We start from the raw sequence: 57,671 nt of genomic DNA, 5'->3' as shown, positions 1-57,671 counted from the left end.
CCGGCCACGACGCCTGCTATCTGGCCCAGGTCGCGCCCACCTCGATGGTCTTCGTGCCCTGCGTCGGCGGCATCAGCCACAACGAAATCGAAGACGCCAAGCCCGAATGGATCGAAGCCGGCTGCAATGTGCTGCTGCATGCGATGCTGGGACGGGCATCAAGGTAGTTGGTCGCCCGACCAGAAAGACGGACGCGAAGGACGCGAAGGAACAGCAGAAAGGACGCGAAGGGATCAGATCAGATGTGGACTCGCCTGCCCGTGCAAATGAATTCCGGGATGACTCATGTGCGGCAGGTCGCGCAGGTCCTGCTCCTGTCGGTCTCTGAATGCGAGCCGAGGTTCGAGCAACCGAAGTCATTCCGATGACCTCTTCCTGACCTTTCTGCTGTTCCTTCGCGTCCTTCGCGTCCAGCGCTCTTGCATCAAGTTGACGACATGATTTGGCCATTACAAGAAGACCAGCGGGAACCACGATGACACGACTGACTCACGGCGATATCCAGGCGGGCAGGCTCAGTGCCGAGGCGCTGGCGGAGAACTTTGCTGATGTGGCGCCGCCGCTGGATCGGCAGCAGGCCTTGCTCGCGGCGCAGCGCTGTTTCTATTGCTACGACGCGCCCTGCACCACGGCCTGTCCAACCGGCATCGATATCCCGAGCTTCATCAAGCGCATCAGCACCGACAATCTCAAGGGCGCGGCCACCGACATCCTCTCAGCCAATATCCTCGGCGGCTCCTGCGCCCGGGTCTGCCCCACCGAAGTGCTGTGCGAAGGCGCCTGCGTGCGCAATGTCGATGACCACAAGCCGGTGCAGATCGGCGCGCTGCAACGCTACGCCACCGACTGGGTCTATCGCGACGGCGCACGGCTGTTCAGCCGCAAACCTGATACCGGCAAACGCATTGCCGTGGTCGGTGCCGGGCCGGCGGGCCTGAGCTGCGCCCATGCACTCGCGCGCGAAGGCCATGAAGTGGTGATCTTCGAAGCCCGCGCCAAAGCCGGCGGTCTCAACGAATACGGCATCGCCGCCTACAAGGTGCCGGACTTCGCCCAGGCCGAGATCGACTGGTTGCTGTCCATTGGCGGCATCAGCGTGCAACCCGGCTACACCCTGGGCATCAATCTGGACCTGCCGCAACTGCGCGAGAACTTCCATGCCGTGTTCCTGGGTCTGGGCCTGGGCGCCGTCAACGCGCTGGGCATTCCCGGCGAAGACCTGCCCGGCGTGCGCGACGCGGTGGAGTTCATCGCCGAATTGCGCCAGTGCCCGGATCTGGCCAGGCTGCCGGTGGGTCGCCGAGTGGTCGTGATCGGGGGCGGCAACACCGCCATCGATGCCGCCATCCAGAGCCGTCGCCTGGGTGCCGAAGAAGTCACGCTGGTCTACCGCCGTGGACCCGAGTCCATGAGTGCCACCGTGCTCGAACAGGCTTTCGCCCGCGACGAGGGCGTGCGCATCGTGCATTGGGCCCGGCCGATGGCCGTGCAGGCGCATGAAGGCAGCGTGTCTGGCGTCGAGTTCGAGTACACCGAAGTCGACAGCAACGGTCGCCTGCAAGGCACCGGCGAGACCTTTGCGCTGGCCGCCGACAGCGTGCTCAAGGCCATCGGTCAGGCCTTCGCGCCAGGCCCCAACGCCCCTGCCCTGCGCCACGGCCGCATCGCGGTAGACGCCGAGTTCCACACCACCATCGAACGCGTCTGGGCCGGCGGCGACTGCGTCGGCGGCAAACTCGATCTCACCGTCCAGGCCGTCGAAGACGGCAAACGCGCAGCCGCGTCGATCCACCAGGAACTCAGTCGCTAGGGTGTGGGCAGGAGCGGGACGCGAAGGACGCGAAGGAAAAGCAGCAAGGACGCGAAGATTTTCAGGCTGCATTCGGAGCTCCGTCATGCGACATGGCAGCTTGGCGTTTCAGGAGAGGGACTTGTCAGGTGGATCAGGAGTCGTGTTCGAATCAGATCATTGGCGCGGCCATCGAAGTGCATCGGACCTTGGGGCCGGGTCTGCTCGAGTCGGCATACGAAATGGCGTTGGCTCACCAGCTTCGACTGGATGGGCTGCGCGTGTTGCGACAACCGCAGCTGGCGGTCAATTACAAGGGCATCGAACTTCCAGATGCCTACCGGATCGACCTTCTGGTCGAGGATCTCGTGGTCGTGGAGGTCAAGTCGATCGACAAACTCCAGAGCATTCATACGGCACAACTGCTGACTTACCTGCGATTCTCGGGAAAGCATCTAGGTCTGCTGTTCAATTTCAATACTGCTGCCCTGCGCCATGGCATGCAGCGTGTAGTTCACTATCCATGATTCCTTCGCGACCTTTCTGCTTTTCCTTTGCGTCCTTTGCGTCCCACTCTTCTCGCAAGGACCCGACAATGTTTGGAGCGTGCCGTGGCTGACCTGTCCAGCAACTTCGTAGGTATCCGTTCGCCCAATCCCTTCTGGCTGGCCTCGGCGCCGCCGACGGACAAGGCTTACAACGTCAATCGTGCCTTCGAGGCGGGTTGGGGCGGGGTGGTGTGGAAAACCCTCGGCATCGATCCGCCGGTGGTCAATGTCAGCTCGCGCTATGGCGCGGTCAAGCTCAATGGCCAGCGTATTGCCGGGCTCAACAACATCGAGCTGATCACCGATCGGCCGCTGGCAGTCAATCTCAAGGAAATCGCCGAGATCAAGCGCTTGTGGCCGGATCGGGCCATGGTGGTGTCACTGATGGTGCCCTGCGACGAGGCCTCGTGGAAGTACATCCTGCCGATGGTCGAAGACACCGGCGCCGACGCCGTGGAACTGAACTTCGGCTGCCCGCACGGTATGAGCGAGCGCGGCATGGGCTCGGCGGTCGGGCAGGTTCCCGAGTACGTGGAGATGGTGGCGCGCTGGGTCAAGCAGCACTCGCGTCTGCCCTGCATCGTCAAGCTCACGCCGAACATCACCGACATCCGCACCTCGGCGCGGGCCGCCTTCCGCGGCGGCGCCGATGCGGTGTCGCTGATCAACACCATCAACTCGATCACGTCCGTGGATCTGGACCTGATGGCACCGACCCCGACGGTCGACGGCAAGGGCACGCACGGCGGCTATTGCGGTCCGGCGGTGCGGCCGATCGCGCTGAACATGGTCGCCGAAATTGCTCGCGACGCGGAAACCCGCGGCAAGCCGATCAGCGGCATCGGCGGCATCGGTACATGGCGCGATGCTGCCGAATTCATGGCGCTCGGCTGCGGCACGGTGCAGGTCTGCACCGCCGCCATGCATTACGGCTTCCGCATCGTCGACGACATGATCGACGGACTGAACCACTGGATGGACGCCAAGGGCTACGCGCGCCTCAGTGATTTCGTCGGCAAGGCGGTGCCGAACGTCACCGACTGGCAGTTCCTGAACATGAAATACGACATCAAGGCCCGCATCGACCAGGACAAGTGCGTGAAATGCGGGCTTTGCCACATCGCCTGCGAAGACACCTCGCACCAGGCCATCACCAAGGAAAAGGACGGCCTGCGCTTCTTTGAAGTCGTCGACGAGGAATGCGTGGGCTGCAATCTGTGCATGCACGTCTGCCCGGTCGATGGCTGCATCACCATGGAGCGCGTGGACGACGGTGGCTACAGCAACTGGACCACCCACCCAAACAATCCGATGCGCAAGGTGGAGGCGGGCTAACCTCAAGCACCTGCCGGCCGTTGCCTTGGAGAGCGCCGCGGCGCCGCTTCGCGCGTACCAGAAGACGAAGAGCCGCTCCGAGCCTGTGCCCTACGCCAAGCGTTGCGGCTGAAGCCGCTCCCACAGGGGCCAGGTTCAAAGCCCGCGGGCAGTGTCGAACCTCAAGCCAGCAAACGCTGCGCCCGATTGGCCACGGCGCGCGCCTGGGGCGGCGGCGCGCGGCCATCGCGGATGGCGATGGCATAGGCCGGCAGCAGGGCGATGGCCTGGTCGACGGTGACGATCATCGCCGGCGTCACCTTCAGCTGTTGCTCCATCAGCCGGATCATCAGTTGTTCCAGATGCCGACAGAAGTCGCCAAGATCATTCGCACCCACCAGCAGCGCCGAACCCTTGATGGTGTGAAAGCCACGCCGCAGATTCTTCAGCGCGTTCTGGTCGGCGCTATTGACGCGCCAGATGACGAAGGCGCTGTTCAGCGTTTCGCCGACGTCGTCCAATTCTGCGAAGAACACCTCACGCAGCTCGGGGTCGAAATCGTCATTGGCAGAACTGGCCCGGCCAAAGCCGAGCATGGCGGCAAGTCTGCGCAGCTGCAATGTGAACCATGCGAACACGCGGTGCGAGGCTACCGAAGGGCAGGTGACCCCTCGGATGCTATGCGTTTTCAGCATCCCGCGCACAGCTCGCAGTTAGCGGACCCACGGGACAGCGCACGGCTCTACATTATTTGACCGAAATTGCCGATTTCCAGCCGGCACCCGACCATGGCGGCGGCTTGGCGGTGGCCGGATTCTCGGCCGGGGGAGCCTGCGCGCTTGCCGGCCGCGTATGAGTTCGACCGCATTTCAGAGTTCCGCTGCTGGCAGATCGTCCATGTGAGTCAAAGGCTGACCCAGGCAGATGCGATAACCGTCGGGGTCGGTCAATTCAAATTCGGCCATGCCGTACGGCATGCGCTCCAGTCGCCGGGTGACGATGCCGTGGGCGCTGAATGCGGCATATATCTCGCGAAAGCCGGCGCCTTCCCGGCGCAGGTACAGATCCCAATCATAAGGATGGGTGGAGCGCGGTGCAGGTGACCCCTTGCGCAGCATCAGTTCGACCGCCGCATGTCTCAGGATGGCGAACTCGTGCGGGGGCGAAGACGGAAACGGATCACCCACAAAGGCCAGATAGCCCCGGTACCACGCCATGGATCTTGCCACGTCGGTCACCCGCAGCAGCGCGATGGCCTGAGTCAATGCCAAGATTGGCCTCCTGGAAAACGGTCAATGCGCGCCATCGTCGAACAGGGCTCCAGTTCCATGTCGTCGCCGTGTCCCCGCTGGCTACCGTATGGCCTCATCCAGCATCAACTGCCGCACGAAGCGCACCGGTGGTGCGCCGTAGGCGAGCACGCGGTCATGGTAAGCCTTGAGCTTGAAAGCCTCGCCCTCGCGGGCCATGACTGCGCGGCGGGTTTCGAAATGCTCCTGCACGCCAACGAAATAGGTGGGCAGTTGGGCGCTGGTGAGCTGCACGCGCACCCACTTGCCGGCGGCTTCGCGTTCCTGCTGGAAGGTGCGGCGCACCATCAGATCCATGGCCTGCTCGCGGGTCCAGTTGTCGACATGCACGCCCTGATCGAGGATGGCGTTGGCGACGGCGCGCAGATAGAACTTGTAGCGCATCAGCTTGAACAGCGGATCGTGGTCGAGGTAGCCCTGTTCCATCATGACTTCTTCGGTGTACACCGCCCAACCTTCTGCAAACATGCCCGAGCGCAGCACGCCGCGCAGCATCGACGGGTGCTTGGCCGAGTGTGCGCCCTCGACATAGTGGCCGGGCATGGCTTCGTGGATGGTCAGCAGGTGCAGCATGCGCGTGTTGTATTCGCGCAGGAAGGAATCGACCTGGGCATCGCTCCAGTCTTCCGGAATCGGTGAGACCGCGTAGAAGGTGTCGAGATGCTTGTCCAGTGGCCCTGGTGAATCGCAGTAGGCCACCGAGACACCGCGCTGGAACTCGGGCATCAGGATGATCTTGACCGGTGCATCGGGCAGCGTGACCAGATCCTTCTCGCGGGTGAAGCGGGTGGCTTCTTCCAGGGTGGACTCAACGGTGGCGACCACCTGATCGCGTGCCGGCTTGTCGGCATAGGCCAGTTCCAGTGCCGCCTCGATGGCCGCCTGCTGCTGCGCTTCATCGGGGCTTTCAGGCAGGGTCGGAGCCTCCGGGCGATCGGCCAGTACCTCGCGGGCGATCTGATACATCTGCTCGCGCACGCGGGTGATCTCGGCCTCGGCGCGCTGGCCGATGTCGGCACGCGACAATTCCGAGTTCAGGGCAAACCGGAGTTTGGCGTCATACAGCGCCTGGCCGATGCGGAAATCGCCCTCGGCTTTGGGCACCAGCTCTTGATCGATCCAGGTCTGCTGTTCGGCCACGGAAGTGCGCAGCGTGGCGATGGCGGCATCCAGGCGCTGTCTGGACTCGGCATCCAGCGCCTCCGCCGCCGGCAGCACCATCTCGTCGATCAGGCTGAGGACGCCGGCATGCTGTCTGGACACGGTTTCGGCGTGCACCTTCGGCACCCTTTTGGGATCGAGGTTTTCGCGCATCTGAGCGTACAGCCGGGGCAGCTTCTCGATGCGCAGGGTGACATTGGCCAGGCGCTCGCTGACGGGCGCGAAATCGCGCGCCATCAGACTGTAGATGGCGCCGCCCGCCGCCTGCGAATAGACCTGCGGATCCCAGGCCCACTCCTGCGAGGTGTTCAGGCCCCACAGATCGTATTCGAGCTGGTTGCGCAGGATCAGCGCATCGACCTGGTTTTCACGCGACAGCGCCGTGCTGTCGATCGCGCTCAGTTCGGTCAGCAGTTTCTGGCTGAATTCCGCGGCGGCACGGCGGCCGTCGGCACTCAGGTCGTCAATATCGCCATCGAAACGATGATCGCCGATGGCCGTGGCGTAGAGCGGACTCAGGCGCATGCGGCCGTCCACCCAGCGTGCAGAGAGCTCGGTAAAGCGGGCATCACTCTGCGCCTCTGCGGTCACCGAGACCGGCGCCTGTGCCGCTGGGCTTCCCTCGGGGGATCTATCAGGCTGATCGCATGAGGCCAGCGTCAGAGTGACCGCAATGGCGGCAGGAATTCTAAATCGCATGGGGAATCCTGATGATCGGAAGAGGGGGAGTGTGAAAACCGAAACCGCGAATCAGCTGTTGTACTGCCGAAGGGCTATGGCTGGAAAGTGATTCTTCCAAGTATCGACAAGCGACTGGCCAGTTCTTCCTCGGTTGTTGCCGTGATCCATATGTGCGCAAGGTATACCCGCTTGGAGTCAGCTGCCAACAGGCTCTGGCGAGACCGCGAAGAGCGAGGTCGCTTTCATCCCGCTGATACCAGGTGATGGAATGCCCGCCGAGCCCCTCTCCTGAAATTCGTTCTTCGGTGCGCAAAACTTGTGTATAGATTCGTCATCAAGATACCGCGTCGAGCACAGGTGGCCCTAACCATGATCAGCCCCAGCGCACCCACCAAGATCCTCGGTACCTCGGATCTGATCAATTCCGATCTGCTGCCAAGCACGCCGGATCAGCGCACCTGGGACTGGAAGGCCATCGCCGCGCTGTGGGTGGGCATGGTGGTCTGCGTGCCCGCCTACATGCTGGCGGCGGGCATGGTCAGCGAGGGCATGAGCTGGGGCCAGGCGGTCGGCACCATCCTGCTGGCAAACCTGATCGTGCTGGTGCCGATGCTGCTGATCGGGCATGCCGGTGCCAAACACGGCATCCCGTTTCCGGTGCTGCTGCGCGCCAGCTTCGGCACCCGCGGCGCCAAGCTGCCGGCGGTGCTGCGTGGTCTGGTCGCCTGTGGTTGGTTCGGGATCCAGACCTGGGTGGGTGGCGCGGCGATCTACACCATCCTCAATGTGGTGACCGGCGACGCCATCGTCGGCGACAAGCTGCCGCTGCTCGGCATCGATCTGGGTCAGACCCTGAGTTTCCTGGCCTTCTGGGCGCTGCACGTGGTGTTCATCCGCTACGGCACCGAGTCGATCCGCTGGCTGGAACTGCTGGCGGCACCCTTGCTGATCCTGATGTGTCTGGCGCTGCTGGGCTGGGCCTATGTGCAGGCCGATGGCTTCGGGCCGATGCTGTCCACGCCCTCCCGCTTTGCCGAAGGCGGCGACCGCGCAGGCCAGTTTGCCTCGGTGTTCTGGCCCTCGCTGACGGCCATGGTCGGCTTCTGGGCCACGCTGGCGCTGAACATTCCGGACTTCACCCGCTATGCCAAGAGCCAGCGCGACCAGATCATCGGTCAGGCGCTGGGACTGCCGCTGCCAATGGCCCTGCTGGCTTTTGTCGGCGTCGCCGTGACCTCGGCGACGGTGATCATCTATGGCGAAGCGATCTGGGATCCGGTGGCGCTGACCGGGCGCATGGGCGGATCGGCGGTCGTGGTGGCCTTGTTGGCCTTGTTGCTGGCCACGCTGACGACCAACCTCGCCGCCAACGTCGTGGCCCCGGCCAACGGTTTCTCGAATCTGGCGCCGGAGAAGATCTCCTTTCGCATGGGCGGCTACATCACCGCCGGCATCGGCATCGCCATCTTCCCGTGGAAGCTGCTGGAGTCGACCGGCGCCTACATCTTCACCTGGTTGATCGGTTATTCGGCGCTGCTGGGGCCGATCGCCGGCATCATGCTGGCCGACTATTTCCTGATCCGCCGAACCGAGCTGGATGTGGCCGCGCTGTTCCGTCATGAAGGCGAATACAGCTATCGCGGCGGCTGGAATCCAGCAGCGGTGATCGCATTGGTGCTCGGCGTGCTCCCCAATCTGCCGGGCTTCCTGCAGGCCGCGGGTTTCGTCAGCGGCGTGCCGGACCTGCTCAATGCGATCTATACCTACGCCTGGTTTGTCGGCCTGCTGGTGGCGGGAGCGGTGTATCTGCTGTTGATGCGCAAGCGCTGAGGGGCGTTGCTGGTTGTGGGTTGTGGGTTGTCGGTTGTCGGTTGTCGGTTGTCAGTTGTTGGTGCCGCCGTAGGTCCACACAAGTCTGGACCCACAGAAGCGCAGAAGCGCAGAGGCTGTCCATGAAATCCCGGGGCCGTCGATTCGCTTTTGACCTGCACTGGCGATTGGTCGTAGCGTAGGGCTTTCTCGCTGCAGATTTCGGAGCCTGTCATGTCGTCCACTCTCATTCGCGGCGGTACCGTTGTCGATGCCGATACCCAATGGCGCGCCGATGTCTTGATAGCCGAAGGCAAGATCGCGGCGGTGGGTGAGGGGCTGGAGGCCCCGGCCGGTGCGACGGTGATCGATGCTGGCGGGCGCCTGGTGATGCCGGGTGGCATCGATCCGCACACGCATATGCAACTGCCGTTCATGGGCACGGTCGCCAGCGATGATTTCTATACGGGCACCGCGGCAGGTCTGGCCGGTGGCACCACCAGCATCATCGATTTCGTGATTCCGGACCCGCAGCAATCGCTGATGGAGGCTTTCCAGACCTGGCGTGGCTGGGCTGAAAAGGCCTCTGCCGATTACGGCTTCCATGTGGCGATCACCTGGTGGGATGAATCGGTCTACCGAGATATGGGCACGCTGGCCCAGGAGCACGGGGTAGCCAGCTTCAAGCACTTCATGGCTTACAAGAACGCCATCATGTGCGATGACGAGGCCTTGGTGTCCAGCTTCAGCCGCTGCCTCGAACTGGGTGCGCTGCCGACCGTCCATGCGGAGAACGGCGAACTGGTGTTCCGGCTGCAGAAGCAGCTGGTCGAGCAGGGCATTACCGGCCCCGAGGGGCATCCGTTGTCACGGCCACCGGCGGTGGAAGGGGAGGCCGCCAACCGCGCGATCCGCATCGCCGAGGTGCTGGGCACCTCGCTGTATGTGGTGCATGTCTCGGCCGAAGATGCGCTGGAAGCCATTGCGCGGGCGCGCGGCGAGGGTCAGCGGGTGTTCGGCGAGGTGCTGGCCGGGCATCTGCTGATCGATGATTCGGTTTATCGCAATCCCGATTTCACCTTTGCCGCCGGCCATGTGATGAGCCCGCCTTTCCGCCCCAAACATCATCAGGACGCACTGTGGGCCGGCTTGCAGGCTGGTCATCTGCATACCACCGCCACCGATCACTGCTGCTTCTGCGCGCCGCAGAAGGCGGCCGGCAAGGACAATTTCACGCTGATTCCGAATGGTTGCGCCGGCATCGAGGACCGCATGTCGCTGCTGTGGCACTACGGCGTCGGCACTGGTCGTCTGACCCCGAGCGAGTTCGTACGCGTGACCTCGGCCAATGCCGCACAGATCTTCGGCTTGTATCCGCGCAAGGGCTCGATGCGGGTGGGTGCCGACGCTGATCTGGTGATCTGGGATGCCCAGGCTAGCCGCACCATCTCGGCGGCGACGCATCATCAGAACATCGACTTCAATGTCTTCGAGGGCCGCACGGTCACCGGCGTGGCCACCCACACCTTCACCCGCGGCCAGCTGGCCTGGGTCGACGGCGATCTGCGTGCCGAGCGCGGCGCCGGGCGCTATCTGCATCGCAATACCCATGCCCCGTACTTCGAGGCCAATGCCCGCCGCCGCGCCTGATGGTGGCAGTCAGCTTGCGGGCTTGGCGCGCTGCATGACAGGACTGGGTTGGGGCGCAGGCTCGCAACTCGCTGCGAGACTCAGGTGAGTCATGGAGATGGAGATCGGGAATGGGTGGTGCGCGATTCGATGTGGCGGTGATCGGTGCCGGCGTATTTGGCGCCTGGATTGCCTGGCATCAGGTGCGTGCCGGGCGTCGCGTGCTGCTGATCGATCAACACGGGCCGGCCAACACGCGGGCAAGCTCCGGCGGCGAGAGCCGGGTCATCCGTTGTGCCTACGGGCCGGATGCGCTGTACACGCGCATGGCCCGGCAGTCACTGACGCAGTGGCGTGAGCTCTTCGATCAGATCGCCCGGCCGGAGCTGTTCCAGCCTACCGGCGTGCTGTGGATGGCGATGCGTGGGCAGGCGGCCGCAGAGCAATCGGTGGCCGCGCTGGTCGATGCCGGTGTCAATCACGACGTGCTGGATGCGGCCGCGTTGCGCGCTCGCTATCCGCAGATTCAGGTGCCTGATCAGGGCTGGGCCATCTTCGAGCCGCACAGCGGCGCGCTGCTGGCGCGACGGGCGGTGCAGGCGGTGGTGGCCGATGCCTGTGCCCGCGGTGCGGTGTACCGCCGTGATCAGGTCTTGCCGCTCACGGCAGCAAGCTGCGCAGCTGGATTGATCACCCGCAGCGGTGCCCGTTTCGAAGCTGAGCAGATCGTGTACGCCTGCGGACCCTGGCTGGACCAGGTGCTGCCCGAGGCCATGGCCGGCCGCTTGTTCGTGACTCGACAGGAGGTCCATTACTTCGGGATACCCGCTGACGAGTCCCGATTCGGGCCCGCGCAGCTACCCACCTGGATGGATTTCGATGGCGAGTGGTACGGCATGCCCGATCTGGAATCGCGCGGCTTCAAGCTGGCCTGCGACCGCCACGGGCCGTTGGTCGATCCGGAGTGCCAGGAGCGTACACCTACACCCGAGGGCATCGACTCGGCACGCGCCTTTCTGGCCAGGCGCTTCCCGGCCTTGGCCAATGCGCCCTTGCTGGGTACCGAGGTCTGCCAATACGAGAACAGCAGCAACGGCGACTTCGTCATCGACCGCCACCCTGGGCTTGAACACGTATGGCTGGCTGGCGGCGGTTCCGGCCACGGCTTCAAGCACGGGCCGGCAGTGGGCGAGTACCTGCAGCGCTTGATGGCCGGCGAGATCGACCCCGAGCCGCGCTTCAGCCTGGCCAGCAAGTCCACGACTCAGCAGCGCGCCGTGCATTGAGCTTCTGCCGGCATCACCCCGAAAAACGAGTTTCGTGTAGGAGCGCCCTTGCGTCGCGACTGCCGCCAAAAGCCGGACGCAAAGATCACGAAGGAAAAGCAGAAAGGTCGCGAAGAAGAGCTAATTCAGAATTGCCTTTGCTGTTCTTCGTGTTCTTTCTGCTTTTCCTTTGCGTCCTTCGCGTCCTGCGTCTGGCTGCGGTTCGCGGCAGTCCCCAGTCTTCGCGATGGCAGCGAAGCGCGGGCCGCGACGCAAGGTCGCTCCTGCGGCGGCGAGCCTGTGGAGCTTCCTACCAGCTGCCGCTGGCGCCGCCGCCGCTGCTGCTGCCGCCGCCCCAGCTGCTGGAGCTGCTGCTGGAACTGCCGAAGCTGCTGCTGTTGTCGGATGGCGGCGGGAGAACCGGCAGCACCCTCTGTTCGGTACGAACGTGATGGCAGTTCTGACAGGTCTCGGTGATCTGCGCGAGACCGGTGGAATAACGCGTGGGGCTGCTGATGGTCCTCGATACCTGTGAGACCGCGCGTGAACCACAGGCGCCGCAGTTGCTGTACCGGGAGAACCAGGCGCGGCGGGCGAGCTTGTCCACTCGGCTGCAGCGGGGACAGACCCAGACCCTGTAATCCACACTGCGCAGCTTCTCTTCGGTGAGTTCGGCCGGCTGCAGATGGGCGTCGTCCTCGGTTTCCGACAGCAGTTGCATGGTGGCCTCGCAGGCGCGGCAGCGCCGCGCCATCCAGCGCCCGCCGCTGAACCACCAGAGCACACGGAGCAATCGTGACAGCAGCCAGTAGACGGCCCAGGCACCGGCCGCCAGCAGGCTCAGCACCAGAGCCAGGACGCCTGGCCGCAGCGGCGATTTCTCCGTGCTCTCCGTTGGTGTCGGCCGCGGTTGGGGCTTCCACGCCGAGAGATCAATCGCTTGCGGTTCGGCTTGAGTCTCGAAACCGCGGCTCTCAGCCAGGTCGGTACTGGCCTCGGTCGGCGATGCTGCCAAGGCCGATGGTGAGTCGGCCGCAGGTGCCATCAAGGCGGCCACATCGGTGGGCTGCTCGGCTGGCCGCGACAGATCAATGGCGTAAACCCGTTGCAGCAGTTCGGTGGCGCCAGCGACCAGTCCCTGATCATAGTCGCCCGCACGGAAACGCGGCACCATGGCGCTGTCCATCACCGCCTGGGCGTGACTGCGGTTTGCCGCATTGTCGATGCCCTTGCCGAGCACGATCTCGGCCTTGCGATCCTGGCGGGCCAGCAGGATCAGACTGCCATCGTTGCGCTGGCGGTCGCCCACACCCCAGCGATTGAAGATCTCGGTCGCCGCCTGCCGTGGGTTCTGGTCGCCGGTACTGGCGACAACGACGATCGCCAGTTGGCCACGACCGGCCTGGTCCAGCCGAGTTGCCAGTCGGTCGAGTTCGGCGCGGGTGTCGGCTGCCAGCAATTGTCCGGCATCCGACACATGGCTGGCCGGCAGCGGCGAGGGCAGGGATGGCAGATTTTGCGCAGTGGCAGGCTGCAGCCACGCAGTCAGGGCAAGGCAGAAAACGATGCGCATCTTCCGGGGTCTCGCAGACAGATTTCGCGAGCATAGCGCCATCACGGCGGGCCGATGGCGAGTCCCCTGTTTCGACCCGACACTGATCACAGGCCATGAACCGCACGCGGTAGGAGCGCCCTCGCGGCGCGACCGACTGCGCGACAATCCTGTCCTGAGGCAGGTCGCGGTCAGAAGCCGGACGCAGAGCACGCAAAGGAAAAGCAGAGAGCACATGAAGAAGAGCATTCAGAGCTTCGCTGCGCGGTGAAGCGACACAGCCCAGTGAGCCGCTGCAGGGGTCATCTCGCGGTGCACATCGTCGGCTGTCTCCCCGTCACACGAGCAGCAGGCTGGCCCGGAGGACGTCCATGATGGTGGCGCTGTGGGAGCGGCTTCAGCCGCGATCCGGGAACTTGGAGTCAGTAGCCTGGATCGATCGCGGACGGAGTCCACTCTCACAGGTTCATGGCCGGTGTGCAGTTTCAGGCCGAAAAAGATGACTCTCCATGAACCCATATCGCAAGTTGTTGATGTGTCATTGCGAGGAGCGCAGCGACGAAGCAATCCAGGGTAGCGCCGCACGCCCCTGGATTGCTTCCCCCGGATCAAGTCCGGGGTCGCAATGACGCCGGGGGATCATGGCTCGTGGGCAGTTTCAGGCCGAAGCAGGTGGCTCGCAATGACACATCAACAACCTGGGACCTGGACTCGTCAGTCCGGCCGCTCGGGGTTCCCGCGGCATAGCCATCTGGACTGACACTACGGCGCCGGCTTCATCCACTCATCAATGCGCTTGCTCGTGGCGGCATCCACGCGTCGCAAGGACATCCATGGTGGACCGCGCAGATCGTGCTGTTCGAGTGTTGCCCGAATCTCCTCGCTGCTGCCAAAGACAAAGACCGAGAACTCGCTGCCATAGGCTCGACGGCTGCCATCCGGATTGCGGTCATGCTTGTCCACCCAACCGGGAATGGCGCCATCGATGATCCGATGCGCCGTGGTCTTGGGATCGATCTGTCGCAGGATCAGCGCATCATCGACGAACTCGTAGGCGATCAGCACATAGCCGCGGGGTGTGCTGGCCGGGTTGGTTCCCGCGCTCTTGTCCGGATGCTCCAGGGCCGCGATGTAGGACTGCTGGTCGCTGTGGGCGATCCCCAGTGCCATATCGTCCTCGATGTCATCGACATCGGCCTTGAGCTGACCGTTCTCGTCTTTCTCCAGGCTGATCGTGTGCCAGTGCGCGCAGTCGCTGCTGACGCGCAGGTACTGCTCGCCCTCGCCCGACCCGGGATTCTGCAGATCCTGCACCCGCCAGTCGCCGACCAGATCGGTATCGCAGGCGGCCAGCGGCCAGCTGGGGGGCGACTGGAACTGCACCGACTCGCAAGCAGTGAGCAGCGCAGCCAGCGCCAGCGTCATTCCGATGGTGCGGCAGATTCTCGGCCCTTGATTCATCGGCATGACTCCGTTGGCATGGGAAGACGCGATCGATGCAGCTAACGGATCGAGGCAGGCGCCGGGGACGATCAGGGCGTTGCCAGCTTGACCAGGACCACGTCGGCTTCGACAAAGTCTCCGGCGCTGGCCCTGATCTCGGCAATGGTGCCGGCGCGCGGAGCCTTCAGCGTGATCTCCATCTTCATCGCTTCCATCACCATCAGCTCCTGGCCTTCGCTGACCTCGGCGTCAGGCTCCACACGCACCGCGACGATCCGGCCCGGCATCGGCGAGCGCACTACATCGCCGGCGCTGGCGGCGCTGGCTTCGAAAGCGAAGGGATGACGCAGGCCCAGTACCCAGCGACGCTCGCCATTGTGGGCCATGTAGCCGCCCGGCAAGGCCAGCACGCGCAGCCGCGTCGCCCGTTGGCCGATCAGTACATCGACGCTGTCAGCGCTGCTGCGGGCGCCGCGCAGTTCCAGGCGCTGGCCGCCCACATCGAGCGTGTAGTTGCCGTCATGGCCATGCACCGAGACTTCGATCAGCTGATCGCGATGCAGGAAATGCTTCAGGCGCTTGCCCGGATGGCCGTGGCGCCAGCCATCGGCGATGGCCCAGGGCGTGTACGGATCGGTGCCGGTGCGCGCCGCCGCTGCAGCTGCGGCCTCTTCATCGAGCAGCGCGCGCGCGCAGATTGCCGCCAGCACGTCCGCGGGCACGTCGTCGGCCGCCGGCATGACCTCGGCCAGATGACGATCCAGATAGCCGGTGTCGATGCTGGCTTCGACCACCGCCGGGTGCCGGCTCAGACGTTCCAGAAAATCGATGTTGCTCTTGGGGCCGACCACCACCGACTGCGCCAGGGCCTCGCGCAGCAGCGCCAGGGCCTCGCCACGATCGGCCTCGTGCACGATCAGCTTGGCGATCATCGGGTCGTAATGCACGCTGACCGTATCGCCCTCGATCACCCCGGAGTCGATGCGCACGCGAGCGTCGGTTTGCGGCAGGTGCAGCAGTTCGAGTTTGCCGCTGCCGGGCAGAAAGCCCTGTTCCGGATCCTCGGCGTACAGGCGCACCTCGATGGCGTGGCCGCGCGTCGGCACCGGGCGTACCGGCACCAGATCAGCGAGCTTGGCGCCGGCGGCGATCTGCAGCTGCAGTTCGACCAGATCCAGTCCGGTGACCATCTCGGTCACCGGATGCTCCACCTGCAATCGGGTGTTGATCTCCATGAAATAGAAATCGCCGGCGGGGCCGACGATGAACTCGACCGTGCCGGCATTGGCGTAGTCGATGGCCTTGCCGGCCTGGATGGCGGCGGCGCCCATGGCTGCGCGCAGCTCGGGGGTGACGAAAGGCGAGGGCGATTCTTCGATGACCTTCTGATAGCGCCGCTGGGCCGAGCACTCGCGCTCATTGAGGTGGATGACCTCGCCCGCATGGTCGCCGAAGATCTGGATCTCGATATGGCGCGGGCGCTCGACATAGCGCTCCAGCAGCACCCGATCCTTGCCGAAGGCGCCGCGCGCCTCGCGCTGGCAGGATTCCAGTGCGGCCTGAAATTCGGCTGCGGCGCGGACCACACGCATGCCCTTGCCGCCGCCGCCGTGGGCGGCCTTGATCATCAGCGGGAAACCCACGCGCTCGGCTTCGCGCGCGAGCAACGAGGTGTCCTGATCTTCGCCCGTGTAGCCCGGCACCACCGGCACGCCGGCCGCGCTCATCAGGTTCTTGGCACCGGCCTTGCTGCCCATCTTGCGCATCGAGGTGGCGCTGGGGCCAACCCAGACCAGTCCGGCCGAGACCACGGCATCGGCAAATTCGGCGTTCTCGCTGAGGAATCCGAAGCCCGGATGGATGGCCTGGGCACCGGTAGCCAGCGCAGCCTCGATGATCCGGTCTCCGCGCAAGTAAGAATCCGCCGGCGCCGATCCACCGATCCAGCGACCTTCGTCGGCCAGGCGCACATGTTGCGCACGCGCATCGGCATCGGAATAGACCGCGACCGTGGCAATGCCCAGATGGCGGCAGGTGCGCTGGATACGACAGGCAATCTCACCGCGATTGGCAATCAGGAGCTTGGAAAACATGCGGGGGTCCATGCAGCGGGAAAAGGGGAAATGGGAAAAGGAAAAAGGGGTCAGCCAAGGGCAGGTGTGTAGTTTTGCAGAATAGGCCGTCGATTGCCGGGGTTTGCGACTGGCTCTGATCGGCGATGCGACGATCATGCCCTGGGGCAAGTCGTGACCAGAAGCCGGACGCAGAGAACGCAAGGGACGAGCAGAGAGAACACGAAGAAGGCTTTTGTGGGTCCAGACGTGTCTGGACGCTCCTGGCTTCGTGCAGAAAAAGCGTCCAGACGAGTCTGGACCTACAGAAGCCCGAGACTGGCGTCGGCCGCTGTGGAGGGCGCCGCGCTGCGGCGCCGCTTCGCGTGTGCCGGAGTATCAAGAGCGGCCGCGCAGGCGCGCGTCCCTCCACACAGCCGCTTTGCGCCCGCTCTTCCCTTTTCCTTTTCCCCTTTTCCTTTTTCCCCGCTCCAATCACAGCCAGTTCGGCGGTCGCTTCTCGAGAAAGGCGCTGAGGCCCTCCTGGCCTTCCAGCGACACCCGCAGGCGGGCAATCAGCGCGGCGGTTTGCTCGTCGAGTTTGCGTTGGGCTGGTTCGTCGCGGCCGAAGATGCCTTCGACCAGTCGCTTGGCCACCAGTGCCGAGGTCGGGCCGGCTTTGAGCAGGGCGTCGAGTTCGTTGGCCACCATGGGATCGAGGTCATCGGCGGCCACCACCTCGTGCACCAGTCCCATGCTCAGGGCTCGACTGGCATCGAAGATGGCGCCGCTCTGGAACCAGCGCCGGGCGTGGCGCGCGCTGATGGCGGCGACGACATAGGGCGAGATCACCGCCGGCACCAGGCCGAGTTTGCTCTCGGTCAGGCCGAATTTGGCCTGTTCCACACAGATGGCGACGTCGCAGCAGGCAATCAGGCCGACACCGCCGCCGAAAGCTGAACCCTGCACCCGGGCGATCGTCGGCTTGGGCAGATAGGCGAGGGTGCGCATCAGATCCGCCAGTTTCAGCGCATCGGCATGGTTCTCGGCCTCGCTGTAGGCAGCCATGGCGCGCATCCAGTTGAGATCGGCGCCGGCGGAAAAGGATTTGCCGGTGCCGGTGAGCACCACTGCCCGCACTTCCGGATCGGCGCCGACCCGCGTCAGCGCGGCGGTCAGTTCCGCGATCAACTCGGCGTTGAAGGCGTTGTGGACATCGGGACGGTTCATGGTCAGCGTGGCGACCCGTCCGGACAAGGCAAGTTGAACCATTGCCGTCATACCTGGCTTTCCCCTGATGAGCTCTGACCAAGTCTAGCCCGCATTTCCCGGACCTGCGCGGGCCGGTGGGGTCAAGAAGCTGGAACGCGGAGAACGCAGAGAATCGCAAAGAACGCAGAGAAAGCCCTTCCAGCATTTCTTGGCCGTTCTCTGCGTCCTCTCTGCTTTTCCTTTGCGTTCTTTGCGTCCCGCTCTTGGCGACGGTTCGCCGCAGTTGTCGGTTCCCGCCGTGCAGCGCGGGACGTGGTCGCGCCGCAAGGGCGCGCCTGCGGATGCCTATGCGGCTTCCTCGCGGTATTCCTCGGGTGAGGGGCAGATGCAGATCAGGTTGCGATCGCCGTAGACGTTGTCGACCCGACCGACCGGGCACCAGTACTTGTCCTGACGCTCGACACCGGCCGGAAACACCGCTTCTTCGCGGCTATAGGGGCGATTCCACTCGGCCTGCGCCAGATCGTGCACGGTGTGCGGGGCGTGGCGCAGCGGCGACTGTTCGATCGGATATTTGCCTGCTTCCACCGCTGCGATTTCGTGGCGGATGGCGATCATGGCGTCGCAGAAACGATCCAGTTCCACCTTGGCCTCCGACTCGGTGGGTTCGATCATCAGCGTGCCGGCCACCGGGAAGCTCATGGTCGGGGCGTGGAAGCCGTAGTCGATCAGACGCTTGGCAATGTCGTCGACGCTGACGCCGGCGGATTCCTTCAGCGGCCGCGGATCGATGATGCATTCGTGGGCGACGCGGCCGTTGTGGTTCTGGTAGAGCACCGGGAAATGCTCGTCCAGCCGCGCGGCGATGTAGTTGGCGTTGAGGATGGCGATCTCGGTGGCGCGCTTCAGGCCCTCGCTGCCCATCATCAGGATGTAGGCATAGGAGATCGGCAGGATCGAGGCCGAGCCATAAGGTGCCGCCGACACCGGACCCACCGGTGCACGGCCGTCATCGAGCACCGGATGGCCGGGCAGGAAGGGTGCCAGATGCGCCTTGACACCGATCGGGCCCATGCCCGGACCGCCGCCGCCGTGCGGAATGCAGAAGGTCTTGTGCAGATTCAGATGGCTGACATCGGCGCCGTAATCGCCGGGGCGCGCCAGGCCGACCTGCGCGTTGAGGTTGGCACCGTCAAGGTAAACCTGCCCGCCGTGCTGGTGGACGATCTGGCAGATCTCGCCGATGCGCTCTTCGAACACTCCGTGCGTGGACGGGTAGGTGACCATCAGTGCCGCCAGCCGGGGACTGTATTTTTCGGCCTTGGCGCGCAGGTCGTCGACATCGACATTGCCGTCGCTGTCGCAGCTGACCACGATCACATCCATGCCGACCATCTGCGCCGAAGCCGGATTGGTGCCGTGGGCGCTGGACGGGATCAGGCAGACTTTGCGCTCGCTGTCGCCGCGACTCAGGTGGTAGGCACGGATCGCCAGCAGACCGGCATATTCACCCTGGGCGCCGGAATTGGGCTGCAGCGAAACTGCATCGTAGCCGGTGATGTCGCACAGCCAGCTTCTGAGTTCCTCGAACATCTGGGCGTAGCCCAAGGCCTGATTGGCCGGCGCAAAAGGATGCAGCGCGCCGAATTCGGGCCAGGTGATCGGAATCATCTCGGCGGTGGCATTGAGCTTCATCGTGCACGAGCCGAGTGGAATCATGGCCCGGTCCAGTGCCAGATCGCGATCCGACAGCTTGCGCATATAGCGCAGCAACTCGGTCTCCGAGCGGTAGCGGGAGAAGATCGGGTGTTTCAGGCAGCTACCCTTGCGCAGCAGCTCCGGTGGCAGGGCCGGGCCGCGTTCGGCCTCGACCTCGGCATAGCGCAGCTCGCCACCGAATACCGACCACAGTGCTTCGATGACCGCTGGCGTGGTGGTCTCGTCGACATTGATGCCGAGGGCGCCATCGGCCAGCACGCGCAAATTGATGCGGGCCGCCAAGGCGCGCTCGACGATGGCCGCCTGGCGCTCGCCGGCATCCACCGTGATGCAATCGAAATAGTGATGCGCCCGCGCCGGGAAGCCCAGATCAGCGAGGCCCGCCGCCAGCGTGCTGGCGCGGCGGTGGATGCGCTCGGCAATGGCGCGCAGGCCCTCGGGGCCGTGATAGACCGCGTACATCGAGGCGATGACCGCCAGCAACACCTGCGCGGTGCAGATATTGCTGGTGGCCTTCTCGCGGCGGATGTGTTGCTCGCGGGTCTGCAGCGACAAGCGGTAGGCGGGCTGGCCACGGCTGTCGACCGAGACGCCGATCAGCCGACCCGGGATCGAGCGCTTGAAGCTGTCGCGCACGGCCATGTAGGCCGCGTGCGGACCGCCGTACCCCATCGGCACGCCAAAGCGCTGGGTCGAACCGATGGCGATATCGGCGCCGAGTTCGCCCGGCGGTGTCAGCAGCGTCAGCGCCAGCGGATCGGCGGCCATCACCGCTACCGCACCCGCTGCCTTGATCCGGGCGATGGCGCCGCGGAAGTCGCGGACCGCGCCACTGCTGCCCGGGTACTGCAGCAGCGCGCCAAAGACCTGCGAGGCGTCGAGATCGGTGTCCGGATCGCCGACGATGACGCTCCAGCCCAGCGGCTCGGCGCGGGTACGCAGCAGCGCGATCGTCTGCGGATGGCAGTCGGCGTCGACAAAGAAGGCGGTGAGCTTGGACTTGGAACTGCGCTGGGCCACGGCCATGGCTTCGGCCGCGGCCGTTGCTTCATCCAGCAGCGAGGCATTGGCGACATCCAGCCCGGTCAGCTCGGTGACCATGGTCTGGAAGTTCAACAGGGCTTCGAGCCGACCCTGGCTGATCTCCGGCTGGTACGGCGTGTAGGCGGTGTACCAGGCCGGGTTCTCGAGAATATTGCGCTGGATGACCAGCGGCAGGTGGGTGCCGTGATAGCCCTGTCCGATCAGCGAGGTATAGACCTCATTGCGCTCGGCGATGGCGCGCATGCGCTCCAGCGCCTCGGTTTCGCTGACGGCTTCGCCAATGCCCAGCGGACGCATCTGCCGGATCGAAATCGGCAGCGTCTGCGCCATCAACTCATCCAGCGATTCAGCGCCGATGGCCGCCAGCATGTCGGCAGTTTCGTGTGGCGAAGGACCGATATGGCGGTGCTGGAACTCGGAAGCGAGATGCGGTTGACGCAGGGTGACCGGGGCGCTCATGGGAAAACTCCGAAGACGGGCGGGCATGGAACGTCATGGCGTTCCTTCAGCCCCATCTGTCGGCTTTGCCTGAGAGCGTAACCCCTTCGGCGGACGCCGGACCCGAAGGCCGGTGCCTCTTTCCAGATGTCCACAGCTGCCGTGCGGTCCTTTGGCCTGAGAGTTTCCGGGGCGGTTGCTCCTTCGGCGCCGGACGCATCCGGTCTCTCCCACACAGCCCCTGAAGACTAGCACGCCGTCCCCGAGGCAAGAATCAACGGATTGTCTCGTCGAGGCCGGGCCGGGGCCGGAAGCGGGACGCGAAGGACGCGAAGGAAAAGCAGAAAGGACGCGAAGGAGAGCAAGTCCTGAGATGGATGCTCGATTCGGTCGTAGATGCCATGAGGGCCGTGGACGCGAGATCCTCTGCGGTGCCTAAACCTCAAGGAGCTGCGCTGATGTCCACGACCCTCGCTGCAAACGCTACCACTTTCAACATCACGCTTCCGGTGCTGTGCGTGGCGATCGAGTTGTCGATGAAGAAGTGGAAGATCGGGATTTTGGGGCGGTTCGAACGCAACCCCTCGGTGCATGAGATTACGGGTGACGACTGGACCGCGCTGCTGGCGCTGATTGACCGGGCGAAGCAGCGACTGGGTCTGCCGCCGGAGACGCGGGTGCTGGCGTGCTTCGAGGCTGGCCGTCACGGCCACTATCCGTATCGCATGCTCAAGAGGTTGGGGATCGATGTGCATGAGTGGGCGAGCAATGCGATCGAGAAGCCATCGCGCAAGCAGGCCAAGACCGACCGGTTGGACGTGCGCCGACTGGTGTTGCAATTGCGTCGCACGCTCGATGAAGACGTGGACAAGTACGCGATCAACGTGCCGCCGGCAGACGTCGAAATGGCGCGGCGGCGGCATCGCGAACGCGATCACTGGGTGAAGGTGAAGACGCAGCACGAGTTGCGCTGGGAATCGCTGCTGGTGAGCCTGGGCGCGACCTTGGTCAAGCCCAAGCCGAGCACCCAGGTTGAGCGGATCAAGGACTGCTTTGGGGAGGCGTTGCCGGAGTCGATTCAAGCTGAGCTCAAGCGTTTGCAGGAACACATATTGCTGACGAGGAAGCAGATTCGCGCGGTGGAAGCGGAGCAGATCTCATCGCTGAAGAAGGCGCGCGCCGGCGAGGTTGTGGAGCACGCCCGGATGGTGGAGCAGGTGTGGCAGCTGATGGGATTGGTGGGTGTGGGCGTGCATACGGCCTGGCCGGTGGTGTTCGAAGCCTTCGGTTGGCGCGGCTTCAAGAACCGGCGTCAGGTCGGCGGTTTCATGGGTTTGACCGGAACCCCGTTCGAGTCCGGCAATTCAAGCCATGAGCAGGGAATCAGCAAATGCGGGCCGCCTAATCTGCGAGCGATGATGGTGGAACTGGCGTGGCGCTGGATCCGCCACCAGCCGGACACCGACTTAACGCGCTGGTTTCAAGAGAAATTCGGCGTCGGCAAGGCCTCGCGCAAGCGCGGCATCGTGGCCTTGGCGCGGCGGCTGTCGATCCTGCTCTGGCGGTACCTGGAGTACGGTGTGATCCCGGAAGGCGTACGCCTGAAGGAGGTGCGGATGCCGAGCATGGGCGAAGCTGCGCAGCTGCAGATGGCGGCTTGAATTAAGCCACAGAACCCGAAAACGCGAGAACGAACGCAACAGAAACGCGACCAGTCAACATCAGCAAGGCGGGCGCCCGTACCCGGCCTGGGTGGTTCAAGACCACCGTTCTTGTAGATGGGGCGCCCTTGGATCGGCAGCTTTCGCAACAGCGAAAACGGCAAAAGGTGATCCGCAGTGAGTGGACACGAATAGAAGGTGGTCCAGCGAAAACTGGCTCTTCGACCGATCACTTGAGGATGACGGCAGGATCGCCGCAACGACAACGGAAGTTCATGTAACGGAAAGCAAAACGAACCGCAGATTCCTTGACGTTCGGAAAGCCCTCATAGAAGGCCGGGTCCGCGCGTCCGCCGGGTCCGCGCGTCCGCATGGACGAAAAGCGCGCCCAGACGGCCAACGCGCGGCGCCCGGCGGCGTAGTCACCTTGACGGCGCTGCTGGTGCCAGAAGCCGGACGCGAAGGACGCGAAGGAAAAGCAGAAAGGACGCGAAGGAGAGCAATTCATGGGATGGGTGCTCGATTCGGTCTTAGGCCGGGTCCTAACCAAAACGCCTTCCTTTGCGACCTTTCTGCTTTTCCTTGGCGTCCTTCGCGACCCGCTCCTGCTCCCGTCCATGGCAAGCAGATGTCGCCTGGATGCCGCGGCCGCCGGCGCGATGCGCCTCTTCGCTCGCCCGGAGGCTTCGCGCGCCGGAGCCGCGCTACGTCCGGGGCTGCACTGAGTAGTGGCTCCTCTTCGCGACCTTTCTGCCTTTCCTTCGCGTTCTTTGCGTCCAGTTCTTGCTCTCACCCACCCAGCCAGGCCGCGGCCGCCGGTGCGATGCGCCTCTTCGCTCGCCCGGAGGCTGCGCGCGCCGGAGCCGCGCTACGTCCGGGGCTGCGCTGAGAAGTGGCTCCTATTCGCGACCTTTCTGCCTTTCCTTCGCGTCCTTTGCGTCCCGCCTTTGTCTCGCGATCGCGGTTCAGCAGCAACAGCGCGTGCGGACTCAGCCTTCTTGCCCCAGCGCCTCGCGCATTGGCCGCATCTGCTCGGCATAGGCCTTCCACAAGCTGGAGCGATCCTTGCGGATGCCGTCGCGCACCAGCACGCTTGAGGCCGTGGCCACCGGATCGTCACTGCGTTCGATGTCAACCATGCCGGGCTCGAAGGGCAGGCCGCAGAACTCGGCCATGCGCTGCGCCGCGCCTAGCGAGTCGGCGATCACGTCTTCGTAATGCACATCCAGGATCCGCCCCGGGAACAGCTGGTGCCAGTGTTGCATCAGGGCCTGATATTCGCGGTAGTAGTCGACGAATTCGAGCTGATCATAGGAATAGGGGCAGGCCGCTGTGAACAGCGTGCGCAGATTGGACAGGCCGGTGTCGATGGGATTCCGACAGACATGGATGAAGCGCGCGTGCGGCAGCGCCTGGGCAATGAAGCCGATGTTCTGGAAGTTCGACGGCAGCTTGTCGGTCACGAAGGCTTTTTCGCGACTGCGCCAGCGCATGCCGGCGAGGAAACCCTCGCCCATTGCACGGTAGTCGAAACCCACCCGCTGCCTGACCATCTCCTCATCGACCACCGCCGAGGTGTAGCGGCCGCTGGCCAGCCGCAGCTGGGTCGGGAACTCGTAGGTTTCGCCAGCGGCTGCCACCTGTGAATGGCCGCCGATGATGCGCTCGATCAAGGTGGTGCCGGAGCGATGCATGCCGACCACGAAGATCGGCGTCAGATCGCGCTGGTCGGTGCCGCGGGCGGCTTCGACTTCGGCGGGTGACCACATCTTCAGGCGCTCGAACAGCGAACGCATCGAGGCCGGGTCGTAGTTCAGTTGCCGGCGTTTGGCACGGCAGGCGCGTTCCAGCGCCGCCCAGGCCCGCGGGTAGTCGCGGCTGTCGTGCAGCTCGTTGTGCAGCGCATAGGCGAGGAAGGCCTCGTCCTCGCCGGGTGCTACCCGGGTCAGTGCCTGTTCGATACGGGCGATGCGCGCCGGCGCATCCGGCTGACGCAGGCGCGACAGCAGCCAATAGGCATCGACCAGATCCGGATGGATGGCTAGAGCACGCTCGAGCAGATCGACGGCGGCTTCGGTCTCGCCGAAAAACACTTCGAGTCCGGCCAGCATGTGCAGGCTGGGCGGATGCCTTGGATCGCGTTCGACCGCAGCCCGTGCATAGCCACGAGCCATGCGATGGGCGCCGACCCGGCTCAGTTGCTGCGCCACCGTGGCCAGTGATTGCGCCGAATCCCACATCGGCGGCGGCAACTGGCTGCAGATATCCAGCACCATGGCTGATTGACCGACGGCCACCAGTTGCCGGATCAGCAGCAGCGCCACGGCCGGAGAGCCGATGTCCATGCGCGCCGCGCTCAGCGCCAGCTGATGGGAGCGCCTGAAGTTGCCGCGTTGCAGTTCCAGCATCGCCAGCTGCAATGCCGCCGGCGCATGTCCGGCAAATTCGCTCAAAGTCGATTCGAAGGCGCTGATCGCCGCATCCAGATGACCGGAGGCCAGATAGGTTTCGCCACGCTGATACTGGCGCCGGGCGCGTGACAGGGCGATGGGGTCGGGTGAGTTCACGGGTGGCTCCGGGGCAGTTGTTTTTGTCCGCAAAGAGCGCAAAGGACGCAAAGTAGAGCCAATCCGATATGGCAGTTGGCGCGATTCGACCCAGGTCGCCGCTCAGCCAGCCGGCTATTGAATCCTTCGCGTACTTTGCGTCCTTTGCGGACAATCTCTTATTCAGGTGCTAGCGGTGTCTGGCAGGTGACGCAGCCCGCTGCGCGGTCAACGCGAGTTGCAAGACACCGCTCTGATCATTATTCCTGCGCAGCCGTGCCGGTGCGGGTCGGCCCGACCCTCTCTTCGATGGCTGCGCGCACGTCATTGCGCAGCCCCAGCAGGAATCCGGCTTCGGCCAGCACGAACAGCGGGCCGATGGCCAGGCCCATCAGATCATCGACGAAGGCCGGCTTGCGGCCTTCGTAATAGTGGCCTAGGAACTGCAGCGCCCAGCCGATCACGAACAGTCCGATGCCGGCGGACAGCCAGTAGGCGATGGATTGCCAGGCCAGCCAATGGGCCAGCCACAGCATCCCGGCGAAGAGCACGCCCATGACCATGCCGTAGCGCAGGTCCAGCGCCGCGTAGTAGCCGATTGCGATCAGGCTCAGCAGCACCGCCGGCGACAGCGCGATCCCGTTGATCAGCAAGGCCGGGCGCGACAGCAGCACGGCGACGGCCAGCACGATCATCGGAATGCCGGCAAAGTGGGTGGCGATATTGCGCGTGTCACGGTGATAGCTGGCGTAATTGGCCAGCTGGTCGATCAGCGATTTCATCCCGGGCACCTGGTTTGCGATGTCCAGAGTCTAATCAATGTCAGCGGACAGGGCTCGGGGGCCGGTGAATGATGGCCAACGTGACCTACTCGTCGAGGCTCCAGCCGTGACCGTGATCGTGGGCTTGCCCGGCGATCAGCTTCTCGCGCACGGCCATCAGCGCGAAGCCGAGCAGGTTCTCGCCACGCCAGGCCCAGGGGTCTGCCGCGGCAGGATCGTTTTCGGCGAGTCCAATACCCCAGATCAGGTCTACCGGACTGGCTTCGACCAGAATCTGGTCGCCGGTACCCATCAGAAATGCCTCCAGCGCCGGGTTCTGCGCGAACTTGGCCAGATTGCCGGCGATCACGATGTCGACGCGGGCCTGGCTCCAACGATCCGCATCGAAGTTTCCGACCTCACGCCCCAGTGCCTTGGCGGCGGCGGGCGTTGGTGCCTGCAGGATCTGCTGGCGCTTGGCCGAATCGCCAAAGAAGCGCGCCTTCTCGGCCATCATGTAGTGCTCGGCACTGGGATAGGCCACCGAGTCGACCCGGAAACGCGCCGGATACCACTGGCTCAGGCAGCTCTTGCCCACGTCGCGATCCGCGGGTCCTTCGTGGCTCCAGAAATACAGGTGAGGGAAACGGACGCCGGCATGGATCTGGCGTTTGAGTTCGTCGAGGCTAAGGGCGGCTTGCATGGATGGATGATCGCCGATCCGACGGGCCTTCGTTCCTCTTCATGAGCCCATATCGTAAGTTGTTGATGCGTCATTGCGAGGAGCGCAGCGACGAAGCAATCCAGGGTAGCGCCGCACATCCCCGGATTGCTTCCCCCGGATCAAGTCCGGGGTCGCAATGACGCCGGGGGGGTCATGGCCGGCGTGCAGCGTCGGGCCGAAACAGGCGGCTCGCAATGACGCATCAAGAAACTTTGGACAGGGGCCTATGGGTGGTTGCGACGAATCAACTCCTGCCACCGTATAGCTGACCATGAACCCGCCATTCGCCCACGACCATGACTCCGAACAAACCTGGCTGGCACAAGCCAGGGGCGGTGATCACGCCGCCTTTGCCGCGCTGTATTTGCGCCACTCGGCGGCGGTGTTCAGCTTGGCACTGCGTTTGAGCGGGTGCCGCAGCCAGGCCGAAGATCTGACCCAGGAGACCTTTCTGCGGGCGCTCCGAGGTCTGGCCGGATTCCGCGACGGCGCAGCTCTGGGGCCCTGGCTGAAACGCATCACCGCCAATCTGGCCATCGATCAGCAGCGCCGCGAGCGCCCGACCGTGGAACTGGACGAGATTCCTGAGCTGCCGGCAGACGGCGATGACCGCGGACGCGCGCTGGACCTGGCGGCCGCCATGGCCGAACTCTCGCCAATGGCCCGCAGCGTGCTGTGGCTGACCCTGATGGAAGGCTGGTCGCACAAGGAACTCGCCGAGCGCTATGGGCGCAGCGAGAGCTGGTCAAAGTCGCTGTTGTCGCGGGCTGTGGCCCGATTGAAATTGAACGCCGAGGTATTCGAATGAGCACGGAATCCGAGCTGCACGCGCTGCGTCAGCGTCTGGCGCAGTTGCCCGAGGAATCGCCGCCGCCCTCCGTGTGGCTGGCCCTGCAGGCCGCCCACGTAGCCGAGTTCAAGCCGCAACGGCGACCGCGGGCGCGCTGGCCCTATGCGATGGCGGCAGCGCTGATGCTGGCGGCGGTGCCGGTGCTGCTCTGGCATCAGCCTGCAACGCTTCCGCAAGCCACGCAGTCCTTACCGCCGGAGCCCACCTACCAGACCACCGCCCTGCGGGCGCTCGATCGCGAACTGCAGCGGCGGGTACTGGATGGCGCCAGCGACGCCGAGCTGGCGCCACTGTGGCAACAGCGTGAGCAGATCCTGCGCGGGCAAGAACTGCCGGTTCCGGAAACACCCCGCCACACCACTGTTCGCATCTAGGAGATAGCCATGAATACCCAACTAAGACTCATCAGCTGCGCCCTGGCCATGGCCCATTTCGGCGCACACGCCCAGAGTGACGCGCGCGGTGCCCTGGAATCGGAGCTGGGCCGAGCGGTCGACGACGCCATCGCCGATACCGTGGTGCGCAGCGGCGCACCTGGAGAGCCGCTCGCCATCAGCCATCCCGAGCAGCAGCGCTTCGAACTTGGCGCCGTGCTCGATGTGCGCAGCACCGCACCGGAGGGACTGATCGTGTTGGCGCTGACCCCGGGTGGTGCGGGCGAGCGCATGGGCCTGGCCGTGGGCGATCAGATCGTCGACATCAATGGCTATTCCATGGTCGAGGCCGACGGTCTGGTGGCACGTCTGAAGGAGGCGCTGGCCAGTGATGACGGGCAGGTGCAGATGACCTTGCTGCGCGGCAAACAGCCCCTGATCGTGAATGGCGCGGCTGATCTGATCCGGATTCCGGCCTATACCCTGACCGTGGCGGCGGCAGCCGCTGACCAACCCAGCGGCTGCGGCTTTGTCAGCGGGGGCGCCAAGACCTATGGCGGCGTCGCCAAGGTCGACATTCTGGAAGTGGATGGCAAGCCCGCGCCCACCGATCTGATAGGCCGACTGACCTTGCCCGCGGGGCAATACGTGCTGACGCTGCGGACGCGTCCGCGCCTGGGCATGCTGCAGGAATCTCGCCTTCAGGAGGTTCGGACCCGGCTTGGGGAAACCGCGATGGCGCCAGAAGACCAGCTGAACAAGCCGGACCCAGGCATGCCGCGAGATCCTGAAGGCGCACGTGTCAGCCGCACCGATCGCGCCCTGTTGACGATGAAACTGGTGGTGCGAGCCGACACCAGCTACCAACTCGGCGCTCGTGCGCGAGAAGGCGAGCTGGGCATGGAAGCCTTCGTCTACAGTGAATCGGCGCGCAGTTGTCGGTAGGCGCGAAAGAGCGCCACGAGATTGCGGTCAGTTGGTGCAGAAGGTGGCGATTGGCGGTTGGAGATCAGGGCGCCGGGATGACGGTGGAGGTTCATGGCTTGTGGGCATTTCACCAAGGGAAAAGGTGGCTCTCCATAAACCCATGCCGCACGTCATTGATTTACTTGAATGGCAGCGACTACGGAAAGCTGAGCAGCGGGCGGCGGCTGTGGAGGGCGCCGCGCTGCGGCGCCGCTTTGCGTACTGTGCAGATCAAGAGCGGCCGCGCGATCTGGACCTACCAAAGCGCCTCACTCCGCGTCATGGCGACCCCGGACTTGATCCGGGAGAAGCAATCCAGAGGCGGGCCGACATGCACTGGATTGCTTCGTCACTTTGTTCCTCTCCATGAACCCATATCGCAAGTTGTTGATTTGCTGTTGTAGGTCACGTTGCTCGCGTAGCGAGCTACGTGACGCAATTCGATGTCACGTAGTCCGCTGACGCGGACAACATGACCTACGACACCGGGTTCATGGCCCGTGCGCAGTGTTGGGCCGAAACAGGTGGATCGCAATGACGCATTCGCACCTTGTGCTCGCCGCTCTCGCTACCGTCCGTCGGCTGGAACTGCCGTCTTCGCAGATGAATACGTTTGCAAATTCCGCCCGGGTTCAGCTTTCTGGCACTGAGTGGCGTGTAATTGCGCCACACCGCAACGACGGGGCGTGAAAGCCCCGGTGGCTTTGGGGAAAGCTCGGCTTTCAGGGCCGCGGTGAAGACTCTGACGTTTCCTGGGGAGGAATCACGTGACTGTACTGAAGCTGCGCCACGCCGGCGCCGTGCGCCTGTGCCTGTCTGTTTTGCTGCTGCTGTGCGCGCTCGGCGCCACGCTGGCCTCGGCCGCGATCAACACCCACAACCTGGGCGCCAGATACGACGCCAGCCAGGCCAACATCAGCTTCCGTGTCTATTCCTCGCGCGCCACGCGCATCGAGGTGTGGCTGTACAAGACACCCTCAGGTGCGCAGGAAGTGGTCAAATATGTGTTGACCAAGGATGCCGCCACCCAGGTCTGGTCGAAGACCGTGTCGGTGGCGACGTTGAAGAACAGCTATGGCCTGACCGGCACCGTCTACTACGGCTACCGCGCCTGGGGCCCGAACTGGACCTACAGCAGCACCTGGAAGAAGGGCACCGGCACCGGTTTCATCAGCGATGTGGACAACAGCGGCAATCGCTTCAATCCCAACAAGCTGCTGCTCGATCCCTACGCGCTGGAGATGAGCCAGGATCCGAACACGCCCAGCTGCACCGACGGCACCATCTACGCCAGCGGCGCCAGTCATCGCAACAAGGACAGCGGCGCCTGCGCCCCCAAGGGCATCGTGCTGGCGCCGATCAGCGTGTCCACCGGCACCAAGCCCACCCGTGCGCTGAAGGACGAGGTGGTCTACGAGGTCCATGTCCGTGGTCTGACCAAGAATGATTCCAGCGTGCCGGCCGCACTGCGCGGCACCTATGCCGGCGCGGCGCAAAAGGCCGGCTACCTCGCCAGCCTGGGCGTCACCGCCGTCGAATTCCTGCCGGTGCAGGAGACCCAGAACGACACCAATGACGTCGATCCCAACTCGACCGCTGGCGACAACTACTGGGGCTACATGACCCTGAACTATTTTGCCCCGGATCGCCGCTACTCTTCGGACAAAACGGCAGGCGGCCCGACCCGTGAATGGCGGGCCATGGTCAAGGCCTTTCACGACGTCGGCATCAAGGTCTACATCGATGTGGTCTACAACCACACCGGCGAAGGCGGCGCCTGGGGCGGCAGCGATGGCCTCACGGTGTACAACATCCAATCCTGGCGCGGTCTGGACAATCCCACGTACTACTCGCTGACCAGCGATCTCAAGTACTCCTGGGACAACACCGGCGTCGGTGGCAACTACAACACCCGCAATCCCATCGCCCAGAACCTGATCATCGACTCGCTGGCCTACTGGCGTGACAGCCTGGGCGTGGATGGCTTCCGCTATGACCTCGCGTCGGTGCTGGGCAATACCTGTCAGCACGGCTGCTTCAATTTCGACAAGATGGACGCCGGCAACGCGCTCAATCGCATCGTCAACGAACTGCCGCCGCGCGCGGCTGGCGGCGGCAGCGGCGTGGATCACATCGCCGAGCCCTGGGCCATCGGCGGCAATTCCTATCAGGTCGGCGGCTTTCCCTCGGGCTGGGCCGAGTGGAACGGCAAGTACCGCGACGCCCTGCGCAAGAAACAGAACCAGATGGGCGTGGAAGCAGTATCCCCGGGCGAAATGGCCTCGCGTTTTGCCGGCTCATCGGATCTGTATGGAGACGACGGCCGCAAGCCCTGGCATTCGGTCAATTTCATGGTCGCCCACGACGGTTTCACGCTGCGCGATCTGTACGCCTACAACAGCAAGCAGAACAACCAGCCCTGGCCCTTCGGACCCTCCGACGGCGGCGACGACAACAATCACAGCTGGGACCAGGCCGGCATTGCCGCCGACCAGCGCAAGGCCGCCCGCACCGGTCTGGCCTTCATGATGCTCAGCGCCGGCGTGCCGATGATCACCGGTGGCGACGAGATGCTGCGCACCCAGTTCGGCAACAACAATGTCTACAACCTCGATTCCGCCGCCAACTGGCTGGACTGGTCGCTGGATGCCAATGAAAGCAACCATCGGACCTATACCAGCCGATTGATCGCCTTCCGCAAGGCCCATCCGGCGCTGCGGCCGCTGAATTTCTATTCGGCCAGCGACACCAACGGCAACGTCATGGAGCAGCTGCGCTGGTTCAAACCCGACGGCGGCGTCGCCGACGCCAGCTATTTCAACAACGTCAACAACCACGCCCTTGCCTGGCGCATCGATGGCAGCGAATTCGGCGATTCCGCCAGCGCCATCTACGTCGCCTATAACGGCTGGTCGGGCATGGTGAACTTCACCTTGCCCTGGCCCGGTGCCGGCAAGCAGTGGTATCGCGTCACCGACACCGCCACCTGGAACGAAGGTCCGAACGCCGTGGCGGTGCCGGGCTCGGAAGCCTTCATCGGCGGCGAGTGGACGGTGTACGGTGTGCAGGGGCGTTCGCTGCTGCTGCTGATCGCGAAGTAGCCTGGCCTCGAAGCGCGTTCGCGCGGCGTCTGCCGCGCGCTCTCCGAACGCCTGGTAATCATCAGAGGGGCAGGCCAGAGACACTCTGCACCATTGGCGGATCGGACTTCGCGCCCCTGCATGACCAGGAACCACCCGAGCCCTGGGCCGGAACAGCCGGTTGATCTTCGCATGATCAACAACCGTGCCAGATGCTTGGGTCGGGCTGCTCCCGCGAGGTACCATTGCCAGCTACAACCGTACCTTCGAACCTCGGGGAAAGTCATGCGTCTGAATCTGCTCGTTGCCGCCCTTCTGATCAGCGGATATGCCCAGGCCCAGGCCAGCCCCAGTTTCCAGTTCGAGCGCCCGTCGGGGACCGCAGCTGCAACCTTGCGGGTGGTATCCCCAAGCGGGAAGGTGATACAGCAACAATTCGCTGCCGGGCAGCGAGTGGAGATCCGGGCGCAACTGCCGGATGGTACGCAGCTCGCAGACGGTACCTACCAGTGGGAGCTTGGCTTCGCGCCGGTTGTGGATGCTGGCAGCCGCGACCAGTTGCAGTCTGCACGGCAGGACGGCGACTTCTCCGTTCCAGCGAACTGGCCGGCTGAAATTCCCCTGCGTTCCGGTGTGTTTTTCATTCAGGGCGGACAGTTTCAGCCCATGCTGGGCAGCGAATCGGATGTGGATTCGCCTTCAGTCGGTGGCAAGTCTGCCTCAGGTCCGACCCGCGAGGCGGGGAACAAGGATCAGGTGATCGCGGACGATCTGGTTGTCCAGGGCAGCATCTGTGCTGGCTTTGACTGCGTCAACAACGAGAACTTCGGCGCCGACACCCTGCGCCTGAAGGAAAACAACCTGCGCATTCATTTTGACGACACCTCCAGTACCGGTAGCTTTCCCAGCCGCGACTGGCGGATCACCGCCAACGACCAGACCAATGGCGGCGCCTCATACCTCGCCATCGACGACGTCACCGGCGGCACTACTCCGTTCAAAGTGACAGCGGGTGCGCCCAACAATTCGTTCTTCGTGGATTCTGCGGGGCGCACAGGTTTCCGCACCGCTACGCCCGTTGTGGATCTGCATCTTGTCACCGGAAATACCCCCACGCTTCGCCTTGAGCAGGGTACCAGCTCAGGTTTCTCAGCCCAGGTCTGGGATGTGGCGGGTAATGAGACGGCGTACTTCGTGCGCGATGTCACCAACGCGTCGCGGCTGCCCTTCCGTATCCGCCCGGGGGCGCCTACGAGTTCGATGGAAATTTCCGCCAGTGGCAACGTCGGCTTGGGGACGGCCAGTCCGGGGGCTGCGCTGAATGTCTTCCGTGCCGCGGATCCCGTGTCGGACCCGTGGTTGCTGATCGCGCGGTCCGACGATGGCGACCCCAACACGGAAGATCACCGTCTGGAGCTGGACAAGGATGGCAACCTCTTCGTCTCGGGTAGCGTGACCCAACTGTCCAGCCGCACCAGCAAGGGTGGTTTCGCGGCCATGGCTGGGGATGAGGTGCTTGCCCGACTGTCCTCCTTGCCGATCTGGACCTGGCATTACCTCACCGCCGACGACAACGATCGCCATATCGGGCCGGTGGCAGAAGATTTCTATGCTGCCTTCGGTTTTGGGCGTAGCGAACGCTCGCTGGCACCGGCCGACGTGGCGGGTGTGGCCCTGGCCGCTACCAAGGCGCTGCAATCCGAAGTCGCCGAGCGCGATCGCCGGATTGTCGAGCTGGAAGCGCGTCTGGCCCGACTGGAGGCCGCCCTGGAGCAGGTGGAAATCCGCACTCAGGCCCCGCGCTGAGGAGTGCCGACCATGTTCTGGCATCGTTGGAGCTTGATCGCAGGCCTGGTTGGGCTTGCCGCCGGATTCTCTCCGCAGGTCATGGCGCAGATCTATGGCCTGTCGTATGTGCGCGACAGCAGCAGCCTTGAGCTGGTCACCGTCGATGCCGGCAATGGCAGTCTAGGCACGGTGGGTCCGGGACTGCCCGGCTGTTGCCGCCTGGGTCTGGGCAGCAGCGCCCTCGACCTGGCCGGACAGTCGGTGTACGCCGTTGGACCGGATCCGTCGTCGGCCACCCATGAACTCCAGCTGCTCCGCTTTTCCACGGTGACTGGCGCCGGGGCAGTGGTGGGTAACCTGGGTACCAGCGATCGCGTGTTCGGCCTGGAACATGAAGTGTCCACGTCGCGCTTGATTGCGCTGCTGGCGAACCCGATGGGGGACGTGCGACTGGTCAGCATCAACAAGTCCTCGGGTGCTGCGACCGAGATCCACAGCGGGCTGGCGGATTGCTGCGTGCTGGAACCCGGGCTGGTCGCTCTCTCCGGTGGCAATCTGCTGGTCGTTGGACGTCTGCGCACCGAGACAGCAGGTACCCGTACCCTGTTCTCGCTCTCCACCAGCGGCAGCAATCTGGTCATCAGCACGAGCTTGCCGGCCGGTTCCAGCCTGGCTGCCCTCGCCGCAGCGTCGGGATCGGTTTACGGCTTGCTGCAGAGTTACAGCGGCAGCCCACGCGTAGCTGCGCTTCAACTGGTGCAGATTCAGGCAGGCGGCGGTCTGTCATCGATCGGTGCACCGCTGGCAGCTTGTTGCAGGGTTTCTCTGGACACAGCCACCATCGATGGGCAGCAACTGCGTGTGGTGGCTCGCGATCCTGCGCAGGGCGGCCTGTCGGTACTGTCCTTCTCACTGACAACGGGATCTGCCAGCTTCAGCACCGGAAAGCTGCCTGCAGACCGAATCGTGAATGCCTTGCTGGCCAGCGGTCAGCCCAGCGTGGTCCTGACCCAGAGCGGTGGTAGCACGCTGGTGACCGAGGGCGGGGCTACGGACAGTTATTCCCTGGTCCTGACGACCATTCCGAGTTCGCCCGTGACCATCACCATGACGCCCGACAGCCAGTTGAGCACGCTGCCGACGACACTCACCTTCACGGCCGGCGACTGGAACATTCCGCAGCAAGTGGTCGTTTCGGCGGTGGATGACCCGATCACCGAAGGACCGCACGCCGGTACCATCACCCATTCGGCGACCGGCGGTGGATATGACGGCGTAGCCATTCCCGACGTCACGGCGAGTATTGCTGACAACGATACCGCCACTCTGGCCATTTCGGATGTGAGTCAGGTGGAGGGCACCGGTGGCTCTTCAAGTTTCCAGTTCACCGTCACGCTGACTGGCTCTGTCGGCAGCGCGTTCACGGTGCCGGTGTCGAGTTCAGATGGCAGCGCAATGGCCGGGTCGGACTACACGGCGATCCCCGCCGGAACCAGCCTCGGCTTCACCGGAGCCGCGGGACAGACTCAAACGGCCACGGTTGCCGTGCAGGGCGACGCCATCGTGGAAGCCAATGAAACCTTCGCCGTGGTGCTGGGGGCGCCGAGCAATGCGCTGGTCAGTATCGCCGACGGGTCAGCCGACGGCACCATCGTGAACGATGACACTGCCACGGTTGCAATCGACAACGTCGTCGAGGCAGAGGGCGACAGCGGATCATCCAGCTATTCATTCGCCATCACGTTGACCGGCAATGTGCAGGACGGATTCACCCTGCCGTATCAGAGCATGGATGGAACCGCCACGGCGGGATCGGATTACACCTCGGTGGCCGGTACCCTGAATTTCACCGGCGCCAGCGGTCAGGTGCGCAACGTGCTGGTCGCGGTCAGTGGCGATACCACACCAGAGGCAGACGAGACCTTCTTCGTCGATCTCGGCACGGCGTCCGTCGTCGGCATCACGGCCGCCCCATCGCGTGGAACCGGCACCATCGTCAACGACGATCTGTTGGCTGACGTTTCAGTCAGCAACAGTAATGGGGTATCGGCATTGACTCCGGGCGACAGCACCATTTACTCGGTGGTGGTGAGCAACACCAGCAGCGTGGTCGATCTGCCGGCAGTGGCCATCGTCCAGAGCTTGTCGCCGGCACTCATCAACGTCACCTGGACGTGCGCGGGCACTGGCGGGGCCACCTGCCCAGCCAGCGGAAGCGGCGCTGTTTCGACGACGATTCCGATGCCGAAGGGTTCGAGTCTGAGCTATCAGGTCAGCGCAACGGTAGCGGATACGCTGCTGGACGCCATCGATGCCACTGTGACGGCCACCGTCCAGTCGCCCTACGGCGACCCCAATCTGGCCAACAACAGCGTTACCGACAGCGATCCCAGAGTTTGGGATTCTTTCGCCGACGGCTTCGAATAAGACTCGAGATCGCCGACAGGCCTGCTCAGGCTTGTCGGCGTGGCGCCGCTGGGAATTGGGGTTCAACCCGCGATTGGATCAGGGCGGTCCGAGCACTCAATCGCGGCCTGCGCAGGGCGCCGAAGCAAGAACGCGCATGTCGATGCTCCGGTATCAGCCGTTGGTCAGCTGGCGGTGCGCATGTTCGCATATCCAACCGTGGGGGTAGGTCACGTTGACCCGAAGGGTCTACGTGACAGCTGAGTCAGTCACGTAGTAGGCCGCCACGCGGTCCAGTTGAAGTCAATCGCTTGTGATGCGTTGGTTGAGAGTCCCACTCGCCCCTGGCGATGAGCTTGTTCGCACTTCGAACAGGGGGCAGGGGACCCACGTCGCGGCACGGTCAGATCATGCGTCGAGGTTGGACTCCTGCCCCTTGACCCAACATTTTGGGTGTTGTAAATCAACGGGTTGTGACGCGTTTGGTGGGCGCGGCATGGCGGGCGCCATGGGCTGCCGCTCGGGCTACTCGCCGAATGGTGTGCCGTAGGTGTCCCGTAGTTCCCGGATTCCACGCCGGGCGACCCCGCAAGGTCGCCCGGTCAGGTATTCAGCGGCATCAGCAACTCAGCGGCGTCGACTGGTCGCCAGCAGGCCACTCAGGCCTGCGAGTACGCCGAGTATCAGCAGGCCGAGTCCACCGAGCGCGGGAATCTCCTCGACGAGGAATCCGACCTGTACCGACACGCTGGACAGATTGTTGTCGTCCACCGGATCGGGTGTGCCGGACGTAGTGCTGGCGCTCACTGCCGAGGTTCCGGGCACATTGCTGTACGCGACCACCTGAAGAGTCCGGCTGCTCCCTGGTGCGGTCGCGCCGGACCAGCTGCAGCTGATGGCCCCGGAATTGCCCACTTGGGGAGTGCTGCAGGTCGCCGAGGCAGCCACAAGGCTGGAATAGCGGAAGTCAGGCGACAATGTCAGTGTGATCGACACATCCTGGGCATCGGAGGGCCCCTGGTTGAGGCTGCTTGCCGTGAAGGTCACCGGCACATTCAGCGTGACTTCCGCGGTTGAGGCACTGAGTGTGAGCAACAGATCGGCGCTGGCGATCACGTTGGTGCTGGTGGTCGCCGTGTTGTTGGCTGTGACCGGATCCTGCGAGCTGCTTGCCACGGTTGCCGAGGCGTTGATCGCGGTTCCAGCGATTACCGAGGGCGCCACGTTCAGCAGCAGATTCACGTTGCGCGATGAGCCGGGAGCCATGCTTCCTGCAAATGAGCACTGGATCGGTGAGCCTGCGCAGGATCCACCACCCGAGACGGAGCCGGAGGAGAAGCTGGTTCCCGCGGGCACTGCCATTGTCAGGCTCACGCCGGTGGCGACAGAGGGGCCGTCATTTCTGACCACAGCGGCGTAACTGATCTGGGTGCCAGCAGTGACCGGATCCGGGGTATCCGTCAGTGTAATCGTGAGATCGGTGCTGGCAACCACCTGAACCGTGGCGGTTGCCGTGTCGTTTCCGGCCTGTGGGTCCACGGTCAGGGTCGAAGCGATGGCCGTTGCCGTCAGCGGGCCGGAAACTGCCGGGTCAATGTCGACCACGATGGTGACCGCGCGCACGCCAGCCGACGGAGTCAAGCCAGTCCAGGTGCAGGTCACAGCGCTGGCAACGCTGCAACTGCCGCCCGTTCCCGGATTGGTCGATGCCAGCGTCGTGCCGGCGGGCAAGGGCAGGGTGACAGTAATGTCCTGAGCGTCCGCCGGCCCGCCATTGTTCACCGTGGCCAGGTAGCTGAGCTGGTTGCCTGCGCTGACCGGATCGGGGGATGCGGTCAGCGTGATGGACAAATCAGCTGTCGACACGACCGTGGTAGTGGTGCTCGCCGAATTGTTGCTGCCATCGGGATCGACAGTGGTAGATCCGGCGGTGGCGGTCGCAGTCAGAATGGTCTGATCCGGGATGGCCAGGGAAACATCGGCGACGACCGTGATGCTGCGACTGGTGCCGGCGCCGGGGTCTGTGGCGCCCGCCCAGCTACAGGAGACCGTTCCGTTGCTGCCTACGGCGGGGGTTGTGCAGCTGGCGCCAGCGCTGGAGGTCACCGACACGAAGTTGGTGTTTGCCGGCAGAGGCAGGGACAGACTCACATCCTGGGCACTGGAGGTTCCGAGATTGGTGACCGTCGCGACATAGGTGAGGGTGTTACCCACCACAACCGGATCGGGCGAGTCGGACAGTGTCACCGACAGATTGGCGGAGGGCACCAGAGTATCGCTATCGGTAGCGCTGTTGTTCCCGGGAACCGGGTCCGTGGCTCCAGCACCGGCCGTGACCGTGGCGGTATTCACGAGCGTACCCGTGGCCGCCGGATCCACGGTGCAAGTGGCAATGTAGGTGGCCGAAATGCCTACTGGCAGATTGACAGAATCAGCAATGTTGCCGCTCCCCGCGGACGTGCAGCTGCCGCCGCTTCCCGCCAGGCAGGTCCAGGAGCAGGTACCCAGGGCCGCAGGGAAGGTGTCCGCCACGCTTGCCGCCGTGGCAACGCTGGGGCCGCCGTTGCTGGCAACAATCGTGTAGATCACGCTGTTGCCCGGAATGGCGTTGCTGCTGCCATCGGTCTTGGTGATGGCAAGATCGGTCTGCGGTGTCAGGGTGTCGGTGTCGGTGGCGATGTTGTTGCCGGGGACCGGATCAGTGACCCCTGCCGGCGTGGACACGCTGGCCGAATTGCTGAGCGATCCGGTTGCCGTGGCCCTCACCGTGGCGCTGGCGACATAGGTAATCGAACTTCCGGCGGGCATGCTCACGGTATCCGCAATGCTGCCAGTGCCGGTGGCGCTGAAACCACTGGCCCCGCCGGTTGCAGTCGCCGTGTAGCTGACGCTGCTCAGCGCGGCTGGGAAGTTGTCGATGACCTGCACGCCCGGAATGTCGGAAGGACCGCTGGCCTGCACGGTGATGGTGTACACGATCGGCGTGCCCGGTACCGCCGAGGTCTGGCCATCCGTCTTGGTGATCGACAGGTCCGACTGCGGCGTCAGCGAAGTGCTGTCGCTGGCACTGTTGTTCGCCGGGTCTGGATCCAGCGCGGTGGTGGCGATGCCGGCGGAACTCTGCAAGGTGCCGGTCGCCCCGGCAGGAATGCTGCAGTTGGTGGTGTAGGTCACGCTGGCGCCGGCCGGCAAGCTGATGCCGGCATCGTTGAGATTGCCCGCGACCGGGCCCGGGTCATTGCCAATGGCGCCGCCGGCAGCCACCGATGTGGTGGTGCAGGCCGCAAGCGCCGGGGCGAATATGCTGCTGACCACCACGCCGGTCGCGGTCGCCCCGTTGAGGTTGCTGGCCACCGTTGTATAGCTGATCCCGGTGCCGGGCACCGCGGTCGTCACGCCATCGGAGATGCTGATCGCAACATCGGCGGCCTCGATCGCAAAGATCGTGGGATCGTCCTCACCAGCGTCACCAGCAAAGTTGTTGCCATTGGGATCCGGATCACTGCCCGAGTCCGACAGGTCGGAGGGGCCCTCGACACTGCTGATGGCAACCTGATTGGAATAGACGCCCAGGCCCAGGCCCAGGTCAGCAGGTGTCAATACCTGGACGACCAGGCGGAACTGCTCGGCCACACCCGGTCCTATCCGACCACCCGGGGCCAGCATCTGGCTAAGGCCTGAGCCGTTGAAGGAAGGATTGGCGACAAGCTCCCGCGGGGGGCTCACCAGGCTCAGCGGGGTAGCGATCTGGTAGTTGCCAGCGCCGAAGACACTGTCGAGATCCTCCACCAGGGAGATTTCGGTGAGCGGAGCGCTGCCCAGGTTCTCCACGAAATAGTCGAAAGTGATCAGCGCGCCATTCACGGTGGCCAGTTTGGCCACGCCGATGGCGGAGGAGGCGAAACTGATGATGCTGGGGTCACTCTCCCCGGCGTCGGACGGATTGCCGTTGCCGTTGGGGTCAGGGTCGATTCCGTCGTCCGAGAAGTCCGCCGCCAGGGTGCCGCTGGGGCCGTTGCCAAAGGCGGTGACTTGATTGGAGTACACGCCCAGACCCAGGCCCACATTGGACGGATTGATGATGGTGACGCTGAAGGAAATCTGGGCAGTGGCGCCAACACTGAGTGTGCCGCCTGCCAGCAGATCAAGACTGCCGCTGCCGTTGAATCCGGCGTTCAGGCTCAAGGTGCCGGGATCGACAGTGAATGCCGGTGCCGCGGCAATGCTGTAGTTGCCGGCACCGAAGACCTGGTCCAGATTGTCCAGCACGCTGACATTGCTCAGGGTGATGTTGCCCAGGTTCTCCAGGTACACATCGTAGGTGACCACATTGCCGGCGATACTGGCCTGCAAGGCGGCGCCGAGGATCGATTCCTCACCAATGATCGAGACGGTGAGGTCGTCCTCTCCCGGATCGCCCGCGTTGCCATTTCCGTTACTATCGACAACGATGCCATTGTCGGAGACATCGCTGACCGGTGTTCCAAAGATATCCGCGCCGGAGATGGACCATCCGGTTGGATAGATACCGAAACCGTTGCCCTGGTTGGTGACATTGGTGACGTTGAAAACGACGCGAATTCGTGCGCGTTCATGGCCCGCCAGCGATGAAGAATTGATCAGCGTTGGACTGAACAGGCCGTCGAAGTTGCTGTTCAGCACAATGGTCGCCGGGCCCTCCAGCAGGGCGGGAGCACTGCTGACGGAGAAATTGCCGAAACCGAAAACAGAGAGCAGCGAGTGGTTTGCCCCCAGGCTGCCAATGGTGGTGCTGCCAAGATTCTCGATGGTGTAGTCGTACGTGATCTGAGTGCCCGCCACAAAGGATTGCAGTGCGATGCCGACGCCCGATCCGGTCACCGCGATCGTCGTGGGATCATTTTCGTTGTTGCCGGAAGGGTCGCCATTGTTGTTGGGATCCGGATTGGTGCCTTCGTCCGATAGATCCGTGAACGACAGACCACCCGGATCGACACTCGTGACGCTGGCCTGATTCCGGTAAACGCCAAAGCCAAAACCCTGGGCATTGCTGATGGTGGTGACGTCGACGACGAACTGGATCTGGGCCGTGTCACCGCTGGCCAGGGTACTACCCGCGCTCAGCAGATTGGTTTGACTGCTGCCGTCATACCCGGCGTTCAGCGTCAGGGTGCCCGGATCATCAATGAAGCTGGGCGGAGTGATGAGCGCGTAGTTGCCAGCGCCGAACACGGCGTCCAGATCGTCGACCAGATCGATGTTGCCCGTGGCGCTGCCGAGGTTCTCCAGGTACAAGTTGATGGTGACCTGACTTCCCGATATCACTGCGGTCTTGGCGACGCCAGTGATCGCGGTGGGCGGCATGTTGACCGGCGTGACGCTGACATTGTCGTTGGGGTTCCCGTTGCCATCCGGATCCGGATCAGTGCCCAAGACCGAAGCGTCGGACACGACGACGCCATTGGGAAGCGTGGCGATTCCGGTGGCCTGGTTTCGGTAGTTGCCCAAGCCAAAACCGCGATTGACCACATTCAGAACCGCAATCTGGAAGCGGATCTGCGCCGTGGCGCCGACGGCGAGCGTGCTGGCAGGCGAGAGGATGTCTGTTTCGCTGGAGCCGTCAAAGGCGCTGTTCAGTACCAGTGTGCCGGGATCGGTGATCAGAGTGGGGGGCGCAACGATGCTGTAGTTGCCGGCACCAAAGACGGAGTCGAGATCATCGGGCAGCGACAGCGAATTGAGCGTACTCGTTCCAAAGGCCTCCAGATACAGATCGAAGGTGGCCAGATTTCCAGCCACGGCGGCGGTCTTCGCCACACCGATGGCCGATCGGTTGGCCAGATTGATCACCGAGATCACCAAATTGTCGCTCGGGTCGTCGTTGCCATCGGGGTCCGGGTCCGGTCCGTCGGTCGAAATGTCGCTGACCGAGTTCATCGCCGGATCCGTGCCGGTCACCGTGACCTGGTTTTGATAGATGCCCAGACCTAATCCCTGGTCCGTCAGGTTGTTGACCCGAGTCCAGATTTCGAAGATGACGTACTCGTCAGGCGCCAGCGAGCTTCCGGCCGAGAGCAGCGCGGTATTGGTGTTGCCGTCAAACGCGGCGTTGTAGTTCAGGCTGCCCTCGCCGGCCAATTGATTCGGATCAACGAGGTGGGTGTAGTTGCCGGTACCGTAAACCACATTCAGGTCTTCGGTGATGCTGATGTTGGAAATGACCTGATCGCCGTAGTTGCCCACCCGAAAACGTGCCTTCACGATCGGATTGCCGCCCGAAAGGCCGCCGAAGATCAGTTGCTTGCTGATGCCGATGTGGGCACCTGGTGCTCGTGTGGCCTTCGTCTCAGCCGCCCCGGCATGGCCAGGAACAGTGGCAGCAGCGAGAAGGATCGCGGCCAGGACAAATTTTCTTGGATCCATCAGCAAACCCTCTTGTCGCTTGCGTCGTGCCAGTTCCCCGGTGACCCGATGTGCGTTTAGGCGCTGCCGGCAATCTCGGGAATCGGATGGATACGCTGGGCGCTGCGCAAGCTGCGCAGGCCGCGTTGATCAACGCAAAGTCTAGCTCAGACTGGCCGGCTGAGGCCGACCCGATACGCCCGGTCGCATCGATGTTTCAGTTCGACACTGCGACCGGGCGTTGACTATGGTCTGTTGCGGAGAGGTTTCGTGCAGGTTGGCGACCCTTGGAGCCGTCGCTGGGCACGGCGCAACTCAGAAATCCCAGCGACACCCGAGGTAATAGAACAGGATGTTGTTGCGTTCGCTGACCAGGGCGGCGTCGCTGCGGGAGCGTTCGTAGGCGATCTCGCCTTCGAGCGAAAAGTGCTCACGCCATTGGAACAGTGCGCGCAATGTCGGCGCCAGGCGGGTCAGGCTCGAACCGCTGGCGTTGTCCTGCTGGTACCAGCGGATGGCTGGTTCGAGCGTCCAGCGTGAGCCGAAACGAAAACGCGAATTCAGCGCAAACAGCCTGCCGTCGTAGGCGTCTGCACTGAGCTGACTGGCGGTCATGGTAATCACGCCGCTGTCGCCAAAGATTCCGGTGCCGATGGCCTGCAGCGTAGTCGTGTAGACATTGCCAGTGCCTGGCTGCGGCGGAATGTCGCCGGCACCCTCCGTGCCCGTGAGTGAGGACAGGCGAAATTCGGCACCCAGTTGCCAGCGATCGCTGACGGGGTAGGTGATCCCCGCCAGCGCGACCTTGGAGACGGGCGTCAGGCCCAGCGCCTGCAACTGCAGCTCAGTGCTGCTCTGACTGTCGAGCAGATCTGCCAGGGTGCGTGTGGGATCCGCCAGCAGCGCGTTTGATACCTGCAGCGTCGGAGTGCGCCGATAGTCGTAGAGAAAATTGAAGACGCCGCCGCTGCCGAACTGGTAGGAGCCCTGCACCGAAGCCACATTGAGTTGATCGAACTGGATATCGTAATCGACCAGCCCGAACACGCTGGTCAGATCCTTGAAGTAGCGAAGCTCGGTGCCGACGGCGAGACGATCGGTGATGCCGTCCACGGCCTGACGCACGGCGAAGAAGCCCAGACCCAATCCTTCGATCGGGGTGTCGCCATCCACCGTCAAGGCCGCAAAGCTCGGGCGATTGCCCAGACCATCCTGGGCCGGTACGCCGGCAATCGCGCCGATTCGCCATTTCTCGGTCACGCCCCAACTGGCGCTGGCGCCATCAAACCGCCCCAATACGCTGCCGCTGGTGGAACTCTGGCGACCCAAGCGCGCGCCGATGCGCTGCGGCTGGTATCGAAAATCACCGTACAAGGCGGTCAGTCGATTCTCATTGGCCTGCTGATCGAGAAAGCTCAAGGTACCGATGTTTCTCAGCACGAAGCGGTTGTCCCAGTCGCCGCCACGCAAGCGCACATTGGCGTCCAGATTCGTGACCAGAGCCGATTGGTCTGTCTGCGACAGCGTCTGAGTGTCGATCGTGGTGGCATTGGTGGCCGGTGTGATGATGATGTTGTCGGTGCGAATGCGCGAATTGCCGCCGTAGTAGAAGGCCGACAGGCTGCCCCAGGTCAGCGTCTGGCTCGGCCGCGGCGCTCGTCCACCGGCCACTGCCTGGGCTTCGGGCAGGTTCAGGCCGGCGAGGCGAGCGCGCACGCGTTCAGCGCCCGGTCCCTCCGGATAGAGCTTGAGGTACAGCTGGTACTCGGCGCGCGCGCGATCAATGCCGCCCAGGGCCTCGCGTACCTGACCGATCAGTTCCTGGGCTTCCTGAGAAGCATCGTTCGGCGGCAGGTTGAGGATGCGATTCAGAGAAGCGACGGCGGCGTCATAGCGCTGCGCCGCCATCTCTGACTTGGCCTGGGCGAGTATGGCCGCAGGTTCGTTGGCCACCGCGACAGACGGAGGCACCGTTTCCGGCGGCACGGTCTCCGACTTCAGGATCAGCACGATGGAACGATTGTCCTCCGCCTGTCCCACGCGGATGAGTTCCACCGGGCTCTCGAAGTTGACGTCCAGGCGGCGCGCCGGAACGCCGCCCTGCGGCGCCAGATAGCGCACTTCGAAGCCCGGCAGATCATGCCCCGGGGGCGAGTTGCGGGTGTCCTCGAACACACCATCGTCCTCACTGGCGCCGGTCACCTGCAGAAAGATCTGGACCGACTGACTCGAGTTGTCGACCACATGGCGCTGATACCGAACCTGGGTGGCAAAGCGGACCGTGATCCGGGACTCGCCACCGGCGCCTGCAACCTCGATGTCATCGAGAGACTGCGCGCGGATCCCGGGTGCGGCGATCAGCCCCCACCCCAGCAGCAGACAGAGCATTGCATGTCGAAAGCTCATCGGTGTTTCCCCTGTAGTAGGCGCGCCTCAGTCCCAGCCGCCGTCGGTGGAACGATGGTGGGAGCTGCGGAGCTGCTGGATCGTGGTGAAGCTGGAATCGGTGTAGATGTGACAACTGCCGGTGCAGTCCTGAAGCTCGCCAACGGTGTAGTAGATGCGTGGCGAATTGACCTTGCGGTGCTCGTCGGCCTGGAAATGGTTGGCGTGGCAGGCAGCGCAGTTGGGCTGGTACGCCGGGAACTGGAAGGCAATCACTTCGTTGTTGTTGCGGTGGCAGTCATTGCATTCCATGCCCGAGCGGTGTGCGCGATAGGCAATCGAGGTGTGCGAATAGCTCAGCAGCGGCAGCCAGGAACTGGTCCGGTGACAGCTGTCGCAGGAGCGACTGGTGATGAAGTGATTGCCGGGTTTGCCGGTCGCGCTACTGCCGTTGTGACAGCTGTTGCAGGTTCCGGGCGCCACGCTGGAATGACTGAAGGTGGATGGCAGCCAGGCGGTCGTGCGGTGGCACACATCGCAGGATTGGGTGGTCGGTAGATGGTTGGACGGCTTGCCGGTGGCGGTGCTTCCGTTGTGGCAGGTGGCACAGCCCCCGGGGGCTACGCCACTGTGATTGAAGCTCGCTGGTACCCAGGCATTGGTGTTGTGGCAGCTATCGCAGGATTGCGTGGTGGGAATATGGGTTGCCGGCTTCCCGGCGGCCGTACTGCCGTTGTGGCAGGTGGCGCAGGCGCCCGGCGTGACACCACTGTGGTTGAAGCTGGCCGGTATCCAGGCGTTGACCGAGTGACAGCTGTCGCAGGCCGCCGTGGTCGGAATATGCGTGGCCGGTTTACCCGTAGCGAAGGCGCCGTTGTGGCAGCTGACACAGGCGCCAGGCGTGACACCGCTGTGGTTGAAGGTCGATGGCAACCAGGCCGTGGTGCGATGGCAGGCATCGCAGGACTGCGTGGTAGGAATGTGATTGCCGGGTTTTCCGGTCGCCGTGCTGCCGTTGTGACAGCTGGCGCAGGCACCCGGGCTGACGCCGTTGTGATTGAAGTTCGCCGGCACCCAGGCATTGATGGAATGACAGGTATCGCAGGACTGCGTCGTCGGCACATGGGTCGGCGGCTTGCCGGTGGCGAACGCACCGTTGTGACAGCTGACGCAGGCGCCCGGGCTGACGCTGCTGTGATTGAAGGTCGAGGGCAGCCAGGCGGTGGTGCGATGGCAGGCATCGCAGGATTGGGTCGTCGGGATGTGGTTGCCGGGTTTTCCGGTCGCCGTGCTGCCGTTGTGGCAGCTGGCGCAGGCACCCGGGCTGACGCCGCTGTGGTTGAAGTTGGCGGGCGTCCAGGCCGACGTCTGGTGACAAGCATCGCAGGACTGTGTGGTGGGGATGTGTGTGGCCGGCTTGCCGGCGGCAAAGCTGCCGTTGTGGCAGCTCGCACAGGCGCCGGGCGTCACGCCGCTGTGGTTGAAGGTCGAGGGCAGCCAGGCAGTCGTGCGGTGGCAGGCATCGCAGGACTGGGTGGTCGGGATGTGGTTGCCGGGCTTGCCGGCGGCTGTGCTGCCGTTGTGGCAACTGGCGCAGGTGCCTGGATTGACGCCGGTGTGAGTAAAGGTCGCCGGGGTCCAGCCATTGGTCCGATGACAGACGTCACAGGACTGCGACGTGGCGATGTGGGTGCTGGGTTTGCCGGTGGCATTGTTGCCGTTGTGGCAACTGGCGCAGCTGCCGGCCGTCACCGAGCTGTGGTTGAAGATGGACGGCAACCACGCCGTATTGCGATGGCAGGCGTCGCAGGAGGCGGTGGTGGGAATGTGATTGGCCGGCTTGCCCAGGGCTGTGCTGCCGTTGTGGCAGGTCGCGCAGGTACCCGCGGCAACGCCATTGTGGCTGAAGGTCGCGGGCGTCCAGCCGCTGCTGCGATGGCAGACATCGCAGGACTGGCTGGTCGGAACGTGATTGGCGCTCTTGCCGCTGGCGATGTTGCCGTTGTGGCAGGTCGCGCAGGTACCCGCGGCAACGCCATTGTGGCTGAAGGTTGCGGGCGTCCAGCCGCTGCTGCGATGGCAGACATCGCAGGACTGGCTGGTCGGAACGTGATTGGCGCTCTTGCCGCTGGCGTTGGTGCCGTTGTGGCAGGTCGCGCAGCTGCCCGCAGCGATGCCGTTGTGGTTGAAGGTGGCGGGCGTCCAGCCATTGCTGCGATGGCAGACATCGCAGGACTGGCTGGTGCTGATGTGGTTGGCGGGTTTGCCAGCGGCGCCGTTGCCGTTGTGGCAGGTGGAGCAGGTTCCGGCGCTGACTTGACTGTGATCGAAGAGCGCTGGCGACCAGGCATTGCTGCGATGGCAACTGTCGCAACTCAGCGAGGTGGTCGGATGGCTTGCCGACTTTCCGGCTGCGGTTACACCGTTATGACAACTGGCGCAGCTGCCTCTGGCCACTTCCGCATGGGAGAAGCGGGCGGGCGACCAGGCGTCACTGCGGTGACAGCTGTCGCAGCTGGCACCACGGACCGGCACATGCTGAGTCGGCAGTTTGCTGGTCTGAAAGCGACTGCCCTGGCTGTGACAGGTGGCACAGACCTTGGGTGTGCCTTTCAGCACGCCGTTCAGATGGCAGCTTTCGCATTTGGCCTCGCGGTGCCGGCCGGTCAGGGCAAAGCCGGTGGCCAGATGATCGAATCCGGGGTCGACCTCGGCGGCGTGCGCCGGAATGGCCGCCAGCGTCACCGCAATCAACAGCACCACCCAGAGCCATAGATGCCTGGAGACGATCGGCTGCAGGGTTTCCCCGGTCTCTCCAGTGATCGACGATGCTGGCCCACGGCTCTGCAGGGCGTTTGGGGCATTCGTTGGACGCTTGGCGTTCATGGTGTCTGTCCGGAAACTCGGGGAGTGACCTCGCTGAACGAAGTCGTGGTGTGGCAACGGGCACAGCGGCGACCGAAGCCGCCGTCGTGAACATCGTCCTGCGCGTGGCAGCTGGCGCATTGCCGCGACAGCGTCGGGCCAGTGCCGGGGCGGTGGCAGCTGGCACAGCGCGCGCGCTCATGGGCGCCGCTGAGGGCAAATGCGGTACTGCCATGGTCGAAATCCCAGATCTGCCAGTCCCGTGCGACGTGACAGCGTCCGCAGTCCGCGCCGTAGCGGCCGGCATGGGCATCGTCCTTGCGGTGACAGCTGCTGCAGGCGCTGTCGGTATCGGCAAACAGCTGGGTGCGATGGCAGTCGCCGCAGGCCACCTGCCGATGGCCGCCGATCAGCGGAAAGCCGCCCAGATCGTGGTTGTGGGTGGAGGTCTTCCAGTCCTGTTCCCGATGGCAGTTGCCGCACTGCCGGCCGAGTCGGGTCTGATGGACGTCGTCGTCCACATGACAGTCGATACACTGGCTGCCGGGCTTGGCCGCCGTCACCGCTTCTACGTGGCAGGCCTCGCATCTGGCCTTGCGATGGCTGCCGCGCAAGGCGAATGCAGTAGCCCTGTCGTGGTCAAACAGACTGGTCTTCCAGTCGCGGGCATCGTGACAGTCGCCGCACTGAAGGCCGTTGCGACCCTGATGGCTGTCATCCTGGCGGTGGCAATCGACGCACTCCATGCGGGTGTCACGGAAGTGGGTGGCATCCACGTGGCAGGCCTTGCAGTCGCTGCGCAGATGCCCGCCAACCAGGGTAAAGCGCGTGCGTGAGTGATCGAAGCCGGGTGCTTGTTGCCATCGGCGGCTGTCATGGCAACTGTCGCAGCGATCACCCAGGGTGCCGCGATGGCGATCATCCGCGGCGTGGCAGCCCTTGCAGGTATTCGGTGCGCCGCGGTAGTCGCCCCTGGTCTTGTGGCAATCGCCACAGCTGGCCTCCGCGTGTTTCCCGAGGAGCGCAAAGCCGGTTTGCTGGTGATCAAATCGCGCCGTCTTCCAGTCGCTCTCGACATGGCACTGCGCGCAGTCTTCTCCCATCGAGCCGCGATGTGGATCGTCCTGCTGGTGACAGCTTGTGCAGTCGTGGGCCAGTCGTTTGCTGACTGCACTGTCGACATGACACAGCCCGCACTCGACCCTGGCATGCGCGCCAAGCAGCGTGAACCCGGTGAGTGCATGGTCGAAGTGGGTGGTGGTTTTCCAGCCCCCCGTGCTGTGGCAATCGCCACAGCCATCGCCAAGTTCTGACTGATGACGGTTGTCCTGGCGATGGCAGGACACACAACTGGAGTTCGCCTCGCGATGTTTCTTGCCGGCGACGTGACATCCGCTGCATTGCGCTACCTTGTGTTTGCCGGTGAGCGCAAAATCGGTGAGTGCATGGTCGAAGTTGCTCTGATCAAGCCTGACGATGCTTGCGCCCACGCCCAGATGTTCGCTATGGCAGTCGACGCAGCGCTGACTCGACTGGCGCCCGTGCAGACCGCGCTTCACCTTGAGCTCGCTGGCGATTTCCTTGTGGCAGTCCAGGCACAGCTGCGGCTGCTGTTCCTTGTCGAAGGAAGAGTGACAGCGTTCGCACTCCGCCTCGTAGGGCTGATGGCCCTGGATCACCTTGCCGGGCATCAGCGCGCGCTCCAGCAGGCCCGCTTCGGCGCTTCCGCCCACCAGTCCGATGGCGAGCAACATCAGCCGCAAGCCTTGCTGAAGTCGGCGGAAAATCGGACGCAGGTCACACTTTCCGATTGACGATCGGTTTTTTCCGGCAGTGAGGGAGTGGGCATGGGCAGGCATCAGTACATGTGCACGGCCAGCACATGAAAACCGGCGGTCAGCGCCAGGATCAGCACCAGTGGCAGATGTGCCACATGCCACAGCGAGAACAGTCGCTCCACCGCGCCGAATCTTGCCGCGGCACAGGCTGCCTGCAGATATTGCTGCAGCAGTGTGGTCAGTCGCTGCAGATCGGCAGGATCCACTCGGCCATGGTTGCGCAGGACGTCGGCTACGCAGATCTTCCAGGTAGACCGCGCCTGCCAGGGTAGCGACAGCTGCTGCCAGGGCGCTGCCAGTCCGCGACGTCCGGTGTCGGCGGCAAGCCGTGCAAATGCGGCCAAGGCCGCATGAGCCCGACTGTGTTGATCCAGCATCGGCGCCGCGGCCTCCAGCGCAGCCGCGGCCTCCGAGCGCAATTCGCCGGCACTGCGCTGGCGGCCATACAGACCGCGATGCAACTGTGCATACAGGAAGCGGCCGACGATCCCGCTGCTGGCAACGACTACCATCGACCAGAAGGCCACCTTGGCATTCAATGATCCCAGCGAGAGCTTGCAGTGCAGGAGGATCAGCACTGGCCCTGCAATACCGAGCACCATGTGGCCGGAAAACCAGTAGCGCAGACGGCCCAGCGGGAGATAGCGGTCCAATCGTTTGCGCAGCGGATACAGCAACAGGGCCAGCATGGCGCTGCCACCAGCTACGCCCAACCAGTACGCCAGTTCCGAATCGAGGTCATAGGCATCGGTTTGGGCGCCATACAGCACCAGCAAGCAGAGGCCCGTCCAGAGCAGAACATGGCGCCAAAGCCCCGCGGGCGCTCGGGTGGCAGCTGCTGGCGTCGCCGGTTTCGGCGGCAGGTGCGGCCCGACGGCTTGCGCGCGCGCACTCATCGCATCTGTCCTTTGCAAAAGCGATGCAGTCCGATCGATCGATTGCGCAATCGCAACAATCTTCGGGGGCGAGCTTGGCTAGAGTCGGGGCCATGACTGATGCCGATCTGATGCTCTCCTTGATTTACGCGGGGCTCGTGCTGGCCGCCGTGCTTTCCTATTCGTGGCTGCGGCGTCGCGCCGAGATTGCCAGCCGGCGCAGTCTGGCGGACTCGGAAGAGGCCGGACTCACCGAGGCACCGTCGCTGCATCCGGTCGTGGATCCAGCCATCTGCATCGGTTCCGGCGGTTGTGTCCGCGCCTGCCCGGAAAAGGCGATCGGAATCGTGGATGGCAAGGCCGTGCTGGTCAGCCCGGCAGCCTGCATTGGCCATGGGGCCTGCGCCGCGGCCTGTCCGGTGGAGGCCATTAGCCTGGTCTTTGGCAGTGAACGTCGGGGTGTGGATATTCCCGAGGTCACACCCGAGTTCGAATCCAATGTGCCTGGCCTGTACATCGCCGGCGAACTGGGAGGCATGGGCCTGATTCGCAAGGCGGCAGAGCAGGGCAGGCAGGCGATGGCCAGCATCGCCCGGCGCCGGGACCCGAGCTTCGATCTGGATGTGGTCATCGTCGGCGCAGGGCCTGCCGGAATTGCCGCCGGACTCGGCGCCATCGAGGCCCGGCTGCGCTATGCGCTGATCGAGCAGGAAGAAGGGCTGGGGGGCAGTGTGCTGCACTACCCGCGGCGCAAGATCGCCATGACCGCGCCGGTGAATCTGCCGGTCGTGGGCCAGATGCGCTTCGTCGAAGTCAGCAAGGAAAAGCTGCTCGATTTCTGGCTCGATATCGTTCGTCGCGCTCGATTGCAGATACGCTACGGGGTACGCATGGAGGGCGTGGAGTGCGACGGCGCCGGTTTCAGCGTGCACACCACGGCGGGTGTGCTGCGGACCCGCTCGGTCCTGTTGGCCATAGGTCGACGCGGAACACCACGCAAGCTCGGCGTGCCTGGCGAGGAGTTGCCGAAGGTGGTCTACCGGGTGCTGGATCCGGAACAGTATCGAGGTCAGCGGGTGCTGGTCGTCGGCGGCGGTGACAGCGCCGTCGAGGCCGCGCTCGCCTGCGCTGATCTGGCCTCGGTGACGCTGAGCTACCGCGGCGACGCGATGAACCGGCTCAAGCAGGCCAATCGACAGCGTTTGCAGCTGGCCAGCGATCAAGGCCGACTCCAGGTGCTGCTGCGTAGCGAAGTCGTCACCATTGCCCCCGATTCGGTCGTCATGCGTGTGGACGGTCAGCTGCGCGAGTTGGGTAATGACGCCGTCGTGGTCTGCGCCGGTGGCGTGTTGCCCAGTGCCTTGCTCCGATCCATGGGTATAAGGATCGAAACCCGTTACGGCAGCGCTTGAGCGATGTTCCCGCAAGGCGCTGGGTGAAAACACCGAGTGGTGATCGGTTTTACCTTGCCGCGAAAACTCAGGTTGAACGCCCATCAGCGCACCAAAGGCAGCAGCAGGAACTCGCCCACTTCGTGCAGCACGAAGGCCAAGGGCAGGCCCCACAGCGGCGACCACAGCCAGCGCTGGCTGGGTGAGACCAGATTCACGGGCGGATCAAGCAGCACCCTGACCCTGGCCTCCAGATCACTCTGGCCAAATCGGCTGGCCAGTGCTGGTTGGGCCGAATTGACACTGGCGTGGCGGGCGTACTTGATCAAGGCGCTGGCAAGCGGCAGTGCCCCGACCCGATAGGCGGCGACTCGATCGCAACTCTGCTCGACGGCCAGCGCCCATTCGGCGCGCAGGGCTTGCCGCGCCCGGGGCAACAGGATGGCGCTGGCAATGGTCATCACCAGCATGCCCAGCCCGTCCCGCCGCGCCAGATGGGCACGTTCGTGTTCGATCAATGCCCGCAGCTCGGCGTCGTCCAGTGCCATGGCCAGTTGTTCCGACAGCACCACGCGATCTCGCGGCACACACAGCGACAGCGCCACCGGTTCGGCACAGCTCACCAAGTCCACGTCCAGGCCATCGACCCGCAAGGTTCTGCGGCGCACGCAGCCAAATCGGTGTGCTGCACGCAGCGCCAGACGCAGCATGCAAGCGGCGCGCACGCTCATCACGGCGGCCAGCAGCAAGACCAGCAAGGCCATCGAGGGCGCCAACAGGTTGGGTTCCACCGAGGCTCCATGCATGGGGCATGCGGATGCCAGACCCTGGTGTCTGGACAGACACCAGTCGCCGATCCAGCCCCTCGCCACCATCCAGGTGGGAGCGAATGCCAGGACCACGCTCAGCCAGGCCAGCGCCCAGGGCAGCAGTGCATAGAGGTACAGACGACGGGCGCGTACTTCGGGGCTGTAGCGTCGCGCGCCTTCCAGCAAACCCGGCATGCGGAGCGACCAGACCCCCACTGCGAGGGTCAGTACCAGCAGCCAGACGTCGATCGCGTAGAGGCCGAGGTTCATGGGACTGTCCTAGGGCTCGCGCCGTTCTCGCGCTTGCCGGAGCAGCGCTTCCAGCTGATCGAGCGTGGCTGGATCCGCTTGTTCTGCACGCTCGACGAACGCGGCCATGAGCGGCTGTGCGCCGGCTTGCCCGAGCGCTGCACTGACTCCCTCCAGTACACCTGCGGCAAATTCGGCGCGACTCATCGCCGGTTCGTAAACAAACGCATGGCTGACCTTTCGGCGTTGCAGCACGCCCTTGCGATACATGCGCTCCATGGCCGACTGGATGGTGTTGGACGTGATGCCACGCGGCCGTCCAACCAGCTCGTACATGCCACGCACATCGCTTTCGCCCTGATCCCACAGCGCGTTGCAGACCGCCACTTCCAGTTCTCCCAGTGCCCAGTTCCTGAACCGCAGCATAGTCAGACCTCGCTTTCACACTGAGAACACGGTATCAGAAAACCGATCGCGCTCGGTTTTCGCTCCATATTGACCGATGAACAATTGTCACAACGGCCAAGTTGCGACAGATCAAGGCTTTGCGCGTCGGCAATGCCTATGTTCCCGTGAGCGAGATTCATCCGCTGATGGGGATCCCGAGCATCGGCGATGGTCTGGTGAGCGGTTCACAAGCTTGTGCTAATGCGAGTGGATCACACTGCTCCGACGATGGAATCACGATCGCTCCAGTGAACACCGACACGCTCCCTAGACAGATTGGCAAGTACTGGGTCAAGCGCCTGCTTGGCAGCGGCGGCATGGGACGAGTGTTCCTGGCGGTGGATCCCGACATTGGCCGTGAGGTGGCCATCAAGCTGGTCACCCTGGGTCGGGATCCGCAAGCCAACGAGCGCTTTCTGCGCGAAGCCCAGACCATGGGCAGATTGAACCATCCAAACATCGTGACCCTGCTCGAATTCGGCGTCGAGCAACATTCGCCTTTCCTGGTGCTGGAGTTTCTCTCCGGTGAGGATCTGAGCCAGTGGATGCACCGTCCGCAAACGCTGCGCGCCCAGGTACAGGTAATGCTGGGTGTGGCCGAAGCGATAGCCGCAGCGCATCGGGTCGGTGTGCTGCATAGAGACCTCAAACCCGAGAATGTTCGGGTGCTGGAGGATGGCCGTTGCAAGCTGCTCGATTTCGGCATCGCCCAATCCGGTGGCAGCTCCTTGACGGCGTCAGGCTATTTCGTGGGCACACCGGAGTTTGTGGCGCCGGAGGTGATGTCGGGCGCCAGTCACGCGCCATCGTCGGATGTGTACGCTCTCGGGCTGCTGTTCTACACCATGCTGGCAGGGGAAAACCCGTTCCGCGGCGACACCGTGCAGTCGACCGTGGCCCGGGTGGTGGCGGCGCCTCTGCCGGCGCTGGCTTCGCGCGTCAACGGCGCTCCCGGGCCGCTGTTGATGCTGATCGAGCAATGTGTGCAGAAGGTGCCAGAACAACGACCGGCAAGCGCCGACGATGTGGTGCTGCGCCTGCGCGAGATCCTCGCCGGCATCGGACCTGATGTCCGTGTCCAGCAAATCGCTTCTTCGGAAACCGCACCAGCGCCGATCGCGGGCGGACTCACGCGTGGCGCCTCGCCGGTGGTCCCGGGCGACAGCAGAACGACGAAGTCGATGGGCTGGTGGTTGGCGGCTGTGGTGCCGGTGGCCCTGGCGATCTGGTGGCTGTGGCCGGCGAAGGTGGAGCAAGACTTGGCCTCCGGGCGGCCCGATGAGACTGCCGCTGTCGCCACCACGGCGCCTGCCTCCAGCATCGAGCAGGCGGGCGATGCCGACACGGCGGTGGTTGCAGAGACGCCAACCAGCCCCACGCCCGCTGCCGGCGCCGAGCCGACCTCGATCCAGCCGCCACCAGAGACGAAGGCGCAGGCAGACAGCGAACCTGCCGTGCTCGCTCCGGCGCGGGAGCGCCCGCAGCCTGCGGCCAGCGCCGCGACGAAACCTTCGGTGCCGGCAACGCAGCTCAGCGTTGCGCCCGTTTCCAGTGCGCCCGAGAGCCCGCCTGAGCGCCAGCCGGCCGAGCCGATCATCCCGCTACCGCCGACCATACCGCCGGCGGCAGAGCCGACGGCCAGTCAGGAGCCGGTCACGGGCCAGCCAACCGAGGTCAATCCGCCAGCGCCGATTCGCATTGATCGATTCAGCCCGCGGGTGATCCGGGCGGGGCGCAGCGTCACCCTGCGCATCGAGGGCGCCGGTCTTGCGGCCATCGAGACGGCCCTAGTGAGCAGTGGCGGCGTCGCCGATGCGCGCTTTCGGATTGGCACCTTCAAGCGCCGTAGCGACAGCAATCTCGAGTTCAGCCTGAATGTCGCCCGCGGTGTGCCGCTGGGCAGCTATCCCTTGCTGCTACAGGGCTCCAAGGGGAATGCCGAGCCCATCATCCTGGAGGTAAGTCTTTGAAAAGCCTTGCAAAGCCGCATCGTCTGGTGGTGGCCCTGATGCTGGCGCTGATCGGTCCATCCATTGATGCGGCCAACACCGCCGAGGTGGAGGCGCGCCTGAGTGCGCTGGAATCACGCTGGGATCAGATGGAGGCCGAGTTGTCAGCGATCCGGGCGCTGGTCCAGAACGCCGCCCCCGCGCCATCCGCGGACCTGCCTGCGGCGGTGGGCGCTGTCAGCAAGACCGTCGACGGCCTGGGCGCCGATCTGGCCGAGGTACGTGCAGAGGTTGAATCGCAGAGCCAGGCTCTGGCGGCGGTGGGTGCAGCACGCCAGCGCGACATCGCCATCAGCAGCTACGGCGCCGTCAACTTCGGCAAGCGATCCGGACAGGACTCGATCATCGACGCCGAGTCCTTCGAGCTGGTGCTGAGCGGCCAGCCGCATGAACGCATCAGTTTCTTCAGCGAGATCGAGTTCGAGCGTGCGGCCTCGGTGGGTGCAGAGCGCGGCGGCGAAGTTCTGCTGGAGCAGGCCTATGTGGATCTGGCCTGGAACGAATCACTGGCCCTGCGCGCCGGCGTCATTCTGGTGCCCTTCGGCAACAATGAGGCGGACCACTACGCACCGCTGCGAGACGTGATAGCGCGGCCGCTGTCCTCGCGACTGATCGCGCCCTCGGACTGGACCGACAACGGCTTCGGACTGGTCGGGCACGCGGAACTCAATCCCGACTGGCAACTGGACTGGGAGGCTTATCTGATCGCCGGCCTCGATGACCAGTTCGGTTACAACGGACTGCGCAACAACCGTCAGGGCTTTGGTGTGGACAACAACAATGACAAGGCCCTGTCAGCGCACCTGACCCTGCGCCAGAGCGATCAACTGGCACTGGGTCTGGGCATCTACAGCGGCGCCTACGATGACGCCGGCAAACAGCAGCTGCGCGGAATTGGTCTGGACTGGACCTGGCGCTGGGATGCATGGAAGTTCACGGGCGAATACCTGTCGATGCGCGCCGAGCGCGAACATGCCGATCCCGGCACCTTCAGGGGCGGCTACGCCCGGGTGGGTTATGACCTCGACCGCTGGTTTCCAGACACCTGGAAAAGCGAGACTTTTCCCGACGCCCGCCTCAGCCTGATCTACGAATACGATCATGTCAGCGTGCAGGATCTGACCAGCGTCTCGGCAATGGTCTTGCGCGAACGCGAGCGCAAGCACCTGCTGGGCCTGCGTTACGAGCCCGACCACAGCTGGATATTCAAGCTCAACCGCGAGTGGTCCGATGCCAGCGGCCGGCCGCTGGTCAATGGCGACGCAGACGGCTGGACACTGGGAATCGGCTTCGTGTTCTGAGCAGGCTGGCAGCTTCAGGCACACCGTTCTACCAGCCACGAGAACAAGATGGCGCGCTGAAATTCCCTCCCTGCAGGGCTTTTCCTACAGCAACAGTGCAGGTGCCACGGCGGTCAATGCCAGCAACGGTTCGGATACGCCAGACCCGGTTGCCGGCAATGACGTCGCTAACGTGTCCGTGCAGGTCGGCTTCGCGGTCGAGGGTATTCCTGCTTTGGGCAACGACGGGCTGATTCTGCTCGCTTTGGCGCTGGCACTGCTGGGTGCTGTCTCTGTGCGCCGAGATCGCTGACACGCCTTGTTGGAGGGCGCCGCGCTGTTTTCGCTGAAGCTCACGAGCGGCCGCGCAGGCGCGCGGCCCTCCTCGGAGTCGCTTCGAAGCAGCGCGGTTCGTGGCCCATGGTCTGCTGCCGGCCAGGATCAAAGAACCGCAAGGTCGCCAATACTGCGAGCCCTTCCCGTGCCCCCAAAAATACTCGCCTGCTGACGCAAACCTTCTAGAACTCCGGCGTAGACTCCGCGCCCATGATTGCCTTCAAGAATTTCGCGCTGCGCCGCGGCGAGCGCCTGTTGCTGTCCGGAATGGACATTGCCCTGCATGACGGCCAGCGCGTTGGCGTGATCGGGCGTAATGGCTGTGGCAAGTCCAGTCTGTTTGCCGTGATCCAGGGTGAGCTGGAAGCTGACCGCGGCGATGTCGATATCCCGCAGCGGCTGCGTATCGCCAGCGTGGCCCAGGAAACGCCGTCCTTGCCGGATCCAGCGCTGGATTTCGTGCTCTCGGGCGACACCGAAGTGCACGCCATCATTCGCGCCGAGGCCGAAGCGATGGCCGCCGAGGACTGGGACGCGGTGGCCGAGGCCCACCAGAAGCTGGCCGAGATCAACGGCTATGACGCCACGGCGCGCGCGGGGCGACTGTTGCATGGTCTGGGTTTCACGCCGGACACCCACGAGATGCCGGTGTCGGCCTTTTCCGGCGGCTGGCGGGTGCGCCTGA

The 57,671-nt window shown here is 64.1% G+C and carries 37 protein-coding genes and 1 riboswitch (2 of these 38 cut by a window edge); of the genes, 19 read left to right on the top strand and 18 right to left on the bottom strand.

Annotated features, from left to right (window positions below):
* From H7A19_17350 to preA, 4 genes are all read left to right on the top strand, one after another.
* Nucleotides 1-167, top strand: partial view of a Zn-dependent hydrolase gene (locus tag H7A19_17350; GenBank protein MCP5476600.1) — the 3' portion only. It extends 1,090 nt beyond the left edge of the window; the window shows 167 of its 1,257 coding nt (coding positions 1,091-1,257); its start codon lies off the left edge, out of view; the stop codon is at nucleotides 165-167.
* Between the two features lie 308 nt (nucleotides 168-475).
* A complete protein-coding gene (locus H7A19_17345; protein MCP5476599.1) occupies nucleotides 476-1,810 on the top strand; it encodes an NAD(P)-dependent oxidoreductase in 1,335 nt (444 codons plus the stop codon).
* Between the two features lie 92 nt (nucleotides 1,811-1,902).
* Complete coding sequence (locus tag H7A19_17340) at nucleotides 1,903-2,316, top strand: GxxExxY protein (protein MCP5476598.1); 414 nt, start codon at nucleotides 1,903-1,905, stop codon at nucleotides 2,314-2,316.
* Nucleotides 2,317-2,400: 84 nt separating this feature from the next.
* Nucleotides 2,401-3,672, top strand: coding sequence for an NAD-dependent dihydropyrimidine dehydrogenase subunit PreA (gene preA / locus H7A19_17335; protein ID MCP5476597.1), 1,272 nt, complete (start codon nucleotides 2,401-2,403; stop codon nucleotides 3,670-3,672).
* Between the two features lie 161 nt (nucleotides 3,673-3,833).
* Here the strand turns inward: preA and H7A19_17330 are convergent, their stop codons facing one another.
* From H7A19_17330 to H7A19_17320, 3 genes are all read right to left on the bottom strand, one after another.
* The gene (locus H7A19_17330; GenBank protein ID MCP5476596.1) at nucleotides 3,834-4,289 is read right to left on the bottom strand and encodes an Hpt domain-containing protein; all 456 of its coding nucleotides are present in this window, start codon (nucleotides 4,287-4,289) and stop codon (nucleotides 3,834-3,836) included.
* 231 nt (nucleotides 4,290-4,520) lie between these two features.
* Nucleotides 4,521-4,922, bottom strand: a complete 402-nt coding sequence (locus tag H7A19_17325) for a hypothetical protein (GenBank protein MCP5476595.1) — start codon at nucleotides 4,920-4,922, stop codon at nucleotides 4,521-4,523.
* An 81-nt stretch (nucleotides 4,923-5,003) separates the two neighbouring features.
* Complete coding sequence (locus tag H7A19_17320; GenBank protein ID MCP5476594.1) at nucleotides 5,004-6,821, bottom strand: DUF885 domain-containing protein; 1,818 nt, start codon at nucleotides 6,819-6,821, stop codon at nucleotides 5,004-5,006.
* A gap of 351 nt (nucleotides 6,822-7,172) precedes the next feature.
* Here H7A19_17320 and H7A19_17315 point away from each other — a divergent pair, with 351 nt between their 5' ends.
* From H7A19_17315 to H7A19_17305, 3 genes are all read left to right on the top strand, one after another.
* A complete protein-coding gene (locus H7A19_17315) occupies nucleotides 7,173-8,633 on the top strand; it encodes an NCS1 family nucleobase:cation symporter-1 (protein ID MCP5476593.1) in 1,461 nt (486 codons plus the stop codon).
* Nucleotides 8,634-8,846: 213 nt separating this feature from the next.
* Nucleotides 8,847-10,262: a dihydropyrimidinase gene (hydA, locus tag H7A19_17310; GenBank protein ID MCP5476592.1), complete on the top strand. Its 1,416-nt coding sequence runs from the start codon at nucleotides 8,847-8,849 to the stop codon at nucleotides 10,260-10,262.
* Nucleotides 10,263-10,372: 110 nt separating this feature from the next.
* Complete coding sequence (locus H7A19_17305) at nucleotides 10,373-11,527, top strand: FAD-dependent oxidoreductase (protein ID MCP5476591.1); 1,155 nt, start codon at nucleotides 10,373-10,375, stop codon at nucleotides 11,525-11,527.
* 289 nt (nucleotides 11,528-11,816) lie between these two features.
* On the opposite strand, the gene H7A19_17300 is transcribed toward H7A19_17305, so the two are convergent.
* The 5 genes from H7A19_17300 to gcvP form a co-directional block, all read right to left on the bottom strand.
* Complete coding sequence (locus tag H7A19_17300) at nucleotides 11,817-13,079, bottom strand: TPM domain-containing protein (protein MCP5476590.1); 1,263 nt, start codon at nucleotides 13,077-13,079, stop codon at nucleotides 11,817-11,819.
* A 741-nt stretch (nucleotides 13,080-13,820) separates the two neighbouring features.
* A complete protein-coding gene (locus tag H7A19_17295) occupies nucleotides 13,821-14,519 on the bottom strand; it encodes a hypothetical protein (GenBank protein ID MCP5476589.1) in 699 nt (232 codons plus the stop codon).
* A 71-nt stretch (nucleotides 14,520-14,590) separates the two neighbouring features.
* Nucleotides 14,591-16,594 carry an ATP-grasp domain-containing protein gene (locus H7A19_17290; GenBank protein ID MCP5476588.1) on the bottom strand — a complete coding sequence of 668 codons (2,004 nt, stop codon included), beginning with the start codon at nucleotides 16,592-16,594 and terminating at the stop codon, nucleotides 14,591-14,593.
* 453 nt (nucleotides 16,595-17,047) lie between these two features.
* Nucleotides 17,048-17,833 carry an enoyl-CoA hydratase/isomerase family protein gene (locus tag H7A19_17285; protein MCP5476587.1) on the bottom strand — a complete coding sequence of 262 codons (786 nt, stop codon included), beginning with the start codon at nucleotides 17,831-17,833 and terminating at the stop codon, nucleotides 17,048-17,050.
* A gap of 276 nt (nucleotides 17,834-18,109) precedes the next feature.
* On the bottom strand, nucleotides 18,110-20,986 hold the full coding sequence (gcvP, locus tag H7A19_17280) for an aminomethyl-transferring glycine dehydrogenase (GenBank protein ID MCP5476586.1): 2,877 nt from the start codon (nucleotides 20,984-20,986) through the stop codon (nucleotides 18,110-18,112).
* A 134-nt stretch (nucleotides 20,987-21,120) separates the two neighbouring features.
* Nucleotides 21,121-21,208: riboswitch (glycine riboswitch) on the bottom strand.
* Between the two features lie 215 nt (nucleotides 21,209-21,423).
* On the opposite strand from gcvP, the gene H7A19_17275 reads away from it, so the two are divergent.
* On the top strand, nucleotides 21,424-22,626 hold the full coding sequence (locus tag H7A19_17275) for an IS110 family transposase (GenBank protein ID MCP5476585.1): 1,203 nt from the start codon (nucleotides 21,424-21,426) through the stop codon (nucleotides 22,624-22,626).
* Between the two features lie 989 nt (nucleotides 22,627-23,615).
* Here H7A19_17275 and H7A19_17270 read toward each other — a convergent pair.
* From H7A19_17270 to H7A19_17260, 3 genes are all read right to left on the bottom strand, one after another.
* Complete coding sequence (locus H7A19_17270) at nucleotides 23,616-25,193, bottom strand: sulfotransferase (GenBank protein ID MCP5476584.1); 1,578 nt, start codon at nucleotides 25,191-25,193, stop codon at nucleotides 23,616-23,618.
* 239 nt (nucleotides 25,194-25,432) lie between these two features.
* A complete protein-coding gene (locus tag H7A19_17265) occupies nucleotides 25,433-25,954 on the bottom strand; it encodes a DUF962 domain-containing protein (GenBank protein MCP5476583.1) in 522 nt (173 codons plus the stop codon).
* Between the two features lie 85 nt (nucleotides 25,955-26,039).
* A complete protein-coding gene (locus H7A19_17260; protein ID MCP5476582.1) occupies nucleotides 26,040-26,636 on the bottom strand; it encodes an NADAR family protein in 597 nt (198 codons plus the stop codon).
* A 292-nt stretch (nucleotides 26,637-26,928) separates the two neighbouring features.
* On the opposite strand from H7A19_17260, the gene H7A19_17255 reads away from it, so the two are divergent.
* From H7A19_17255 to H7A19_17230, 6 genes are all read left to right on the top strand, one after another.
* Nucleotides 26,929-27,465 (top strand): sigma-70 family RNA polymerase sigma factor, encoded by a 537-nt coding sequence (locus tag H7A19_17255; GenBank protein ID MCP5476581.1) that lies wholly within the window; start codon nucleotides 26,929-26,931, stop codon nucleotides 27,463-27,465.
* Nucleotides 27,462-27,881 carry a hypothetical protein gene (locus H7A19_17250; GenBank protein MCP5476580.1) on the top strand — a complete coding sequence of 140 codons (420 nt, stop codon included), beginning with the start codon at nucleotides 27,462-27,464 and terminating at the stop codon, nucleotides 27,879-27,881. Before H7A19_17255 ends, H7A19_17250 begins: the two co-directional genes overlap by 4 nt.
* Before the next feature lie 9 nt (nucleotides 27,882-27,890).
* Nucleotides 27,891-28,826, top strand: coding sequence for a PDZ domain-containing protein (locus tag H7A19_17245; GenBank protein ID MCP5476579.1), 936 nt, complete (start codon nucleotides 27,891-27,893; stop codon nucleotides 28,824-28,826).
* A gap of 803 nt (nucleotides 28,827-29,629) precedes the next feature.
* A complete protein-coding gene (locus tag H7A19_17240) occupies nucleotides 29,630-31,948 on the top strand; it encodes a glycogen-debranching protein (protein ID MCP5476578.1) in 2,319 nt (772 codons plus the stop codon).
* A gap of 264 nt (nucleotides 31,949-32,212) precedes the next feature.
* The gene (locus H7A19_17235; GenBank protein ID MCP5476577.1) at nucleotides 32,213-33,733 is read left to right on the top strand and encodes a tail fiber domain-containing protein; all 1,521 of its coding nucleotides are present in this window, start codon (nucleotides 32,213-32,215) and stop codon (nucleotides 33,731-33,733) included.
* Between the two features lie 12 nt (nucleotides 33,734-33,745).
* Nucleotides 33,746-36,142, top strand: coding sequence for a hypothetical protein (locus H7A19_17230; protein MCP5476576.1), 2,397 nt, complete (start codon nucleotides 33,746-33,748; stop codon nucleotides 36,140-36,142).
* 606 nt (nucleotides 36,143-36,748) lie between these two features.
* Here H7A19_17230 and H7A19_17225 read toward each other — a convergent pair.
* From H7A19_17225 to H7A19_17205, 5 genes are all read right to left on the bottom strand, one after another.
* On the bottom strand, nucleotides 36,749-42,523 hold the full coding sequence (locus tag H7A19_17225) for a DUF11 domain-containing protein (protein MCP5476575.1): 5,775 nt from the start codon (nucleotides 42,521-42,523) through the stop codon (nucleotides 36,749-36,751).
* A gap of 294 nt (nucleotides 42,524-42,817) precedes the next feature.
* Entirely contained in the window at nucleotides 42,818-44,908 is a 2,091-nt protein-coding gene (locus H7A19_17220; protein ID MCP5476574.1) for a hypothetical protein, read from the bottom strand.
* A gap of 27 nt (nucleotides 44,909-44,935) precedes the next feature.
* A complete protein-coding gene (locus H7A19_17215; protein ID MCP5476573.1) occupies nucleotides 44,936-47,686 on the bottom strand; it encodes a cytochrome C in 2,751 nt (916 codons plus the stop codon).
* Between the two features lie 83 nt (nucleotides 47,687-47,769).
* Nucleotides 47,770-49,506, bottom strand: a complete 1,737-nt coding sequence (locus H7A19_17210) for a cytochrome C (protein MCP5476572.1) — start codon at nucleotides 49,504-49,506, stop codon at nucleotides 47,770-47,772.
* 104 nt (nucleotides 49,507-49,610) lie between these two features.
* Complete coding sequence (locus H7A19_17205; protein MCP5476571.1) at nucleotides 49,611-50,486, bottom strand: hypothetical protein; 876 nt, start codon at nucleotides 50,484-50,486, stop codon at nucleotides 49,611-49,613.
* A 92-nt stretch (nucleotides 50,487-50,578) separates the two neighbouring features.
* On the opposite strand from H7A19_17205, the gene H7A19_17200 reads away from it, so the two are divergent.
* Nucleotides 50,579-51,877 carry an NAD(P)-binding domain-containing protein gene (locus H7A19_17200; protein ID MCP5476570.1) on the top strand — a complete coding sequence of 433 codons (1,299 nt, stop codon included), beginning with the start codon at nucleotides 50,579-50,581 and terminating at the stop codon, nucleotides 51,875-51,877.
* Between the two features lie 83 nt (nucleotides 51,878-51,960).
* On the opposite strand, the gene H7A19_17195 is transcribed toward H7A19_17200, so the two are convergent.
* Both H7A19_17195 and H7A19_17190 read right to left on the bottom strand, forming a co-directional pair.
* Nucleotides 51,961-52,935 (bottom strand): M56 family metallopeptidase, encoded by a 975-nt coding sequence (locus H7A19_17195; GenBank protein ID MCP5476569.1) that lies wholly within the window; start codon nucleotides 52,933-52,935, stop codon nucleotides 51,961-51,963.
* A gap of 9 nt (nucleotides 52,936-52,944) precedes the next feature.
* The gene (locus H7A19_17190; protein ID MCP5476568.1) at nucleotides 52,945-53,340 is read right to left on the bottom strand and encodes a BlaI/MecI/CopY family transcriptional regulator; all 396 of its coding nucleotides are present in this window, start codon (nucleotides 53,338-53,340) and stop codon (nucleotides 52,945-52,947) included.
* Between the two features lie 269 nt (nucleotides 53,341-53,609).
* On the opposite strand from H7A19_17190, the gene H7A19_17185 reads away from it, so the two are divergent.
* The 4 genes from H7A19_17185 to H7A19_17170 all read left to right on the top strand — a co-directional run.
* The gene (locus H7A19_17185; GenBank protein MCP5476567.1) at nucleotides 53,610-55,331 is read left to right on the top strand and encodes a protein kinase; all 1,722 of its coding nucleotides are present in this window, start codon (nucleotides 53,610-53,612) and stop codon (nucleotides 55,329-55,331) included.
* Nucleotides 55,328-56,671 carry a carbohydrate porin gene (locus H7A19_17180; protein ID MCP5476566.1) on the top strand — a complete coding sequence of 448 codons (1,344 nt, stop codon included), beginning with the start codon at nucleotides 55,328-55,330 and terminating at the stop codon, nucleotides 56,669-56,671. Before H7A19_17185 ends, H7A19_17180 begins: the two co-directional genes overlap by 4 nt.
* Nucleotides 56,625-56,963, top strand: coding sequence for an IPTL-CTERM sorting domain-containing protein (locus H7A19_17175; GenBank protein MCP5476565.1), 339 nt, complete (start codon nucleotides 56,625-56,627; stop codon nucleotides 56,961-56,963). The genes H7A19_17180 and H7A19_17175 overlap by 47 nt, the downstream gene beginning before the upstream one ends.
* Before the next feature lie 233 nt (nucleotides 56,964-57,196).
* A protein-coding gene (locus tag H7A19_17170) for an ABC-F family ATP-binding cassette domain-containing protein (GenBank protein ID MCP5476564.1) crosses the window boundary here: on the top strand, nucleotides 57,197-57,671 show its start. It continues 1,124 nt past the right edge of the window; 475 of the gene's 1,599 nt are visible here — the first part of the coding sequence; the start codon lies at nucleotides 57,197-57,199; the stop codon falls past the right edge of the window.

Source organism: Rhodanobacteraceae bacterium (assembly GCA_024234055.1).
GTDB lineage: Bacteria > Pseudomonadota > Gammaproteobacteria > Xanthomonadales > SZUA-5 > JADKFD01.
Note: the sequence above shows the minus strand (reverse complement) of the source record. Positions and strands in the feature narration are given on the sequence as shown.

Excerpts from the sequence above, each read along its gene's own strand:
- H7A19_17345 (MCP5476599.1), top strand. The coding sequence starts at position 476 with ATGACACGACTGACTCACGGCGATATCCAGGCGGGCAGGCTCAGTGCC.
- H7A19_17340 (MCP5476598.1), top strand. The coding sequence starts at position 1,903 with ATGGCAGCTTGGCGTTTCAGGAGAGGGACTTGTCAGGTGGATCAGGAG.
- H7A19_17320 (MCP5476594.1), bottom strand. The coding sequence starts at position 6,821 with ATGCGATTTAGAATTCCTGCCGCCATTGCGGTCACTCTGACGCTGGCC.
- H7A19_17315 (MCP5476593.1), top strand. The coding sequence starts at position 7,173 with ATGATCAGCCCCAGCGCACCCACCAAGATCCTCGGTACCTCGGATCTG.
- hydA (MCP5476592.1), top strand. The coding sequence starts at position 8,847 with ATGTCGTCCACTCTCATTCGCGGCGGTACCGTTGTCGATGCCGATACC.
- H7A19_17305 (MCP5476591.1), top strand. The coding sequence starts at position 10,373 with ATGGGTGGTGCGCGATTCGATGTGGCGGTGATCGGTGCCGGCGTATTT.
- H7A19_17300 (MCP5476590.1), bottom strand. The coding sequence starts at position 13,079 with ATGCGCATCGTTTTCTGCCTTGCCCTGACTGCGTGGCTGCAGCCTGCC.
- H7A19_17295 (MCP5476589.1), bottom strand. The coding sequence starts at position 14,519 with ATGAATCAAGGGCCGAGAATCTGCCGCACCATCGGAATGACGCTGGCG.
- H7A19_17290 (MCP5476588.1), bottom strand. The coding sequence starts at position 16,594 with ATGTTTTCCAAGCTCCTGATTGCCAATCGCGGTGAGATTGCCTGTCGT.
- H7A19_17285 (MCP5476587.1), bottom strand. The coding sequence starts at position 17,833 with ATGACGGCAATGGTTCAACTTGCCTTGTCCGGACGGGTCGCCACGCTG.
- gcvP (MCP5476586.1), bottom strand. The coding sequence starts at position 20,986 with ATGAGCGCCCCGGTCACCCTGCGTCAACCGCATCTCGCTTCCGAGTTC.
- H7A19_17275 (MCP5476585.1), top strand. The coding sequence starts at position 21,424 with ATGTCCACGACCCTCGCTGCAAACGCTACCACTTTCAACATCACGCTT.
- H7A19_17265 (MCP5476583.1), bottom strand. The coding sequence starts at position 25,954 with ATGAAATCGCTGATCGACCAGCTGGCCAATTACGCCAGCTATCACCGT.
- H7A19_17260 (MCP5476582.1), bottom strand. The coding sequence starts at position 26,636 with ATGCAAGCCGCCCTTAGCCTCGACGAACTCAAACGCCAGATCCATGCC.
- H7A19_17255 (MCP5476581.1), top strand. The coding sequence starts at position 26,929 with ATGAACCCGCCATTCGCCCACGACCATGACTCCGAACAAACCTGGCTG.
- H7A19_17250 (MCP5476580.1), top strand. The coding sequence starts at position 27,462 with ATGAGCACGGAATCCGAGCTGCACGCGCTGCGTCAGCGTCTGGCGCAG.
- H7A19_17245 (MCP5476579.1), top strand. The coding sequence starts at position 27,891 with ATGAATACCCAACTAAGACTCATCAGCTGCGCCCTGGCCATGGCCCAT.
- H7A19_17235 (MCP5476577.1), top strand. The coding sequence starts at position 32,213 with ATGCGTCTGAATCTGCTCGTTGCCGCCCTTCTGATCAGCGGATATGCC.
- H7A19_17230 (MCP5476576.1), top strand. The coding sequence starts at position 33,746 with ATGTTCTGGCATCGTTGGAGCTTGATCGCAGGCCTGGTTGGGCTTGCC.
- H7A19_17225 (MCP5476575.1), bottom strand. The coding sequence starts at position 42,523 with ATGGATCCAAGAAAATTTGTCCTGGCCGCGATCCTTCTCGCTGCTGCC.
- H7A19_17220 (MCP5476574.1), bottom strand. The coding sequence starts at position 44,908 with ATGAGCTTTCGACATGCAATGCTCTGTCTGCTGCTGGGGTGGGGGCTG.
- H7A19_17210 (MCP5476572.1), bottom strand. The coding sequence starts at position 49,506 with ATGTTGCTCGCCATCGGACTGGTGGGCGGAAGCGCCGAAGCGGGCCTG.
- H7A19_17205 (MCP5476571.1), bottom strand. The coding sequence starts at position 50,486 with ATGAGTGCGCGCGCGCAAGCCGTCGGGCCGCACCTGCCGCCGAAACCG.
- H7A19_17200 (MCP5476570.1), top strand. The coding sequence starts at position 50,579 with ATGACTGATGCCGATCTGATGCTCTCCTTGATTTACGCGGGGCTCGTG.
- H7A19_17195 (MCP5476569.1), bottom strand. The coding sequence starts at position 52,935 with ATGAACCTCGGCCTCTACGCGATCGACGTCTGGCTGCTGGTACTGACC.
- H7A19_17190 (MCP5476568.1), bottom strand. The coding sequence starts at position 53,340 with ATGCTGCGGTTCAGGAACTGGGCACTGGGAGAACTGGAAGTGGCGGTC.
- H7A19_17175 (MCP5476565.1), top strand. The coding sequence starts at position 56,625 with ATGGCGACGCAGACGGCTGGACACTGGGAATCGGCTTCGTGTTCTGAG.